This is a genomic window from Hymenobacter aranciens (assembly GCF_030580865.1).
In the GTDB taxonomy this organism is placed as follows: Bacteria; Bacteroidota; Bacteroidia; order Cytophagales; family Hymenobacteraceae; genus Hymenobacter; species Hymenobacter aranciens.
The window spans coordinates 228,482-286,152 of record NZ_JAUQSY010000008.1; the positions used below are offsets into that span (position 1 = coordinate 228,482).

Annotated in this window: 50 protein-coding genes and 2 tRNA genes (1 of these 52 cut by a window edge); 33 read left to right on the forward strand and 19 right to left on the reverse strand. The window is 58.3% G+C overall.

Features of this window, described 5'->3' with window-relative positions:
• A protein-coding gene (locus Q5H93_RS13645) for a T9SS type A sorting domain-containing protein (RefSeq protein WP_305007109.1) crosses the window boundary here: on the forward strand, positions 1 to 766 show its 3' portion. Its footprint begins 581 nt before the window's first position; only the last 766 of its 1,347 coding nucleotides appear in the window; its start codon lies off the left edge, out of view; its stop codon occupies positions 764 to 766.
• Positions 767 to 1,071: 305 nt separating this feature from the next.
• Here the strand turns inward: Q5H93_RS13645 and Q5H93_RS13650 are convergent, their stop codons facing one another.
• The 4 genes from Q5H93_RS13650 to Q5H93_RS13665 form a co-directional block, all read right to left on the reverse strand.
• A complete protein-coding gene (locus tag Q5H93_RS13650) occupies positions 1,072 to 2,472 on the reverse strand; it encodes an RtcB family protein (protein ID WP_305007110.1) in 1,401 nt (466 codons plus the stop codon).
• 136 nt (positions 2,473 to 2,608) lie between these two features.
• Positions 2,609 to 2,679 (reverse strand) — tRNA-Pro (locus Q5H93_RS13655).
• An 850-nt stretch (positions 2,680 to 3,529) separates the two neighbouring features.
• A complete protein-coding gene (locus Q5H93_RS13660) occupies positions 3,530 to 4,372 on the reverse strand; it encodes a TIGR02452 family protein (RefSeq protein ID WP_305007111.1) in 843 nt (280 codons plus the stop codon).
• 351 nt (positions 4,373 to 4,723) lie between these two features.
• Positions 4,724 to 6,247, reverse strand: coding sequence for a TROVE domain-containing protein (locus tag Q5H93_RS13665; protein WP_305007112.1), 1,524 nt, complete (start codon positions 6,245 to 6,247; stop codon positions 4,724 to 4,726).
• A 705-nt stretch (positions 6,248 to 6,952) separates the two neighbouring features.
• Between Q5H93_RS13665 and Q5H93_RS13670 the strand changes: the two genes are divergently transcribed.
• Positions 6,953 to 7,858 carry a histone deacetylase family protein gene (locus tag Q5H93_RS13670; protein ID WP_305007113.1) on the forward strand — a complete coding sequence of 302 codons (906 nt, stop codon included), beginning with the start codon at positions 6,953 to 6,955 and terminating at the stop codon, positions 7,856 to 7,858.
• A 24-nt stretch (positions 7,859 to 7,882) separates the two neighbouring features.
• Positions 7,883 to 8,872, forward strand: a complete 990-nt coding sequence (locus tag Q5H93_RS13675) for a J domain-containing protein (RefSeq protein ID WP_305007114.1) — start codon at positions 7,883 to 7,885, stop codon at positions 8,870 to 8,872.
• 90 nt (positions 8,873 to 8,962) lie between these two features.
• Here Q5H93_RS13675 and Q5H93_RS13680 read toward each other — a convergent pair whose 3' ends face one another.
• The gene (locus tag Q5H93_RS13680; RefSeq protein ID WP_305007115.1) at positions 8,963 to 9,670 is read right to left on the reverse strand and encodes a PD-(D/E)XK nuclease-like domain-containing protein; all 708 of its coding nucleotides are present in this window, start codon (positions 9,668 to 9,670) and stop codon (positions 8,963 to 8,965) included.
• A 143-nt stretch (positions 9,671 to 9,813) separates the two neighbouring features.
• Between Q5H93_RS13680 and Q5H93_RS13685 the strand changes: the two genes are divergently transcribed.
• Complete coding sequence (locus Q5H93_RS13685) at positions 9,814 to 10,530, forward strand: EcsC family protein (protein WP_305007116.1); 717 nt, start codon at positions 9,814 to 9,816, stop codon at positions 10,528 to 10,530.
• Between the two features lie 58 nt (positions 10,531 to 10,588).
• On the opposite strand, the gene Q5H93_RS13690 is transcribed toward Q5H93_RS13685, so the two are convergent.
• On the reverse strand, positions 10,589 to 11,284 hold the full coding sequence (locus Q5H93_RS13690) for a TIGR02117 family protein (RefSeq protein ID WP_305007117.1): 696 nt from the start codon (positions 11,282 to 11,284) through the stop codon (positions 10,589 to 10,591).
• A 235-nt stretch (positions 11,285 to 11,519) separates the two neighbouring features.
• On the opposite strand from Q5H93_RS13690, the gene Q5H93_RS13695 reads away from it, so the two are divergent.
• From Q5H93_RS13695 to flxY, 23 genes are all read left to right on the forward strand, one after another.
• Positions 11,520 to 12,386 (forward strand): phosphatase PAP2 family protein, encoded by an 867-nt coding sequence (locus tag Q5H93_RS13695; protein ID WP_305007118.1) that lies wholly within the window; start codon positions 11,520 to 11,522, stop codon positions 12,384 to 12,386.
• A 390-nt stretch (positions 12,387 to 12,776) separates the two neighbouring features.
• Complete coding sequence (flxA, locus tag Q5H93_RS13700; RefSeq protein WP_305007119.1) at positions 12,777 to 14,387, forward strand: flexirubin biosynthesis tyrosine ammonia-lyase FlxA; 1,611 nt, start codon at positions 12,777 to 12,779, stop codon at positions 14,385 to 14,387.
• 21 nt (positions 14,388 to 14,408) lie between these two features.
• Positions 14,409 to 15,137, forward strand: a complete 729-nt coding sequence (gene flxB / locus Q5H93_RS13705) for a flexirubin biosynthesis SDR family reductase FlxB (RefSeq protein ID WP_305007120.1) — start codon at positions 14,409 to 14,411, stop codon at positions 15,135 to 15,137.
• Positions 15,138 to 15,152: 15 nt separating this feature from the next.
• Positions 15,153 to 16,379: a beta-ketoacyl-[acyl-carrier-protein] synthase family protein gene (locus tag Q5H93_RS13710; RefSeq protein ID WP_305007121.1), complete on the forward strand. Its 1,227-nt coding sequence runs from the start codon at positions 15,153 to 15,155 to the stop codon at positions 16,377 to 16,379.
• The gene (locus Q5H93_RS13715) at positions 16,364 to 16,633 is read left to right on the forward strand and encodes an acyl carrier protein (RefSeq protein WP_305007122.1); all 270 of its coding nucleotides are present in this window, start codon (positions 16,364 to 16,366) and stop codon (positions 16,631 to 16,633) included. The genes Q5H93_RS13710 and Q5H93_RS13715 overlap by 16 nt, the downstream gene beginning before the upstream one ends.
• Positions 16,626 to 17,504: a lysophospholipid acyltransferase family protein gene (locus Q5H93_RS13720; protein WP_305007124.1), complete on the forward strand. Its 879-nt coding sequence runs from the start codon at positions 16,626 to 16,628 to the stop codon at positions 17,502 to 17,504. Before Q5H93_RS13715 ends, Q5H93_RS13720 begins: the two co-directional genes overlap by 8 nt.
• A complete protein-coding gene (locus tag Q5H93_RS13725) occupies positions 17,501 to 17,920 on the forward strand; it encodes a hotdog family protein (protein WP_305007125.1) in 420 nt (139 codons plus the stop codon). Before Q5H93_RS13720 ends, Q5H93_RS13725 begins: the two co-directional genes overlap by 4 nt.
• Before the next feature lie 20 nt (positions 17,921 to 17,940).
• Complete coding sequence (locus Q5H93_RS13730) at positions 17,941 to 18,597, forward strand: hypothetical protein (protein ID WP_305007126.1); 657 nt, start codon at positions 17,941 to 17,943, stop codon at positions 18,595 to 18,597.
• Between the two features lie 37 nt (positions 18,598 to 18,634).
• Positions 18,635 to 19,027: an acyl-CoA thioesterase gene (locus Q5H93_RS13735; RefSeq protein WP_305007128.1), complete on the forward strand. Its 393-nt coding sequence runs from the start codon at positions 18,635 to 18,637 to the stop codon at positions 19,025 to 19,027.
• Positions 19,028 to 19,038: 11 nt separating this feature from the next.
• Positions 19,039 to 20,193, forward strand: a complete 1,155-nt coding sequence (locus Q5H93_RS13740) for a beta-ketoacyl synthase N-terminal-like domain-containing protein (RefSeq protein WP_305007129.1) — start codon at positions 19,039 to 19,041, stop codon at positions 20,191 to 20,193.
• A gap of 17 nt (positions 20,194 to 20,210) precedes the next feature.
• Positions 20,211 to 20,858 carry a hypothetical protein gene (locus tag Q5H93_RS13745; protein ID WP_305007130.1) on the forward strand — a complete coding sequence of 216 codons (648 nt, stop codon included), beginning with the start codon at positions 20,211 to 20,213 and terminating at the stop codon, positions 20,856 to 20,858.
• Positions 20,839 to 21,093 carry a phosphopantetheine-binding protein gene (locus tag Q5H93_RS13750; RefSeq protein ID WP_305007131.1) on the forward strand — a complete coding sequence of 85 codons (255 nt, stop codon included), beginning with the start codon at positions 20,839 to 20,841 and terminating at the stop codon, positions 21,091 to 21,093. The genes Q5H93_RS13745 and Q5H93_RS13750 overlap by 20 nt, the downstream gene beginning before the upstream one ends.
• 10 nt (positions 21,094 to 21,103) lie before the next feature.
• A complete protein-coding gene (locus tag Q5H93_RS13755; RefSeq protein ID WP_305007132.1) occupies positions 21,104 to 22,297 on the forward strand; it encodes a beta-ketoacyl-[acyl-carrier-protein] synthase family protein in 1,194 nt (397 codons plus the stop codon).
• Position 22,298: 1 nt separating this feature from the next.
• Positions 22,299 to 23,327, forward strand: a complete 1,029-nt coding sequence (locus Q5H93_RS13760; protein WP_305007133.1) for a beta-ketoacyl synthase chain length factor — start codon at positions 22,299 to 22,301, stop codon at positions 23,325 to 23,327.
• Positions 23,321 to 24,091 carry a polysaccharide deacetylase family protein gene (locus tag Q5H93_RS13765; protein ID WP_305007134.1) on the forward strand — a complete coding sequence of 257 codons (771 nt, stop codon included), beginning with the start codon at positions 23,321 to 23,323 and terminating at the stop codon, positions 24,089 to 24,091. The genes Q5H93_RS13760 and Q5H93_RS13765 overlap by 7 nt, the downstream gene beginning before the upstream one ends.
• Positions 24,084 to 24,719 carry a flexirubin biosynthesis/transport protein LolA2 gene (lolA2, locus tag Q5H93_RS13770; protein ID WP_305007135.1) on the forward strand — a complete coding sequence of 212 codons (636 nt, stop codon included), beginning with the start codon at positions 24,084 to 24,086 and terminating at the stop codon, positions 24,717 to 24,719. The genes Q5H93_RS13765 and lolA2 overlap by 8 nt, the downstream gene beginning before the upstream one ends.
• Positions 24,720 to 24,753: 34 nt before the next feature.
• Positions 24,754 to 25,317, forward strand: coding sequence for a flexirubin biosynthesis protein LolB2 (gene lolB2 / locus Q5H93_RS13775; protein ID WP_305007136.1), 564 nt, complete (start codon positions 24,754 to 24,756; stop codon positions 25,315 to 25,317).
• A complete protein-coding gene (locus Q5H93_RS13780) occupies positions 25,317 to 25,700 on the forward strand; it encodes an ApeI family dehydratase (RefSeq protein WP_305007137.1) in 384 nt (127 codons plus the stop codon). The genes lolB2 and Q5H93_RS13780 overlap by 1 nt, the downstream gene beginning before the upstream one ends.
• Entirely contained in the window at positions 25,666 to 26,469 is an 804-nt protein-coding gene (locus Q5H93_RS13785; protein ID WP_305007138.1) for a glycosyltransferase family 2 protein, read from the forward strand. The genes Q5H93_RS13780 and Q5H93_RS13785 overlap by 35 nt, the downstream gene beginning before the upstream one ends.
• Before the next feature lie 244 nt (positions 26,470 to 26,713).
• Positions 26,714 to 30,475, forward strand: coding sequence for a trifunctional MMPL family transporter/lysophospholipid acyltransferase/class I SAM-dependent methyltransferase (locus Q5H93_RS13790; RefSeq protein WP_305007139.1), 3,762 nt, complete (start codon positions 26,714 to 26,716; stop codon positions 30,473 to 30,475).
• A complete protein-coding gene (locus tag Q5H93_RS13795; RefSeq protein ID WP_305007140.1) occupies positions 30,472 to 31,992 on the forward strand; it encodes a phytoene desaturase family protein in 1,521 nt (506 codons plus the stop codon). Before Q5H93_RS13790 ends, Q5H93_RS13795 begins: the two co-directional genes overlap by 4 nt.
• Before the next feature lie 37 nt (positions 31,993 to 32,029).
• A complete protein-coding gene (locus Q5H93_RS13800; protein WP_305007141.1) occupies positions 32,030 to 33,631 on the forward strand; it encodes a C45 family peptidase in 1,602 nt (533 codons plus the stop codon).
• Positions 33,632 to 33,691: 60 nt separating this feature from the next.
• Positions 33,692 to 34,930, forward strand: a complete 1,239-nt coding sequence (gene flxY, locus Q5H93_RS13805) for a flexirubin biosynthesis putative acyl-CoA ligase FlxY (protein ID WP_305007142.1) — start codon at positions 33,692 to 33,694, stop codon at positions 34,928 to 34,930.
• Here flxY and Q5H93_RS13810 read toward each other — a convergent pair.
• The 8 genes from Q5H93_RS13810 to Q5H93_RS13845 form a co-directional block, all read right to left on the reverse strand.
• Positions 34,914 to 36,158 carry an NAD(P)/FAD-dependent oxidoreductase gene (locus Q5H93_RS13810; protein WP_305007143.1) on the reverse strand — a complete coding sequence of 415 codons (1,245 nt, stop codon included), beginning with the start codon at positions 36,156 to 36,158 and terminating at the stop codon, positions 34,914 to 34,916. The genes flxY and Q5H93_RS13810 overlap by 17 nt on opposite strands.
• A gap of 133 nt (positions 36,159 to 36,291) precedes the next feature.
• A complete protein-coding gene (locus Q5H93_RS13815; protein ID WP_305007144.1) occupies positions 36,292 to 37,962 on the reverse strand; it encodes a phytoene desaturase family protein in 1,671 nt (556 codons plus the stop codon).
• A gap of 60 nt (positions 37,963 to 38,022) precedes the next feature.
• On the reverse strand, positions 38,023 to 39,198 hold the full coding sequence (locus tag Q5H93_RS13820) for an efflux RND transporter periplasmic adaptor subunit (RefSeq protein ID WP_305007145.1): 1,176 nt from the start codon (positions 39,196 to 39,198) through the stop codon (positions 38,023 to 38,025).
• Between the two features lie 25 nt (positions 39,199 to 39,223).
• Complete coding sequence (locus Q5H93_RS13825; RefSeq protein WP_305007146.1) at positions 39,224 to 43,645, reverse strand: CusA/CzcA family heavy metal efflux RND transporter; 4,422 nt, start codon at positions 43,643 to 43,645, stop codon at positions 39,224 to 39,226.
• A gap of 198 nt (positions 43,646 to 43,843) precedes the next feature.
• Positions 43,844 to 44,263 carry a hypothetical protein gene (locus Q5H93_RS13830; RefSeq protein ID WP_305007147.1) on the reverse strand — a complete coding sequence of 140 codons (420 nt, stop codon included), beginning with the start codon at positions 44,261 to 44,263 and terminating at the stop codon, positions 43,844 to 43,846.
• A 75-nt stretch (positions 44,264 to 44,338) separates the two neighbouring features.
• Entirely contained in the window at positions 44,339 to 45,184 is an 846-nt protein-coding gene (locus Q5H93_RS13835; protein WP_305007148.1) for a DUF3037 domain-containing protein, read from the reverse strand.
• Positions 45,181 to 45,993, reverse strand: coding sequence for a HipA family kinase (locus Q5H93_RS13840; RefSeq protein WP_305007149.1), 813 nt, complete (start codon positions 45,991 to 45,993; stop codon positions 45,181 to 45,183). Before Q5H93_RS13840 ends, Q5H93_RS13835 begins: the two co-directional genes overlap by 4 nt.
• 208 nt (positions 45,994 to 46,201) lie before the next feature.
• Positions 46,202 to 46,274: transfer RNA gene (locus Q5H93_RS13845), tRNA-Lys, on the reverse strand.
• Between the two features lie 154 nt (positions 46,275 to 46,428).
• Between Q5H93_RS13845 and Q5H93_RS13850 the strand changes: the two genes are divergently transcribed.
• From Q5H93_RS13850 to Q5H93_RS13860, 3 genes are all read left to right on the forward strand, one after another.
• Positions 46,429 to 47,127, forward strand: a complete 699-nt coding sequence (locus Q5H93_RS13850; protein WP_305007150.1) for a hypothetical protein — start codon at positions 46,429 to 46,431, stop codon at positions 47,125 to 47,127.
• A gap of 163 nt (positions 47,128 to 47,290) precedes the next feature.
• Positions 47,291 to 48,115 (forward strand): MOSC domain-containing protein, encoded by an 825-nt coding sequence (locus Q5H93_RS13855; RefSeq protein ID WP_305007151.1) that lies wholly within the window; start codon positions 47,291 to 47,293, stop codon positions 48,113 to 48,115.
• A gap of 147 nt (positions 48,116 to 48,262) precedes the next feature.
• Positions 48,263 to 48,934, forward strand: coding sequence for a DUF2461 domain-containing protein (locus Q5H93_RS13860; protein WP_305007152.1), 672 nt, complete (start codon positions 48,263 to 48,265; stop codon positions 48,932 to 48,934).
• A 209-nt stretch (positions 48,935 to 49,143) separates the two neighbouring features.
• Here the strand turns inward: Q5H93_RS13860 and Q5H93_RS13865 are convergent, their stop codons facing one another.
• A complete protein-coding gene (locus Q5H93_RS13865) occupies positions 49,144 to 49,767 on the reverse strand; it encodes a deoxynucleoside kinase (protein WP_305007153.1) in 624 nt (207 codons plus the stop codon).
• Positions 49,768 to 49,904: 137 nt separating this feature from the next.
• On the opposite strand from Q5H93_RS13865, the gene Q5H93_RS13870 reads away from it, so the two are divergent.
• On the forward strand, positions 49,905 to 50,330 hold the full coding sequence (locus Q5H93_RS13870; protein WP_305007154.1) for a hypothetical protein: 426 nt from the start codon (positions 49,905 to 49,907) through the stop codon (positions 50,328 to 50,330).
• 118 nt (positions 50,331 to 50,448) lie between these two features.
• Here the strand turns inward: Q5H93_RS13870 and Q5H93_RS13875 are convergent, their stop codons facing one another.
• Complete coding sequence (locus Q5H93_RS13875) at positions 50,449 to 50,835, reverse strand: hypothetical protein (RefSeq protein WP_305007155.1); 387 nt, start codon at positions 50,833 to 50,835, stop codon at positions 50,449 to 50,451.
• A gap of 114 nt (positions 50,836 to 50,949) precedes the next feature.
• Between Q5H93_RS13875 and Q5H93_RS13880 the strand changes: the two genes are divergently transcribed.
• Both Q5H93_RS13880 and Q5H93_RS13885 read left to right on the forward strand, forming a co-directional pair.
• Positions 50,950 to 51,471 (forward strand): GNAT family N-acetyltransferase, encoded by a 522-nt coding sequence (locus Q5H93_RS13880; RefSeq protein WP_305007156.1) that lies wholly within the window; start codon positions 50,950 to 50,952, stop codon positions 51,469 to 51,471.
• A gap of 85 nt (positions 51,472 to 51,556) precedes the next feature.
• Entirely contained in the window at positions 51,557 to 51,784 is a 228-nt protein-coding gene (locus Q5H93_RS13885; RefSeq protein ID WP_305007157.1) for a CDGSH iron-sulfur domain-containing protein, read from the forward strand.
• 261 nt (positions 51,785 to 52,045) lie between these two features.
• Here Q5H93_RS13885 and Q5H93_RS13890 read toward each other — a convergent pair whose 3' ends face one another.
• The 3 genes from Q5H93_RS13890 to Q5H93_RS13900 form a co-directional block, all read right to left on the reverse strand.
• Positions 52,046 to 53,083, reverse strand: coding sequence for a hypothetical protein (locus Q5H93_RS13890; protein WP_305007158.1), 1,038 nt, complete (start codon positions 53,081 to 53,083; stop codon positions 52,046 to 52,048).
• Positions 53,084 to 53,183: 100 nt separating this feature from the next.
• Positions 53,184 to 53,438: an acyl-CoA-binding protein gene (locus Q5H93_RS13895; protein WP_305007159.1), complete on the reverse strand. Its 255-nt coding sequence runs from the start codon at positions 53,436 to 53,438 to the stop codon at positions 53,184 to 53,186.
• 182 nt (positions 53,439 to 53,620) lie between these two features.
• A complete protein-coding gene (locus tag Q5H93_RS13900; RefSeq protein WP_305007160.1) occupies positions 53,621 to 57,517 on the reverse strand; it encodes a DUF8693 domain-containing protein in 3,897 nt (1,298 codons plus the stop codon).
• Positions 57,518 to 57,671: the final 154 nt, after the last annotated feature.

Sequence of the window (57,671 nt, forward strand, 5' to 3'; positions counted from 1 at the left end):
GGCACAACTACTATGTTTGAGCACGAGCGGTACCCCGCAGTGGGAAATTCTGCGCCAGTACACTTTCCGCCGCTACACCAGCTTTGCTACCTGTCTCGTAGCAGCGGATGGCGCAGCTTACCTCAGCGGTCTGGCTCAAGATGGCGGCCTTGGCAACGGCACACTCATCAATGGCACGGCTCTACTAAGTAAGTACGCGGGCGTGGGCCCGGCCTACCAGCCCGACCTGTGCCGCACCCCGCCCACGGCCGCCTTCACCCCTGCTTTCTCCGCTCAAGGTGATTCTGTGCTCGTGCTCGACCAGTCCACCCCCGGCCCCACCTACGGCGAACTCGTGGCCTGGCACTGGGACTTCGGCGACGGTAGCAGCTACGATGGCCCCACCCCGCCCTGGCACCGTTACGCCACCGCGCCCGGCCCTGGCCTGCAAGTGCGCCTGACCGTGACCAACAACCTGGGCTGCCAGCACACCACCACCCTGCTGCCGCTGGCTTCCCGCGCCCAACAGCTGCAGGCCCGCTTAACCCTCTACCCTAATCCGGCTACCGAGGCCGTAACCGTCGCACTCGATGGCCTGCGCCCGCAAGCCACCGTGCCACTGGAAGTAGTCAACGCCCTGGGCCAGGTCGTGCACCAGACCACAGCCACACCGCACCACGGCGCGCTTAGCCAGAAGCTGGACCTGCGGACGCTGCCTGCCGGGATATATGTGGTGCGCCTGCGCACCCAGGAAGGCACTATTACCAAACGACTGGTCCGGCAATGAGTGGCCGCTATCCCTTGCTCACAGCAGGCCAGCGCCTGGACGATACCCAGTCCGAAATCGACAACTATGTAATTCCGTAGGTTATCGGCCTAAAATTGAACCCACTCAATGGGCTTTACAACCTGTTTTTAAACTTTATATCTAACAAAAAAGCGCCGGCTTGTATGAGCCGGCGCTTTTTTGTTGCACGAAATTCTCTTGCGTTTTGCTCTACATTTTTAGGGCTCGTCAAAAACGTAGAGCAAAACCATCCCGCACTTTGCTCTACGTTTTCAAGCTTTCTCAATACTGTAGAGCAAAACTGCCTAAGCCCCATCCATTCGCACGATTTTTGGCGTGAACGTGCCCAGCACATCCACCAGTTCCTGCTGGCTGGCCATCACGGTCCGGATGTCCTTATACGCCTGCGGAGCCTCATCGAGCCCGCCGCCGATGAGCTCGACGCCGAACGAGGCGAGGTACTTGCGCACCTGCGCTTCGCCCAGCTCGGCCTTGGCGCGGGTGCGCGACATGAGCCGCCCGGCCCCGTGCGAGGCCGAGGCCAGCGACGCCGCCAGCCCCCGCCCCCGCACGATGAAGCCCGGGGCCGTCATCGAGCCGGGGATGATGCCCAGCACGCCCGCGCCGGCCGGCGTGGCGCCCTTGCGGTGGGTAATGACCTCGCGGCCATCGGCCAGCCGTTCCTTCCAGGCGAAGTTGTGGTGGTTTTCCACCTTCGCCAGGGGCCGCTCGCCCAGGGCCTTGGCCAGGCGCCGGTGAATCTGCTCGTGGCAGGCCGAGGCGAAATCGCCGGCCAGGTTCATAGCGGCCCAGTATTCCTGGCCGGCTTCGGTGTCGAGGCCCAGCCAGGCGAGGTGCTGGGCTTCGTTGGGCAGCTTGCACACGTCGCGGGCCAGGCCGGTGTAGTGCTGCGCGATGCTCGCGCCCAGGCCCCGCGAGCCCGAGTGCGAGAGCACGCCCAGGTACTGGCCCAGGGGCAGGCCCATTTCGTTCTGCGGGTCGGTGATGTCCACCAGCCCGAACTCCACGAAGTGGTTGCCCGAGCCGGAGGTGCCCACCTGCTCCACCGCCGTGGCCTGCTTGTTTTTCAGGAACGGGATGGCCGTGAACTCGTCGCGCTCCAGCACCGGGTGCGCCAGCCGCTGCCCGCGCTCGAAGCCCTTGCCCCCGCCGAAGCGGGTGTTGTCGAGCAGAATTTTCTTCAGCTCCTGGGTGCGCTGGGCGAGATACTTGGCCGGCAAATCGTACACCGACAAAGCCATGCGGCAGCCGATGTCCACGCCCACGGCGTAGGGAATGACGGCGTTGTCGGTGGCCAGCACGCCGCCGATGGGCAGGCCGTAGCCGTGGTGGGCATCGGGCATGAGGGCGCCGGCCACAGTCACGGGCAGCTTCATGGCCGTTTCCATCTGGTGGATGGCGCCCGGCTCGATGTGCTCGGCCCCGAAAATGGTGTACTCCTTGCGGGCCACCAGCTCGATGTGGCGGCTGGGTGCCGGCAGCAGCGCGGCCGCCGTATGGCTCCAGTCGAGGTGCGTGAGGTAGTCTTTGGGGTTCTTCAGCAGCTGGCCCAGCAGTTCCAGCTGGTCGGTTTTCGAGAGTTTTTTGAGGTGCTTGCGCTGCAGCTGGGCCAGCGCCAGCCCGATGGCGCGACCTTCTGGGAAACCCAGTTGGCGAAGGTCATTGCCGCGTAATAGATTAGCCATAAAAATGGTAGTTGCACGAAAGGGAAACGCTCATTTCGGCGTTTCGTCGTTGATTGAACAAAAAAATAAAACGGACCGGGCAACGGGCGCGCCACCCGTGTTGTGCTCTAACCAACTGAGCTACCGACGGCCTCGCAGCCCACGGGCCGGACTCGAACCGGCGACCCCATCGTCCCTAACGAAGTAAGGCGGCGCTACGGCACCGGCCCGTTTTATTCAGAAAAAAGCCGGAGCAACAGGCGGCTTACGTTTTGCCAAAAGGCGACGTGACAGGTCGAAGGAACGCAAGCCTACGGCATCCGGCCGCAAGAGGAAAATAGCAATAGTCTGCCCGGGGCAACAGGCGCCCGGCCTCCAAAATCCTGCTCTACCGCTGAGCTACGGCCGCCACCCAAAGGCAGCTGTCGGCGGGAATCGAACCCGCGACCTGGGCATTAAAAGTGCGAAGTATGGCCGGGCTACGACACCCGGGCAGGCTACTGCAAAAGGCAGCAAGGCAATGGACTAAAATCAGTTGCTCAACCAACCGAGCAGCACCGCCGGTTTTACTTAATTAAGTGGAGGCGGTGGAAAGAATCGAACTTCCGAAGGAATGATTTTATACGGCACCTGCTGCCAGTATTTTGTTTCCGATTGGGGCAACAGTCGCCGGGCCAGCCGGGGTGGCCCTACCATTGCGCGGACGCCCTGCCTCGCGGCAGCACTTCGGGAGTCGAACCCGCGACCAGCCCCTGTTTGGGAGCGAAGGAAGGCCCGGCTACGGCACCCAATCGGAAACGTAAGCTTGAAAAATTATCCGCAAAAATTCGGGGCAACAGGCGGCAGGCGCAATGTTTTCGTCCACCAGCCGAAGCTGGCAGCAGGATTCGAACCCGCGAGATGAGGCCAGGCCTCACCCGAAAACTTTACCACGAAGTAGCGCCCATCTACGGCACCCGAACCAGGCGCGGCTAGCCGAGTTGGGACGGGCCACCGCAGTGGCGCCGCCCCGGCCGGCGACTGCCCCAAATGGGCAGCCGTCTTCCTAACATCAGCATAGTAAGTGAGAGGTTAACGATTAGAGAAACGGTTTTAGTGCCCGCTCAAAGGCGAGCAAAGTGTCGTGCGGCGGCTTGGGGTCGAAAATGGCGAAGTCAATGCGCCGGAACCGCCCCCGAATCCGCTCATCCGCCAGCGCTTCGGCGAAAAGCTCGGCCACCTCGGCCGGCTCGTTGCCAAATACGCCGCAGCCCCAGGCCCCCAGCACCAGGTTGGCAATACCGTGGCGGGCGGCCGCCGCCAGCACCAGCCGCAAGCGGCGCTGCATGGTGGGTCGCAGCTGCGGCAGCAGCTCGGGCGAGTTGCGGCGCAGCGCCCCGGCATTCACGGCCGGGGCCGTGATAAAATCAACAGTGAAAGGCTGTTCCAGCCACTCGCCCGCCTCGCCGCGAAACACCGGCACGCCCGGCGAGTAGATGAAGTAGTCGCTGTAGAGGCCGGTGCTGTCGGGCCGGGCGTTGTGGGCGTACATCTCCCGAAACTGCGTCAGGCACGGATACAGCCCCGACGACCGCGCCAGACTTTCCTCCTGCGCCTGGCTGCCGCCCAGGAAGCCCCCGCCCGGGTTGCGAGCCGAGGCGAAGTTCAGGCAGCCCACGCGCCCGCCGGGCTTGGCCAGCGCGGCCGCCGCTTCCAGCGTAGTGGCCTGGTACACCTGCACTCCGGCCGGAGCACCGGCGGGCTTTTCCAGCTCACGCAGCAGCTCATCGGCCTGGTTGGGCCGGTAGAGTACGCTGCCGGTTTCGGCGGCGCGCTGGGCTTCGGCCAGCGGCACGCGCTGCTGTTCAGCGGTATGGTAAGCGCCCTGCGCCAGCGCGTCGAGCGTGCTTTGGGCAATGCGTTGGCGGATGTCGCGGTTCATAAAAGTCAATTAAAAAGTCGGAAAAACTATTAGTAAAGGCAACTAGCCTGCAGGTTCCGAATTACTTCCTGGTTCCTAACCAGGCGGGTCTGCGCCCTTAACGAAGCATGCCTGCAGTACGGCACCTTACTATTCAAGCAATATTTTTACGGCACTAAACTGACTGGGCAACAAGCGCCGGACCACCAGACTCCGGGTTATTAGCCCGGCGAGGAATTGCACCTCCATCGTAGGTTCAGAACGAAGTAAGTCGCGACTACGGCACCAGTCAGGCCGCGCACCATCGGCTAGCGGTGGCGGTGCGAAAGGCGGCCGGGGGTTCCGCTTTATTGCCCGGCCGGTTTCGCGTAATTACAATTCAATCTTCTCGATTTCGCTCAGCGCCGAGCCGCCGTTTTCCACGGCATTCAGCACGTCGAACACTTTGTCGGACCAGCCCGCAATCAGGGCCACGCCATTTTCGGGGCGCACCTCGAGCGGCGTGGCACCGTGGCCGGCCAGGTCGAAGAGGTAGAGGCGGGCCTGGGACGCCACGGTGCGGCGGTACTCGGCCCATTCCCGGGCGATGGTGCCGCCGTCGCCGGTGCTGTTCCACAGTTGCGCGTCGGTGAAAATCATTACCTTGTCAACCACTTCGCGGCGCTGGCGCAGGTCCCGAATTACCAGGTAGCCGTTGGTGGAGTAGCCCACCTCGCCTTCGCGGCGGTAGAATTCGTCCACGTTGCGCAGCACCGGCCCGCGGGGCAGCGCCACCTGCTTCCAACGGTCGCCGAACATGCCGGTAATCACCTGCTGGCAGCGGCTTTGCAGCAACATACCCAGCACCAAACCTACGTCGTAGAGCAGCACTTTGCTGTGCGCTGAAATCGGCTGCTGCATCGAGCCCGACACGTCGCAGGCCACCACCACGCGGGTGTCGGCGCCGAAGCCGCGCAGGTTGGCCGCACTGTGGGCAATGGCGTCTTCCAGGGCCGTCAGCACCGCCGCTACGTGGCCGCTTTGCACGGTTTTCACCTCGCGGTAAGCGGCCAGGAAGCGGAAGGGCAGCTGCTTGCTGCGCGCTACCGCCGGCTGGCTGGCCAGCGTAGCGCACACCAGCGTCATCGCCTCGGCCGAAACCTTGGCTTCGAGGATGTTGCGCAGGTTGCGGAGCAAAGCCATGTAGCCCAGCTTGCCGCTGCCAATCAGCTCCTCCCACTTCTGGCGGAAGGCCGTTTCGCGCTCCTGCGGCGTGGCGTAGGCCACCTGCCCCTGCGCCGACAATTCCGTTTCCCAGGTGTAGGGCGTGGGCAATTCGCCGCGCACCAGCTGGTCGAACAGGGCTTGCTGAGCCGCATCCTTGGCCGTGGGGTGCACCAGGAACAGCGCATCGCGCAGGCGCACCGCCCCATCCCGGTCGTACTTGGCCAGCTGGTAGCCGTCGAAGCGGTTGAAGGCTTCGGCCAGGCCCCGCTGCACCTGTTTCGACAAGCGGCCCAAGGTTTTACGGCCGCTACGGGCGTTGGCCTGGGCATAGTAGGCCAGGATTTCCGTGATTTCGTCGGCCCGCTGCACCACCCGTCCCATGAGGCGCGCTACCAGGCTGTCGCCGTTGTGAATACGCGCCAGCTCGACGGCCAGCACCAGCGGCACCGAGCGCAAATGCAATTGCTCGCGGGCATACACGGCCAGTTGCGCTACGAACTGCGGGTTGTTTTTCGCAATTAATTCGCGCAGGCGCAGCAGACGCGTGTCGGCCTTTTCGTAATATTGGTCGTTGAGGGAGGCCGTCGCCACTGCCGCGTACAGCTCCAGCTGGGGCGTAAGTACGTAAGCCTCTGCGCCAGCGTGGTTCACGGTCTGCGCATTGTTGCGGGAGAAGAAGTTGAAGCGCATGGTGGTGGGAATTGGGAGTGAGAGGTGGTAATTGCGGAGTAAATGGCGGTGTTGCGACAATTATTCCCGCAGTTTTAGTGCGTAATTATTACTGCAATTCAAATTGAATTGGGCGTAGCTTTCCCAGTCGAATAAAAACTAATTTTTATTCGTAAAAATGGGCACAAAAAAGCCCGGCTTTTGGGGAAAACCGGGCTTCTCTGGCGGAGTATGTGACGCAGGATTTAGCTGCGTTTATACTGTCCGGAAAAAGCGCGATTGCTCCAGCTCATACGACCTTCAATTGGCCGCCGGGAATCCTGCTTGGGCTGATTTGTAAGGTGATTGGACAACATGAGGGAGAAAAGCTAAGCGGCTAAGCAGCCTGACTTACAACAAAAAACCCGGGCTGTCTGGCCCGGGCTGCATCTACTTTCAGGAGTACTGAAATTAGCTGTGTACCACGAGCCCACGCTGCCGTTCTGGCTGCATGCTATCCGATTTGCGGCTATTGACTGTGAGGTGATACATTGCTCTGGGGAGTTTGATGTGACAAAGATTGAGGATTAATTTTTACCGCGCAAATTATTTTAAGAAAATTTTCAAAATAATTTTTCGAAGCGAATTAATTAATCATTCAAAACTGCTTTCCCGGCCCTTTACGGGCGGTTAATTACCAGGTTGCGCATTATTAACAAAAACCACATTTTCTCCGTTAGCCCAGCCATGCCTTGCCTCGCCACTTCCGACCGCTATACCCTGGACTTACCGGCGGGCCACCGTTTTCCCATCGCCAAGTATGCGCTCATCCGCGAGCAATTGCTGTGGCAGGGCATCGCCGAGCCGGCCGATTTCTACGACCCCGGCCTGTGCGCCGAGGAGGACATTCGGCGCGTGCATACCGCCGACTACTGGCAGCGCGTGCGCGACCTGCAGCTGTCGGCTACCGAGGTGCGCCGCCTGGGCTTGCCGCAGAGCCCGCAGTTGGTGTTGCGCTCGCTGAGCAGCAGCGCCGGCACCCTGCAATCGGCCCTGCGGGCGCTGGATGATGGCATCGGCCTGAACCTGGCTGGCGGCACGCACCACGCCTTTGCCGACCGAGGCGAGGGGTTTTGTGTGCTCAACGACCAGGCCATTGCCGCCGCCCACCTGCTGGCGCACGGCCGGGCCCGGCAGATTTTAATCGTGGATTTGGACGTGCACCAGGGCGACGGCACGGCAGCTATTTTCCGGCACGAGCCGCGGGTATTCACGTTCTCAATGCACGCCGGGGCCAATTATCCCTTGCGCAAAGAGCAGTCGGACCTGGATGTGGCGCTGGCTCTTGGCACCGGCGACGCGGAATATCTGCAGCTACTCGGCGACACCTTGCCCCGCCTGCTGGCGCAGGTGCAGCCCGATTTTATTTTCTACCAGGCCGGCGTGGATGTGCTGGCGACCGACAAGCTGGGCAAGCTGGCGCTGAGCAAAGCCGGTTGCCGACGGCGCGATGAGCTGGTGCTGGGCCTATGCCATGCGCGGCAGCTGCCGGTGGCCGTGAGCATGGGCGGCGGCTATTCCGAGCGCCTCGGCGACATCGTGGACGCGCACTGCAACACGTTTCAGGTAGCCTTTAATCTGTGGAGCCGCTGAGGGGCCGCCGTACTTTTGCCCGTGATGAGTAACGCCGAACAGTCCTTTCCCTCTCCTATCAACGTGCCGGTGCGGACCGGGCCCTCTACTGGCACGCCCGCGCAACAGGCATTCCAACAGGCCATTCAGGCGGTGGAAAATTTGCGGGAGCAGCTGCGGGAGCTGAAAGATGCCCAGGCGGAAGCCCGCCGCCGCTACTGGCAGCAGGTGGGGCCGGTGGCGGCGCAGGTGGTGGATGCCCGACGGGCTTTGTATGCGCCGCTGGAGGAGGCTTTGCTGTTGAGCTACTTCAACCGGCTGGAAGAGCGGCAGATTACGGGTTTTATCCTCGCCAATGCCCAGGCCTTGCAGGAGCGGTTTGGCGAGAATGAAACGATGATTATTCAGAAGTATGCGCCGACGCGTGGGGCAGCAGCCAGCGCGGCTTCGACGACGACCCACCAAACGGACGACGCCCCGCCGCCCCACGAGCAGGCGGCCGCCCAGTCCCGCGCCCAGCGCAAAACCAAAGCCCAGAAAAAACAGGAAGCCGCCGAGCAGGCTGCCCGCGCCGAGCAGCAGCGCCTGCTATCCAACACCAAAACCGTGTACCGCCAGCTGGCCCGCGCCAACCACCCCGACCTGGAACGCGACCCCACCCAACAGCAGCACAAAACCGCGCTCATGCAGCGCATTACCGAAGCCTACGAGGCCAACGACCTCTACACGCTACTCCAGCTGCTGGCCGAAGGCGGCCCCGCCGATGCCGACTCCGACGACGTGCTGACGCGCTACACCCAGGCCCTGACGCAGCAGCAAATTGAGCTCAAGCAGCAATTGCAAGCACTGAAATTCGGCCCGAACGGCTTTTCCGGCAGCACCGGCAAAAAGCAAGAGTTGGAGCTCCGCCAGCTCAAGCGCGACCTGCGGGCCGAGGCCGAATACATCCAGCACGTGGGGCGGCTGATGCAGGAGCCCAGCGGCATGCGGGAGGTGCTGCGGATGCTGAGCGACGAAGGGCTGGAAACGGTGTAAACTGTCATACTGACGAAGGAAGCATCTTTTCAAGTTCGCACGAAATCGTTGAGGCGTAAGAGGATGCTTCCTTCGTCAGCATGGCAGGTCTTACTCTCCCAGCCCCAGCGCATCCACCGCCGCCTGCACGGCCTCGGCGCGGTAGGATGGCGCCGTCGCGGGCGCTTTCAGCAGCCGCAGCAGGCGCTGGTATTTCTGGCGGCCTTCGTGCAGCATGAGCTCCGTTACTTCGACCGGGAAGACGCCGAAAGGCTCTATTTTCTGCACGCCTACTAGGATGAAACGGTCGGCCTTTAGCGCGTCGGTGTAGAAAGCGGCCTGCCGGTCGTAGTCATACACGGTGCATTGGGAGCGGAAATGCTCGGCGTCGCGGGCAATGGTGGTTTTGAAGTCGATGATGGTGTAGGGTTGGCCGGGCACGTCCACCACCAGGTCGGCGCGCAGCTTGCAGAGCGTGTCGGTTTCGGGCTCGGTGAAGAGGCAGCTGGGCTCGGGCGTGCCTTGCTCCAGCATTTCGGCCAGCTGGGAGTTCATTTTCACGCCATCCACGAGCCACCATATCAAGGTGTCGTTGAGGCCGGGCTGGCCGGGCACGTAGGTATCGGGCTCCAGCAAAGCGGTATGGAAGGCGGTGCCAAACTCCAGAGCGCCGTTGCTGGGGCTGGTTTGGGGGCGCGGCGGGCGGCCGTCGAGGGCATCACGCAGGCGCGAGAGGTCGGAGTTGGCCACGGCGGGCAGGGCGCGGTAGGTATCGTAATCGAGGCGCAGTAAATCGGGGCGGCGGAAGAGTTCGGGCATGAATAGCTAACAGCAAACGGGAGGCAATGGGTCCAGAACGTGTAACGCGAAACTCGGTTTCCGCGCCGGGCGCAACGAGTTTCGACGCCCCTTTATCACGGCGCTCATTTCAGAAACCGCGTCACACGTTCTACCTTCACCCCATGACTCCCGAAGAATACCAGGCTGCCGTCGAGCTGCGGGCGTGGCAGCAGCGCATGCAGCGCCGTCCGTCCTACTTTGGCCGCCTCACCCGCCGCCTGCAGCAGCGCATCAACGGCCTCATTCCCGAGCGCATTCACCAGGCTATTACGGTTGTCATCAAGCAGATGGTGCGCGGCGTGCTGTTCGGCTCCACCTATACCACCCGGCGCCCACTGCTCGATGTAAGTTTCCCCGAGCGCGAAGCCGCGGTACGCATCCGCATCCGCTACTACCAAACTACTGCGGCTACCGAGGGTGCTCTTACCGGCGCGGCCGGCTTTTTCGTCGGCTTGGCCGACTTTCCCCTGCTGCTGGCCCTCAAGCTCAAGTTACTCTTCGACATCGCTGCCCTCTACGGCCACGACGTGAAGGACTACACCGAGCGCCTCTACCTGCTGCACGTGCTGCAGCTGACCTTCTCCAGCCAGCACAACCGCAACAAAGTGTACCGCCGCCTGGCCAACTGGGAGGCCTACCGCCAAACCCTTCCACCCGAGGCCGTCGACTTCAACTGGCGCACCTTCCAGCAGGAATACCGCGACTACATCGACCTCGCCAAGCTGGCCCAGCTACTGCCCGTTATCGGCGCCGCCGTAGGCGCCGTGGCCAACTACAAGCTCATCGAGCAGCTCGGCGAAACGGCCATAAACTGCTACCGAATGCGGAAGGAGTTATGAGTTAAGAATTTTGAGTTATGGGTTAAAAAAAGAAAACTCATAACTCAAAATTCTTAACTCATAACTCCTTTTGGTATTGGTAGAAAATCCCAGTATCGAAAGCCGTCCACCAACTGGCTTTCTGGCCGCAGTATTTCAGGGCGTTATTCGCCCAGGTATTGCAGGTATAGAGAAAGCTATACACGCGCCGCGCCTCATAAAACGAGTCATCGGGTCCGTAGCTGTGGCCCGGAATCCACTGAATGTTGCCCTCGGCATCATGGTCGAAGCTGTCTTTGATGTAGGCGATGAGCCGCCGGTAATCAGCTGGACTGATGGTGATTTTGATGCACTTTTCTCCTTCCTCCATCTCGTGATAGAAGGTAGTGTGCATCGCTGATGAACTCAGGAAAAATGCTGCCTCGAAGGCCGTGCTGGGTTTGAGTTCAGCCCAGGTGGGCGTGTCGAGGTAAAAGCCCTTGTCGCCCCAGCCGAAGGCCAGGTAGCGCATGGTCGGGTCGTTCGACTGCGTATTCTCCAGCTTGATTTCCTTGCTCCAATCAATTATTTCATTGCGAACAGGCGTCACAATGTCGGTGTGGGCACCATTGGAAAGGATGTAAATATCAATCCCTTCAGCTACGTCGGGGCTGGTTTTAGGCACGGTGAGGCGCGACAGCACAAACGAGACGCCCAGGTAAGCCGCCACGGTGCCAGCCACGGCGCCCAGGGTGTAGCCGGCCACTTTGGCCGTTGTTTTCAGAGTAGAATGCATAAGCCGGGAAGAGAAGGCAGACGCAAAGGTCGGCCTTCGGGCGCAGTCTGGCTGCTAACGTCATCCACCACGGCCGGCTTTTTTGCACAATTACCGAGTCGTAGCCATCGTTCAGCCAGCAAATCAGATTAATGGCCCATTAAAATTGCACTCTTCGGAACTAAGCGCTAATATTGAATGATTACCGAGGCCCGTGCCCCGGCACTCGTTCTTCCCGCCCCTATCTCCGACCCGAATGGCTTCCCACCCCACCCGTCCCCGCCGGAAATTTACCCGCACCGCAGGCCTGCTGGCTTTGTTGCCCACCACGCTGGCGGCCCGCGCCCAGTCATTGCCGGCTGATACGCTCCGGCTTAGCCCGGCCGTCGCCATCCACCCGCCGGCCGACAGCCTTGTGGTCCCGCGCTGCCGCCTCAGCCGCGTCTGGCATTGCCCGGCGGTGCGCATGGCGCTGCCGCCGGTCGCCTTCATCACCGCGGGCGCCCTCACCACCCGCAAAGTGGGGATGCTGGATACCGATGAAGAACTGCGCGACGAGCTACAGGAACACGTGCCCGAGCCCAACACCCGCATCGATGACCAGCTCCGCTACGTGCCGGCGTATGCCAGCCTGGGACTAAGCGTGCTAGGTGTCAAGGGTAAGCATAGCACTATCGGGCAGGGCGTGCTCATGGGCATGAGCTACATCGTGACGAACACCATTGTCACTCAGCTCAAAAACGCTACTCAGGTCGAGCGTCCCGATGGTTCAAACTATCATTCCTTTCCTAGCCAGCACACTGCTATGGCCTTTGCCACAGCTACTTTGCTGCACAAGGAATACGGCCACCGCAGTATCTGGTACAGCGTGGCGGGCTACTCGGTGGCGACCGGCGTAGCCACCCTGCGCCTGGTGAAAAACAACCATTGGCTGTCCGACGTCATGGCTGGCGCCGGCGTGGGCATTGCCTCCACGCATCTGGTGTACCTCACCTATCCGCTGTTGGAGCGGGCGGTGCAAAAAATACTACCGCGCCGCCAGCCCGCTACCGCCACCCGCACCCTCATACTGCCCTACTACGCGGCCGGAACCGTGGGCGCCAGCATCGTGCTGGTGCGGTAAGTGACGTAGCAGTTCAATTCCAACGCGCTACTGCAGACCATCGGTTGGGTCTGCGGTAGCGCGTTTTTGTTTACTCGCCTTGCATAGATTTTACAGCCAAATACTTACCAATTATTGAAAACAAAGTGGAGTCACGAAGAATATTGCTATTGAAGGGGTGTTGAGCCTGCCATAGCTAGCTGCGAAGCCATTGCAGCCAAGGGGGGCAAGTCCTCAGGTCTGGCCGAAAACGCTTCCTTTTTCGCCAGAATATTGGTACTTTTGCAACCTTACAGTTATGCTAATGAAAGGGAGAAATGGATTTTACAGTCCTCTCTCTTATTCCCTGAGGCCAATCCCGCCTGCCGATAACAGCCTGATTAGCAAAAATCAATCCGCCTTATCCTTCTTATGCTCAACGGCTCCTCTTCTGCCTCCCATGCTTCCGGCTTCCGTCTGGTCCCGGCAGTAGCGGCGCCCGAGCTGGCAGTAGGCCACGAGCCCCTGACGCTGGCCGACTTCCAGGCCATTCTGCAGCACAACCGGCCTATTGTGCTGGCTCCGGAAGCCTTAGCGCGGGTTGAGCGCAGCTTTCAGTTTCTCAAGGACTTCGCCAAGGGCAAGCTTATCTACGGCATCAATACGGGCTTCGGCCCGATGGCCCAGTACAAGATTGCCGACGACGACCTCAACCAGCTGCAGTACAATCTTATCCGCAGCCACTGCAGCGGCTTGGGCAACCTGCTGCCGCCGCTCGAAACCAAGGCCTTGATGGTGAGCCGCCTCTGCAGCCTGCTGCGGGGCTACTCCGGCATCCACCCCGAACTGGTGCAGCTGCTGCGCGAGCTCATCAACCGCAGCATCCTCCCCTGCATCTACGAGCACGGCGGCGTCGGCGCCAGCGGCGACCTAGTGCAGCTGGCCCATCTGGCCCTGGCGCTCATCGGCGAAGGCGAAGTGCTCTACCACGGCACTATCACGCCCGCCGCCGAGGCCTTGCGGCAAGAGGGCCTTACGCCCCTCACCATCCACTACCGCGAGGGCCTAGCACTGCTCAACGGCACCTCGGCCATGACGGGTATTGCCGTAGTTAATCTACTAAAAGCGAAACGGCTAATCAGCTGGTCGCTGGCTCTCACTGCCACCATCAACCAGCTGGTCGAAGCCTACGACGATGCCGTGTCACACGAGTTGAACTCGGTGAAGCTGCACACCGGCCAGCAGCAAATAGCCGCCGCCCTTCGCCAACTCAACGTGGGGTCCGCGCTGGTACGCAAGCGTGAGCAGGTGCTCTACAAAGAAGAAAACTTAGGCGCTGACTTCCTGCAGGATAAGGTCCAGGAATACTATTCCTTGCGCTGCGTACCGCAGATTCTGGGGCCCGTACAGGACGCCTTGGCGCAAGCCGAACTGGTGGTGCTCAACGAGGTGCATTCTGTCAACGACAACCCCATCATCGACGCCGAGAATGCCAACGTCTATCACGGCGGCAATTTCCACGGCGACTACGTAGCCTTCGAGATGGACAAGCTCAAAACGGCCATCACCAAGCTAGCCATGCTCGCCGAGCGCCAGCTCAATTACCTGCTGAACGACAAGCTAAACCAGAAGCTACCGCCGTTCATCAACCTTGGTAAGCTGGGCTTTAATTTCGGGATGCAGGGGCTGCAGTTCACCGCCACCTCCACGGTTGCCGAGTGCCAGGCGCTGTCCACGCCAATGTACGTGCACAGCATCCCCAATAACAATGACAACCAGGATGTTGTCAGCATGGGTACCAACGCCGCCGTTATTGCCCGCAAGGTGGTTGATAATGCGGCCGAAGTGCTGGCCATTCATGCCACCGCCGTGATGCAGGCCGTTGACTACCTCCAGGTGTCGGCGCGCCTGTCGCCGGCCTGCCAGGCAGTGTATCAGCAGGTTCGGGCAGTTATGCCAGCGGTTGTCGAAGACTTTCCGCCTTTTTACAAGCTCCGCGCCGTAGTTTCGTTAATCAATACTAACGACCTGGCTGTTCTCTAGAGCAGTCCTGCCATCCACACCGTGAAATACGCCCTGATTACCGGAGGTTCGAGAGGTATTGGTCGCGCCGCAGCCATCAAGCTGGCGCAGATGCAGTACCATATCCTTCTCAACTTCAAGTCGAACCAGCAGGAAGCCTTAGTAACTCAGGCGGCGGTGGAGCAGCACGGCGTCACTTGCGAGCTCCTGCCCTTCGACGTAGCCAGCAAGGCTCAGGTGGACGAGGTACTGGGCGGCTGGCTGGAGCATAACAAGGAGAAAAAGATTGAGGTGCTGGTGAATAACGCCGGCATCCGGGAAGACAACCTCTTCATCTGGATGACCGACACCCAGTGGTCGAACGTCATCTCGACCAGCCTCGACTCATTTTTCTACGTTACCAAGCACATTATCAATGGTATGCTTGCGGCTAAATTTGGCCGCGTCATCAATATCGTGTCATTGTCGGGCCTCAAAGGCTTGCCGGGCCAGACCAATTACTCGGCGGCCAAAGCGGGCGTTATCGGCGCTACCAAGGCGCTGGCGCAGGAGGTAGCGCGTCGCGGCATCACGGTCAACGCCATTGCCCCGGGCTTTATTAAAACCGACATGACCAGTGACTTAAAGGAGAATGAGCTGGTAAATATGATTCCCATGCGCCGCTTCGGCCAGCCCGAGGAAGTGGCTGAGGCCATCGGTTTCTTCGCCTCCCCGGCCAGCTCCTACATCACCGGCGAAGTGCTTTCCATCAACGGCGGCCTGTATTCTTAACCTCGACCACAGCTTATGAACAGAGTTGTTATCACGGGATTAGGCATTTACTCCTGCATCGGCACCAGCCTCGACGAGGTGCGGCAGTCCCTGTACGAGGGCCGCTCCGGCATCATCGTCGACCAGGAGCGCAAGGACTTCGGCTACCGCTCCGGCCTCACCGGTATGGTAGCGCGGCCGGCCCTCAAGGGTGTGCTCGACCGCCGCGCCCGCATCAACCTGCCCGAGCAGGGCGAATATGCCTACATGTCGACCGCCGAGGCCATGCGCACGGCGGGCATCGACGCCGACTACTTCAAAGATAATGAGGTCGGTATAATTTACGGCAACGACAGTTCGGCCCAGCCAGTCATCGAAGCTACCGACATTATTCGGGCGAAAAAAGACACGACGCTACTCGGTTCCGGCTCCATTTTTCAGACCATGAACTCGACGGTGACCATGAACCTAGCCACCATCTTCCCGCTCAAGGGTATCAACCTGACGCTGAGCGCGGCCTGCGCCAGCGGCTCGCATTCCATCGGAATGGGCTACCTCATGATTAAGAGCGGCTTGCAGGAAATGGTGATTTGTGGCGGGGCCCAGGAAATCAACAAGTACGCCATGGGCAACTTCGATGCCTTGTCGGCCTTTTCCATCCTCGAAAGCGAGCCCGGCAAAGCCTCCCGGCCCTTCGACCGCGACCGCGACGGCCTCGTGCCCAGCGGCGGCGCGGCCACGGTCATCATCGAAAGCCTGGAGTCGGCGCAGCGGCGCGGGGCCACCATTCTGGGTGAAATCGTGGGCTACGGCTTCTCGTCCAACGGCGCCCACATCTCCAACCCAACGGTGGAAGGACCGGTGCGGGCACTCAGCAAGTCATTGGTGGACTCAGGCTTACGCGCTGCCGACATCGACTACATCAATGCTCACGCCACCTCCACGCCGGCCGGCGACGCCAGCGAAGCCCGCGCCATTCACGAGCTGTTTGGCGACCACCATACGCCCGTCAGCTCCACCAAGTCCATGACCGGCCACGAGTGCTGGATGGCCGGTGCCAGCGAAATCGTGTACTCGATGCTTATGATGCAGGAGGGTTTTGTAGCCCCCAATATTAACTTTGAGAACCCCGACGAAGACTCGGCACGGCTGAATATCGTAGGTAAAACCCTCGATAAGCGCATCGATACCTTCCTTTCTAATTCCTTCGGCTTCGGAGGAACCAACTCATCCCTTATTGTTACGAAATGGAAACCGAACTAAAAACCAAAGCCGAGATTATCAGCAACATCAATGAGTTTCTGGCCGAGGAGTTTGAGGTGGATGTTGCAGATATCACGCCCGAGGCTAACCTCAACGAAACACTGCAGCTGGATAGCCTCGACTATATCGACCTGGTAGTAATGATTGAGAGTAACTTCGGTTTCAAAGTGAAAGCGGAGGATTTTCCCGGAATCAAGACGTTTCAGGATTTTTACGGCTACATTATTTCGAAAACAGGCGCCAAGGATGAGTAAATGGCAGGGGAAATCCCAAACCAATGTTACTGGCTATAAGATTTTTGCGTTTTTCATCCGGCATTTTGGTATTCGCGCGGCATACACTCTGCTGGTTTTCGTTGCTTTCTATTACTTCGCTTTTTCCTGGAAAAGCTCCCAGCCTATTCTGAGCTTTTACCGGCAGCGGCTGGGTTTTTCGACTGGCCGCGCCTACTGGTACCTCTACCGGAATTATTTCTGCTTTGGTCAGACGCTGATTGACAAATTTGTTGTTTTATCTGGTCAGGTCAAGGCATTTACGTTTGAATTTGATGGTGAGCACCACCTGCGGCAGATAGCGCGGGAGGGCAAGGGTGCCATTCTGCTCAGCGCTCATGCGGGCAATTGGGAGGTGGCCGGGCAGTTGTTTTCGCACATCGATGTGCCGCTCAACATCGTGATGTACGACGGTGAAGAGGCCAATATCAAGCAGTACCTGGAGGGCGCTGCCAACCGCAACTTCAAGGTCATTTTCGTTAAAAATGACCTTTCGCACATTTTCAAAATCAACGAAGCACTATTGGCCAACGAAATAGTGTGCATGCACGCCGACCGATTTTTGCCTGGTAATAAGACCATTACAGCTGATTTTTTGGGAGCGTCGGCCGCTTTTCCCGAGGGACCGTTCATCATGGCCCTGAAATTTCGTGTACCCGTAGCCTACGTTCACGCGTTTAAGGAAACGGCCACGCACTACCATTTATATTCTACCCCACCTAAGCACTTCAATTCCAGAGAGCATCGCGTGCAGGACATCGTCACCGACTACGTCGCGAACCTGGAAACCCGCGTGCGCCGCTACCCCGAACAGTGGTTTAACTACTACGATTTCTGGCACACTTCCTCATGATAGCCGAAGGCCCCGCTCTTGCCCAGCTCCTCCCCCAACGCCCTCCATTTGTGATGATTGGCCAGCTCGAATCTGCCACTGAAGGGTGTACTGTGAGCCGCTATCAGGTCAGCGCGGCCTCCGTCCTGTTTGCCGATGGGGTGTTCACTGAAGCGGGCCTCATCGAAAATATTGCCCAGACGGCCGCCGCTGGCGTTGGCTTCAGCTACCAGCAGCAGCAAAAGCCTGCGCCCATCGGCTACATTGCGGCTGTAAAAGACCTTCGCATTCACAAGTTGCCCGCTGAAGGCACCGAGTTGACTACTGAAGTGGTCGTAAAAAACCAGGTGCTGGATTTTACCATTATCCAGGGCCTGGTCAGGGCGGGCGATACGACGCTGGCCGAATGCGAAATGCGGATTTTTGTCAAAGAATAGCTCTTCCTACTTTCTCTTTTATGAAAACCTCTCTCACCACCATTACTGTTGCCTTAGCTCTGTTGCTGAGCTCCTTTTCGTCGTTTGCCCAAAGCATGGCCGACGTGCTCACCAAGCCCGATGTACCACTTACCTGGCTGGGCCTCGACTTTTCGGAAGCTAAATACGTGGGCGACCCCGGCACCGTGGCCCCCGAGGAAATGAAAGACCTGTTCACTAAAATCAATACCGTAGTGTTGCAGGAGGCTGATAAGTACGACGTAGCCAAAGCCTTCAAGCGTAGCGGCAGCATGCCCTACAAAATCGAAGTGACGGAGGCAGTGAATGAAAAAATCGACGCCGGCCAAATCATCACAGCCAACCTGAGCGAGCAACAACACTTCAGCGCCGCCAAAATTCAGAGCATGGCCAATAAATACCGCTTTCCGGCGGGCACTTCCGGAGTGGCCGTGGTTTTTATTGTTGAGAATATCTCGAAGCCAACCGAGAAAGAGTCCTTCTGGGTTACCTTCGTTGATACCAGTTCGAAGAAAGTGCTGTTCACCACGGGCATGTCAGCTTCGGGGGGCGGCTTTGGTTTTCGCAATCACTGGGCCCGACCGGTTTACGACGTGCTCAAAGAAATCAAGTCATCGCAGTATGACAAGTGGAAAAAACAGTTTGCGAAAGGAAAATAACCCCGCATTTACCTGTACCTCACGCACACATACCCGCGTGCGGTTCAACGAAGTAGATTCGTTAGGCATTACCTGGCACGGCCACTACGTGCGCTATTTCGAAGACGGTCGCGAAGCCTTTGGCGAAGAGCATGGCCTGCGCTACCTAGATTTCTATCACCACGGTTTGGCCACGCCCATCGTCAGCCTGCACTGTGATTATAAAAAGCCTCTGCGCTACGGCGAAACGGCTCTTATTGAAACACGTTTTCTGGATAATCCGGCGGCTAAAATCCATTTCGACTACCGCATTTTCAATGCCGACACCCATGAGCTGGTAGCCAGTGGCACCACGGTGCAGGTATTTCTTGATATCGAAAGCCGGGAGTTATTACTCAATACGCCGGCTTTTTTCGAGAATTGGAAGCTGCAGGTGCAAGCCCACTCTTAAGTCTTTTATCAGTGGTACTGCTTGCCGCTCAGAATATTATTTCTCCGCTGGGCCTTACAGTGGAGGCTAACTTTGCCGCGCTGCTGGCCAACCAGTCGGCCGTAGTGGAGTATCCCCAGCAGCAGCTCGACGGCAGCTCGCTGTGGGCCGCGCGGCTGGCCGACGACTGGCCGACGGCCCTCCCGTTTGCTCTGGCTGGCAGTGCGCAGCTTACTCGTTTCGAGCAAGTAGCGGTGGCTTCCATTCAGGCCGCGCAGGCCCAGACGGCCATAGATTTGTCGTCGCCGCGCACCGTTTTCATTCTGGCTACCACCAAAGGCAGTATCGACCTGCTGGCCCAGGAGCCCGAACCGTCGGTCGAGTTGCTGGCCCGCGCCAGCCTGCCCACTTCGGCCCGCCTTATTGCGCAGACTTTTGGCAATATCAATGCGCCGCTGGTGGTTTCCAACGCCTGTATTTCGGGCCTGAATGCCATTGTGTTGGCACAACGCCTGCTACTGGCCGGCCAATATGAGCACGCTGTAGTGGTAGGTGCCGATTTGGTCAGCGAGTTTGTGTATTCAGGCTTCTACTCATTTCAGGCGCTATGCGTGGGCCGCTGCAGGCCATTTTCGGCCGACCGCAACGGCCTGAACCTCGGCGAAGCCGCCGCGACCGTTATTCTCACCACCGACGCGGCAGCGGTAGCGTCCACTGCCCCGATACGCGTAGCGGGGGGTGCCATTACCAACGATGCCAATCACCTGTCGGGGCCGTCGCGCACCGGGCAGGAGCTGGAGCTGGCCATCCGGCGGGCCCTGGCAGCTGCTGGCACTATTGCTGAAAATGTGAATGTTATTTCGGCCCACGGTACTGCTACGGTTTACAATGACGAGATGGAAGGCAAAGCCTTTGCGCTGGCCGGGCTGGCCAACACGCCCATTGGCAGCGTGAAGGGCGCGCTGGGCCATACTCTGGGCGCCGCTGGCGTGCTGGAGGCCGTATTACTGGCCCAGTCGCTCCAAACCAGCACCTTGCTGCCAACCGTAGGGTATTCCGAGCCGATGCCGGAAGTGCGTAATCCAGTGTTGACGACGCCTCAAACAAAGCCTTTGCGCTACGGCCTGAAAACCGCCAGCGGCTTCGGCGGCTGCAACGGCGCCTTGGTATTCGAACGGCTTCATTAAATCTTCATGTTGGCGCGATGAAAACAAGCTTTAAAATTCTTGGTAGCTGTCGAATTGATGAAAATAAAATCTTTGTCAACCAACAACTTGTGTTTGATAATTTCGCCATTAATTTCTCACAATTCGCCGACACAGCTTATCAGAATCAGGGAGTTGACTACCCGCGTTTTTATAAGATGAATAACCTGTCGAAATTAGGTTTTTTAGCAGCCGAATATCTTCTAAGTAACTTTGTTGAGTCGCCGTCAGCCCACGTTAGCGGCGAGCTGACAGGCATTATTTTAGCCAACCATTATTCAAGTCTTGACACCGATTTAAAACACCAGCAGTTTATTAAGCAAGGCGTTGCCAGCCCGGCAGTATTTGTGTACACGCTCCCTAATATTCTCATTGGCGAACTCTGCATCCGGCAAGGTATTAAGGGTGAAAACACATTTTTTATCGCGGCTGACTATGACATTCCCGGGCAGACGGCCTACGTTACCCAGCTTCTTAATGACCAACTCATTACGCATTGCTTCGTTGGCTGGGTCGAGTATACCGCTGCGGGTCACCAGGCTTTTCTAGCCTTCGTAGGGCCGAGCGCTGAGGCCGCATTGCCGGACTATACTTCCACTACTATTAATCTTCTTTTTCATCAATCGTATGGACGCGCTGAAAGCTGAGCTGAAATCATTACTTGTTGAGCATTTAAATCTTACGACCGTCAAGCCCGAAGAAATCGGCGACGACCAGCCGATTTTCGGCGACGGCCTGGGCCTGGATTCAATTGATGCCCTGGAGGTTATTGTATTGTTGCAGCAGCACTATGGTATTCGGCTTACCAAGGCCGAAAATGGCCCAAAGGTGCTGTATTCGGTGAATACCATTGCCGATTACATTACCGAGCACCGGAAATAAAGCATTGTCCATGAATGCTCTGGTTACTGGCGGCGGTATCATTTGCGCCTTGGGCACCTCGGAGGCCGAAGTGCTGGCGTCGTTTCGGGCCCATCGGTCGGGGATGAACGCGGCCGAATTTCTGCAAACTCGCCACCGGGCAGGCTATGTATTTGGGGAAGTACCGCTTAGCAATCAGGCATTAGCTGAACGACACCATCTCAGCCCCACGCTGAGTCGCACCATTTTGCTGAGCTACCACGCCGCCCGGGCAGCCTACGATACCATTCCGGCCAACCTGCGTCAGGTTTCGCGAATAGGCTTCATTTCGGCCACCAGCGTGGGCGGCATGGACAAAACGGAACAATTTTTCGAGGATTACCTGGTTGATAAAGCCGCCGGCGACCTTGGCCAGGTGATGCACCACGATTGCGGCCGGGCCACTGACTTTGTTGCCCGCGAGCTCGGTATCAAGGACTTTGTGACGACCATTAGCACGGCCTGTTCTTCCTCGGCCAATGCGCTGATGCTGGGGGCCCGCATGCTCAAAGCCGGCCTGCTGGACATTGTCATTGCTGGCGGGGTTGACCCACTCACGCGCTTCACTTTCAATGGCTTCAACACCCTGATGATTGTGGACCCCGAGCAGTGCAAGCCACTCGATGCCACCCGCGAGGGCCTGAACTTGGGCGAAGGCGCCGCCTATCTGGTCCTGATGAGTGAGCAGGCCGCCCAGGCGCTGCCAGCGTCAGTTCACTGTCGCCTCAGCGGCTACGCCAACGCTAATGACGCGTTCCACCAGACCGCTTTATCGGACCAGGGCGAAGGGCCGTACCTAGCGATGCAGCAGGCTTTGCAAAAAGCAGATTTACAACCATCTGATATTGATTATATCAATATGCACGGCACGGGTACCCGCAACAACGACTTAGCGGAAGGCACTGCCATTCGGCGGTTGTTTGGCGGGGTCTATCCAAAGCTAAGCTCCACTAAGTCGTTCACGGGCCACACCCTGGCGGCTAGTGGCGCCATTGAGGCCTATCTGTCGGTATTGACCGTGACGGGCGGGTACGTATTCCCCAATTTTTCCTTCCGCCAGCCGGTTGAAACACTCGACCTGATACCCGAAACGGAGTTTTACCAACACGCCACGATGCGGCATGTGATGTCGAACTCGTTCGGTTTTGGTGGCAACTGCTCTTCGCTGATATTTTCCCGAACGTAGTATGTCGTTTTATATCAACGGGATTGGTGCCGTTTCACCCCAAAAATCCTTTGCCGAGGCCCTTTCATCAAAACCGGCCGTACACTACGGCAACCAGCTGCACTGCCAGGAACCAGACTACACGGCCTTCATCGACGCCCGGCAGCTGCGCCGTCTGAGTCGCATCGTGAAGCTTAGCATAGCCGCCTCCAGCCAGGCGGTGCAGGATGCCGCTCCCGCCATCATCGATGGGGTAATTGTGGGTACTGGCTGGGGCTGTATTGAGGACACCGTAACCTTCCTGGAGAAGATGGTGGAAAACCAGGAGGAAGCCCTCAGCCCTACTGCTTTCATCCACTCCACCCACAATACCATTGCGGCGCAGGTAGCCTTCCAGCTAAAGTGTAAAGGCTACAATACCACTTATTCACACCGCAGTATATCTTTTGAAAGTGCGTTGCTCGATGCCGCTCTTCTGCTAGCCGAAACGCCTGCGCAAACCTTGCTGGTAGGTGGTGTGGATGAGCTAACGAATACCAGCTTCAGTATTTTGTCGCGGTTTGATTTATTCAAGCAGCCTCAGGAGCTTGGTTCCGACAGCTTGTTTTCGCTAGGCACCGCGGGTACGGTAGCAGGCGAAGGCAGCGTGTTTTTTGCCGTTTCGGGCGTGCGTACCGAGCACAGCTACTGCCAGGTTGCTGCTGTTCAAACGCTGAGTTTTGGGAGTACTGATGACGCCGTTGAGGCGGCGCGCAAGATGCTGCAACGGCACGGCCTGCCAGCAGTCGACTTGCTATTGCTGGGCAACAACGGCGACTCCAAAGAAGACAAACACTACGACAGCTTCGAAACCAACTTCACTCAGCAGGGGCAAACACTTAAATTCAAGCATTTGTGCGGGGAGTATCCTACTGCCAGCGCCTTTGGCCTCGGCTTGGGGGCCACCTTGCTGAAACAAAATTTATCACTCGGCTCAGTTCCTCAGAGTGTGCTATTTTACAATTGCTCGCCCCAGAGCCATCAGGCACTGGTGCTGCTGAGGGCATGCTGACTTTCCGTAATTCCCTTATTCTCTACACGCTCACTCTGGCAGGGCTGGCCAGCATGGTGATTTACCAGCATTTTTCCCTGCTCTGGCCTGGTTTGCTGACGATTGGCTATGCGGCACTAATTGGCTACGGTTCGGCCCGCGTTGAGTCATCGTTTTTCGTCAAAACGGTGTGCCACGGTCCTGCCTCCCGTCAGCAAATTGCGCTAACATTTGACGATGGGCCCACGGAAATGACGCTGGAGATTCTGGCTATTCTGCGGCGGCATTCGGTGGCCGCCACTTTTTTTTGCATTGGGCAGCGCGTAAATCAGTGGCCGGACATTGTGCGCCAGGCGCACGCAGAAGGACATATTATTGGTAATCATAGCTTTTCACACGGATACTGGTTTGATTTGTTTTCGACTATCCAGTTTCAGCAGGAGTTGCAGCTAACCAACCAGGCTATTCAAACGGCTATCGGCCGGCAGCCGGCTTTATTCCGGCCGCCCTATGGCGTGACCACGCCCAACTTAGCCTGGGCCATCCGGCAGCGGAAGCTCACCTGTGTAGGCTGGAACGTGCGAACAATGGATACCGTCATCACTAATGAAACCAAATTGCTGGCTCGTGCGGTAAATGCCTTGGCCCCCGGCACGATTTTTCTCTTCCATGACCACGTCGCCTCTACCGCCCGGATGTTGGAAGCCTTTATCCTGGAAGCCCGAAACCGGGGCTATGAATTCGTCAATCTCAACCAGCTACTAGACGTACAACCTTATGTTTAAGCCCTTTTTGATTGCTACGGCAATGTTTTTCACATTTGCCACCTATGCTCAGCCCCAGGGCTACAAGGCCGTGACTGATAAGGCAGCCTTCGAAAAAAGCTATGCAGCCGCCGCTGAGAAAACCACTTCGATTCGGAGCGATTTCAAACAGGAGAAGAACCTGAGTATGCTGTCTGAAAAGATAAATTCCTCGGGTGTTTTTCTTTTCAAGGCGCCCAATCGGGTACGGATGGAATACACCAGCCCGTATAAGTATCTGATGGTTATTAACAATGACAAAATCCTCATTCAGGACCGTCAAAAGAAGAAAGTGTATTCAGCCGGTGACAACAAGGCATTTAAGTCGCTTAACTCCGTGATTATGGAGTGTGTCCAAGGCCGGATTCTGAGTAATAAATCATTCAAACCAGTGCTGTACGAGAACAAAACAACTTATTGCCTCGACCTTACCCCGCAGAGCAAGGAATTGAAGCAATTATTCAGCTCCATTCGGCTAGTTATTGCGAAAAACAATTTCTCAATCGATGAAATTGAAATGCGTGAAAGCTCCGGCGATAACACGGTTATCACATTCACCAACAAGCGCATTAATGCGCCCGTGCAGGATGCCGAAGTTCAGGTTAATTAGTCTGCTGATAATGCTCTCAGCGTGCAGCGGACACTTGTACGAAGAATTGCGTAGCTCACCGGAAAGCCCTAAAACGCTGGCGGCGCTGAAACCGGAATTTACCAACGCGCTTTATCGTACGCAGGTCGATATCATGGGCAAACCACTTAGTGGTTTGCTGCTTATAAAAGCGTTACCTGATGGCAGCACCCGGGTGGTTTTCACGAATGAAATCGGAGTTAAGTTTTTTGACTTCTCATTTGGTCAGCAAAAATTTGAAGTCATTTCCTGTATTGACCAGCTTAATAAAAAGGCAGTAATTAATCAGCTGCGGCAGGATATCGGGGCTATTCTGATGTACCAGCTCGATTTCACCAGAGGCCAGGTTTACCAGCTTCAGGACGAATTGTACTATCAATTTCCTGGTGAGAAAAGCACGCGGCTTTACTACGTCACCGATGCTAAGCAGCGGGTCATCAAGCGAATTGAAAACACTACTGACAAGAAAAAGAAACTGGTGGTAGAATTATTCAATCCAATCCGAAATGTAGCTGACTCAATTTTTCTGGACCACAAGCTGTATAAGTTTTCTATCAGCCTCAAGAAAATAAAACAGTAATGTTCCAGCCCGAATTTTACTCATTTACCAGCTTTGCCAGTGATGGCAATAGCTCGGTGGAAGCCAGGTTTCTACTGAATCCGTCGCACCCGGTTTTCGAGGGCCACTTTCCCGGGCAGCCGGTAGTGCCTGGGGTCTGTATGTTGCAAATAATTAAGGAAGGTCTGGAGAAAGCGTTAGGCAAAAAAATACTTCTGGCGCAGGCGGCAAATATTAAGTTTTTGTCAATGTTAGTTCCAGCAGCCGACAAGGAAATCATTTTAAAGGTTGAGTTTAGCGTATCCCGTGAAATATTGATTTCAAATGCCAGCCTTAGCGCCTACGATGAATTTTTTATTAAGCTGAGCAATGCCCGCTACCTCTTCGCTTCAAGTGCCGAGTAGTGCAAATGCTGCAGAACTGGCGGCTCGCAAAATCTGCGTAATTATTCCGACTTATAACAACGCGGCTACGCTTGCCACTGTGCTTGAGCAGGTGCAAGCGTATTGCGGCCATGTGTATGTCGTAAACGATGGTTCGACGGATGGCACGAGTGAGATTCTAACCCGCTATCCAACGATTACGGTCATTAGCTACCCGCACAACGTTGGCAAAGGCTGGGCGCTGCGCCAGGGCTTTGCGGCGGCGGTCAATGACGGCTTCGATTATGCCATTACGCTTGACTCGGATGGGCAGCATTTTGCGCAGGACATTCCGGCCTTGGTAGCCACGCTGGTGCAAACTGGTCCTTGCCTTATCATCGGGGCGCGCAATATGCAGCAGGAAGGTGTACCTCGTAAAAGTTCGTTTGGCAATAAGTTCTCGAATTTCTGGTTCTGGTTTGAAACCGGTTATGAGGTACCCGATACGCAGAGCGGCTACCGTCTCTACCCGATTCGCGAGCTGCAACACTTACGCTTTATTACGCGCAAGTTTGAGTTTGAGATTGAGGTGATTGTGCGGGCGGCCTGGCAGGGCATCCGAGTAGCTTCGACTCCCGTTAGCGTATACTATGCAATTGGCAAAGAACGAATTACACATTTCCGGCCTTTTGCGGATTTCACCCGTATTAGCCTGCTGAATACAGTGTTAGTGACTTTGCGGATAGTCTATCAGCTTCCCCGGGCGGGCCTCCGGAAGCTGCTGGATAAGCGGGGTAAAGTGAAGGCTTGATGAACGGCGGTTCCGGCTTGGAGGCGGCGGGACATTACCGGCGTAAATTTGTAGTTGCGCGCTGGTCATTTTATTTCCATTAACTGATTGCAAGGCAGTATTGCACTTATAATCTGTCGATTAATAAAATAAGCGCACGCACCCTTCTATGGCCGATTTTTTCTTATCAATCTACCGTTTTTTCGCTGTTCGGAAGCGGTTATTTTACCTCGTTTTTCTGGCCAGCTTTCTTGGCCTGGGTGTCTTGGCTTCGCGTATCCGTTTCGATGAGAACGTGATGCAGATGCTGCCGCATCAGCAGCGGCTGGATGAGCTAAGTCAGTTTCTGCAAAGCTCCAAGTTTACGGACCGTGTGGTGCTCTGTGTGTCGGATATCGACAGCAGTACTGCTGCTTTGCCTGAGCAGCAGGCCGCTTATGCCGATACGCTGGTGGCAGCCATCCTGCACGACGAGAGTCGCTTCATTTCCTCGGTTGTCTATCACACCAATGACAGCCTGATGTTTAATGTATTCGGCACGATTTCCGAAAACTTACCGATTTTTCTGGAAGAGCAGGACTACGCGGCCATCGACTCGGCCATTGCGCCACGTAATGTGGCGCGCAAAGTAGCCGCTAATTATGAAACGCTGGTGGGCCCGACCGGCATTGCGCTGAAGCCATTCATTGCGGCCGACCCGCTGGGATTTGGCTACGTAGTGTTGAATAAGCTCAAGGATTTTAAGCCCGACGACAAAGTTGATTTATTTGAGGGTCATTTCTTTACTGCTGACCGGCGGCATTTATTCATCTTTCTGGAGCCCCGGTATCCGTCAGCTAACACCCCTCAGAATCAGGCATTTTTCGAGAAGCTTGACCGCACGCTGGCCGCTCATTCCAGCCCGCGCTATAAGGCTGCTTATTTTGGTGCACCAGCGGTAGCGGCGGCCAATGCCAACCAGATTCGCCACGACACCTATCTGACGCTGTCGATTTCGGTAGCGTCGCTGATTGTAGTCATTATGCTGTTTTTCCGACGATTACCGGCCCCCGTGCTGATGTTGCTACCGGTGGCTTTCGGCGGATTGTTTGCGCTGGCATTTGTGGCTACTACTCAGGAATCGGTTTCCGTTATCGCAGTTGGCGCCGGCTCTATTATTCTGGGTATTGCGGTTAATTATTCGCTTCATTACCTGACGCATTTCCGCTACCACCCCGACCCGGAAGCGACCATTCAGGATTTGGCCTTTCCGCTTACCATTGGTAGTCTGACTACCATTGCGGGCTTTTTGTGCCTGCAATTTGTGGATGTGCCCGTGCTACACGACCTGGGTTTATTTGCGGGCCTGAGCTTGATTGGGGCGGCTATCTGCACCCTGATTTTTCTACCGCATTTCGTGACCGGGAGCAATTCGGCTGGTGCTATCACGAATGCAGCCTCTTCCCCGTATAGTAATCTGAGGCGCTGGATTTCAAGCTTTTTCCAGCATCGCACAGTACGCTATACTATCTTGGTTCTTACGCCAGTACTGCTTTATTACTCCTTTCAGGTTCGGTTCGAAAGCGACATGAGTCGTATTAATTTCATGACGCCGCAATTGCGCGATGCGGAAGCCCTGCTTAACCGCATTTCGACCTTATCGCGCAAAACTGTATTCCTGACCACAAAGGGCGCTAGTCTGGACGAAGCCCTGCAACGCAATGAGCAATTACTCCCGAAACTCAATGCCCTGCGCACTAAAGGGAAGATTCTGCGCTATTCCGGCCCGTTGGCCCTGCTGCCCTCGCGTAGCACCCAGCAAGCCCGCATCGCCCGCTGGAATACTTACTGGACACCCGCCAAAAAGCAGCAATTACTGGCTTCATTGACTGCTGCCGGCCGGCCATTTAATTTCTCCAGCAGCGCTTTTCAACCCGTTGCTGAAATGCTCAATCGCCCCTATATCCCATTGAGCGCTGAAAATCAGCAATTATTACGCAAAGCCCTGCTCAATAATTTCATCGAGGAGAAGAACGGACAGGTATATATTCTCAATCTACTTACGACTACGCCCGAAAGCACGCGGGCCGTATTTAAGGCCTTTGGTGATAACAAATACTCCTACATTTTTGACCGCCAGTACATCACGCATTCACTAGTTAGCATTGTCAATCAGGAATTTACCTTCATTGCCTTCTGGACTTCGACCCTGGTATTTGTGGCTTTGCTGCTTTCTTATGGTCGTATCGAGCTGGCGCTTATTTCTTTCCTGCCAATGGTGGTAGCCTGGGTGTGGATACTGGGCTTAATGGCTATTTTCGACATCAAATTCAACATTATCAACATCATTCTTTCGACGCTGGTATTTGCGCTTGGCGACGATTACTGTATTTTCACAATGGATGGCCTGCAACGCGACTACGCCGAGGGCCGCGAGGAGGAAAACTCGGTGAGCATTTCTATTATGCTCTCGGCCCTGACAACGCTTATTGGCTTGGGCACCTTGTTTTTAGCTAAGCATCCTGCTTTGCAATCGATGGCTTTTGTATCCATCATCGGCATTTTCTGCGTGTGGTTTGTGTCACAAACTTTGCAGCCCTATTTGTTTTCGCTGCTAATAACCAGTCCCGCGCAACGCAAACAGGCTCCCTACACTTTCTGGGGTTTGGTAAAATCGGTGTTCGCATTCAGTTATTTTGTCTTTGGCGCACTGCTGCTGAATATCCTGGGGCTGCTGCTGAAAATTGTGCCCGCCAAACGGAACGCCAAAAAGTACTTCTACCATTGGGTAATCAGCAAGTTTACGGGCTCGCTGATTTACATCATGGCCAATGTCAAAAAGACATTTATCAACGACATGGGCGAAGACTTTTCGAAGCCGGCCGTTATCATTGCCAACCACCAGTCATTTCTTGACATTCTGCTGCTTACCATGCAATACCCCAAGCTAGTGCTGCTCACCAGCGACTGGGTTTGGAACTCGCCCGTATTTGGCGCCGTGGTGCGCATGGCCGACTATTTCCCAGCCTCCCAGGGCGCCGAAACCGGCTTGGCGGCGCTGCAGCAGCAAGTAGCCGCAGGCTACTCGGTGGTTATCTTCCCCGAAGGCACCCGCTCGGCCGATGGCCGCATTCGGCGCTTTCACAAAGGCGCCTTCTTCTTGGCCGATAAACTGGGCCTTGACGTGTTGCCGATTCTCATTCATGGCAGTGGCGACACGATGCGCAAGGGGCATTTTTACCTCAACGACGGGCACATGACGCTGAAAATCCTGCCGCGCATCAAGGCCGGTGACCCGGCTTTTGGCAGCGACTATTCGACGCGAGCCAAGCTGGTAAGCCACTATTTCCGCCGCGAATACGCCCACTTGGCGCAGGCAGTGGAGCAGCCTGATTATTACAAAAACGAGCTCATTGCCAACTACCTATACAAAGGCCCGGTGCTGGAATGGTACGCTAAAATCAAGATGCGGCTGGAGGGCTATTACCAGCTGTTCGACGGGCTGCTGCCGCGCCAAGGGCGAATTCTCGACATTGGTTGCGGCTACGGTTTCATGACCAATATGCTGGCCCTGACCTCCCCAGAGCGCGAAGTAAGTGGTTTCGACTTCGATGAGGAAAAGATTACGGTGGCCCAACACGGTTTCGTCAATGGCCCCAACGTGAGCTTTGCCTGTGCCAACGCCCTGACGACCCCGCTGGCGCAGTACGACGGCATTGTGCTGAGCGACGTGCTGCACTACCTCCCCGACCACGAGCAGCAGGCCCTGCTGCAGAAATGCTACCAGAGTCTGCGGCCCGAAGGTGTTATCATCATCCGCGACGGCTTTAGAGAATTAGCTGACCGTCATAAAGGTACTCTGCTGACGGAATGGTTTTCGACGCGCTTTTGTAAGTTCAACAAAACGGCGGAAGGTGGGCTGGTTTTCCCGTCCACGGAGCTCGTCCGTAATTTTGCGGCGGCCAATCAGCTCGATTTGTCGCTCATCGATAACACGCGCTACACCTCCAACCTCGTATTCGTTTGCCGCCGCCCCGCTCAAGTATGAACCAGCCCAAAAACATAGTGATTGTAGGTAGCGGCCTGGGCGGGCTCATTTGCGGCGCTATACTGAGCATGGAGGGCCACCATATCACAGTATTGGAGCGTAACAAGCAGTTTGGTGGCAACTTACAGTCTTTCGCCCGCGACAAACACCTTTTCGATTCGGGGGTGCATTACATTGGCGGGCTTGAGCCAGGTCAGAATACTTACAAGATTTTCAAGTATTTGGGCATCATCGATAGGCTTAAGCTCGAAAAGCTCGACTTAAATGCGTTCGATAAAATTCTGTTTCAAGACGATGCAACCGAGTATAACTACGCCCAAGGGTACGATAATTTTATCGAGACGCTGGCGGTCAATTTTCCGGATGAGCGCGCAGCAATTGAAAAGTATTGCACTGTTATTCAGCAAATTTGCGCAGCGTTTCCATTATACAATCTGGAGCCGCAGGAAAGCCTCACGCCCAGCGATGCATTATCAATTGATACCCATGCTTTTATTTCCTCGCTCACCGATAATGTAAAGCTGCAAAACGTGTTGGGCGGCAGCAATCCGCTTTATGCCGGTATTAGAAACCAAACCCCGCTTTATGTGCATGCGCTGGTCCTCAACAGCTACATTCAGAGTGCTTATCGCATTGTAGAAGGCGGCGGGCAGATTGCCAAGTTCCTGGCCAGCATCATCCGCCGGAATGGGGGCGTGCTGAAAAACAAGACTTTCGTGAAACGTTTCGTGACCGAAGGCCGTCAGGTGCAGTACGTAGAGTGTGAATCGGGCGAGCAATACGCTGGGGACTTATTTATTTCCAACATTCACCCGGCCCAAACGTTGGCCATGACGGCCACCGAGGCCATCCGACCCGCCATTCGCAACCGCGTGGCGGAACTGGAGAATTCCTTGTCAGCTTTCGTGCTGAATATCACACTAAAGCCGGGCACTTTTCCCTACGTTAAGAGCAACTATTACTGTTATCTCAACGACGACGTGTGGAGCAGCATGGACTATACCGAGGAAACCTGGCCCCTCTCCTATTCGGTATTTTTCTCAGGCACTTCGAAAACAACGGACTACGCCGAGGGCATTTCCATTCTGGCCTACATGCGCTACGAAGAGGTAGCCCAATGGCGCGACAGCCACAACACGGTACAGGAACCAATGAATCGGGGCGAAGATTATGAATCCTTTAAGCGTCGTAAAGCCGAGCTATTACTGGAGAAGGTTTACCTGAAATTTCCGCAGCTTAAGGGCGCCATCAAGAATTATTATACAGCCACGCCGCTCACTTTCCGCGATTATATGGGCACGGCTGACGGCTCTATTTACGGCATCGTGAAGGACTACCGCAGTCCGCTTCGCAGCTACATTTCGCATCGCACGAAGGTTGAAAACCTGCTGCTGACGGGGCAGAATGTGAATATGCATGGGGTGCTTGGGGTAGCTATCAGCGCAGTGGTCACCTGTTCAGAGGTGCTGGGGCTGGATTATTTATTAGGCAAGATACATCATGCGCAAAACTCTTAAAATTACAGGTTTATCAATTGTTTTTCTATTACTTGGGGTGGTTGGGCTCATTGCCTATCAGTATAATCGCGTGGCTGGCAGCCACCCGGCGCCCACGCCTACGGCCCTGCTGCGGGCGCAGCCGCAACAGTTAGGGGCTAATTGCTACACGCTAGCTAACAACTGGCTCCGTAAAAGCAACAGCGGCTGGTGGGAAATGCATCTCGAAGGCGAGCCTTTCGAGCGCGGCGTGGCCAATGGCAAGCTGAGCAAGCAGTTGCTCACGTTTCAGGAGCAGGCCTTTTTCGAGCAGATTTGCCGGCTGGTACCGTCGTCGTTCTACCGCCAGTTTCTCAAGTATTTGATTGGCATTTACAACCGTGACCTAGAGCAAAACCTGACGGAGGAACAGCGGCTGGAAATCTACGGCACTTCGCTGTCGGCCGACCATAAATTTGATGAAATCGGGCCGGCTTACCCGCGCATGATGAACTATCACGCGGCCCACGACATTGGTCATGCGCTGCAAAACCTGGCGCTGGTCGGCTGTACGTCGTTTGCGGCCTGGGGCGAGCACTCGGTTGATGGGCAACTCATTATCGGTCGCAATTTTGATTTTTACGTTGGCGACAAGTTTGGCGAGAATAAGATTATTGCTTTCAATTCACCGGCCAGTGGACATAAGTTTATGACTATCACCTGGGCCGGGATGACGGGCGTGGTATCAGGCATGAACATGGCGGGCCTGACTATCACCCTGAACGCGGCCAAATCGGAGCTACCGGGTGGCTCGGCCACGCCAATTTCGCTGCTGGCCCGCGAGATTCTGCAGTATGCCAGCACCATTGAGGAGGCCGTAGCCATTGCCCAAAAGCGGCAGACTTTCGTAGCCGAGTCGCTGCTCATCGGCTCGGCGCAGGATAATAAGGCGGTGGTGATTGAAAAAACTCCCACCGAGGTACAAGTGTATGATTCGCAGCACAACTACCTCACTTGCACCAATCATTACCAGAGTACCGCGCTCGGCGTCACGCAGCTAAACCGCGAGCACATGCGCGAAAGTGCTTCGGTGTATCGGCAGCAGCGCCTGGAGGAGCTTATCAGCCAGGCTGGCAAGCTTAATCCGCAGAATACGGCGGCCATTTTGCGCGACCAGCGGGGGTTGCGAGGCGAGTTTATCGGTTATGGCAACGAAAAGGCCGTCAATCAGTTGATTTGTCATCACTCGATTATTTTTCAGCCGCAAAAGCGCGTGGTTTGGATTGCATCGGCGCCCTGGCAGCTGGGTCAGTACCGGGCGTATGACTTAAACAAGATTTTCGCCATGCGCGGGCTGAGTGCCGACCAGGAAATTGCCGAGCCCGTGGCCATTCCGGCCGATACTTTCCTGCAAACTGCGGCTTACCGGGATTTCGTAAAATTCCGGCAGCTCAGCACGCAGGCGCAGGATGGTCAGCCCGTTCCGGCCACCGACTTCGTGCGCCTCGACCCAGAGTATTACCACGCTTACGTGCTGGCCGGGAATGCTTATTTCCAGCAGAATGAGTTTGCCCAGGCGCGGCAGATGTACCGAACAGGACTGACGAAAGTCATTGCTTCCCAGCCGGAAGAGCGTTACCTGCGCAAGCAGATTGAGAAATGTACTGCGAAGCTGGATTAGCCGTTTACAATGAGCCCACTTGAGCGTGCATCGGCAGCTGAAATAACTGATTTTCAGAACATGGCACTACGCCAGCAGCTGGCCTATCTGGCACACAACTCCCCGTATTACCAGCGTCAGTTTCGGGAGCAGCATATTAATGTGGCTGACATTCGCACGGTGGCTGATTTGGCTCGCCTGCCATTCACTACCAAAGACGACCTGCAGCGCCACAACTGGGATTTTCTCTGCGTGCCGCGCAACCAGGTAGCCGAGTATTCCAGCACCTCGGGCACGCTGGGCGAACCGGTGATTATCGGGCTGACCAAGAATGACCTGGCACGCTTATACCGCAATGAGTATCTATCGTTTGGCTGCGCCGACGGCGGCGCCGACGACGTGTATCAGCTCATGCTGACGCTCGACCGGCAGTTTATGGCGGGCATTGCGTACTATGGCGGCTTGCTGGAGCTGGGCGCCGGCATTATTCGGGTGGGGCCGGGCAATCTGGCGGCGCAATTGGCCAATATTCAGCAGCTTCAGCCTACGGCGCTGGTAGCGGTGCCGTCGTTTATCAGCAATCTGCTGGCTTTTGCGCAGGAGCAGAACATAAACCTGAATGACAGCAGCATACGGAAGATAGTTTGTATTGGCGAAAGCATCCGACAGGAGGATTTTCAACTCAACGCCCTGGCGCAGAAAATCACCGGCCAGTGGCCAAACGTGCAACTGTATTCCACTTATGCCTCGACCGAAAAGCAGACGGCCTTTACCGAATGCGGCCAGGGCCAGGGCGGGCATCACCAGCCCGAACTCATTGTTTTTGAAATAGTGAACGAGGGTGGCCAACTGCTGAAGGCTGGCGAAACCGGCGAGCTGGTCATCACCAATCTGGGTGTCGAAGGCATGCCGCTGTTACGCTACAAAACCGGCGACCTCTGCGCGTATTACGATGCGCCCTGCGCCTGTGGCCGCACTACCCGGCGCCTCGGGCCGATTGTTGGGCGCAAGCAGCAACTCATTAAATACAAAGGCACTACCCTATATCCGCAAACGATATTCAACGTTCTGAACTCGTTTGCAGAAATTGCTGCCTACGTAGTGGAAGCCAGCCGAAGTGCGCTGGGTACTGATGAGCTGACGGTTACCGTAGCCTTTCGGAGTGAGGACTGGGTAGAAGCACCAGCGCGCCTGCGCCAGGCCCTGCAGGCGGGGCTGCGGGTGCTACCCACGCTGCTCGTGGCGCCCCTGCCCGCCGTGCTGGCCCGGCAGCAGGCCGATGGCAAGCGCAAGCCTTCGGTTTTTATTGACCGGCGTTAGCGGCTTCCATCCGCACCAGCTTGGCCAGCGAGCCCAGCACGCGGGCGTGGTGCTTCACGTAGGGGTTTTCCAGGTCCCAGACGTAGCCGGCTAGCACGGAGCAGATTTGCCGCTTGATTTCGGGGTCGGGGTTGGCGGCGTAGATAATATCCTGCAGCGTACCATTGTACCAGCCCATGACATAGGAGCGGAACGTGTTGACACCCTGCATGGTAGGCGCCACGTAATCCTGCTGCCAGTCGACGGGCCCGCCGGCCAGTTGCTGGCACACCAACTGCGCCGCCCGGTGCCCCGATACGGTGGCCAGGGTTACGCCGGAGGAGAAAATCGGGTCCAGAAACTCCGTCACGTTGCCGGTGAGCACGAAGCCGTCGCCAAAAAACCGGTCAGTAGTGACGGACCAGCCTTCGAGCAGGCGCGGCTCCATGACGAAGGCACTGTCGGCAAAACGGCGGTTGGTGAAGGCGTTGGTTTTGATTATCTGGCGAAGCTGCTCGCTCACCGAGCCTTCAAACTGGTCAAAGAATTCCGGATTTCCAACGAAACCTACTGATGTGTAGCCGTTGGAAAATGGTATCACCCAAGCCCATACTTCGCCTTCATGGGAAATGATGGTGATGCGGTCGGGCTCGTCGAACGTGTAGCGTTTCGGGTCTTCGAAATGCGCGAAAAGCGTTTTGCGGCCGGGCAGGTTCGAGGGACGGTCGAGCTTGAACAGGCGCGGGATGACACGGCCGTAGCCGCTGGCGTCGATGATAAAGCGGGCTTTGACGTTGCGCTCCTGGCCGGTGGGTCCTACGACTTTGGTAATCGAATCGGTGCCAAAAAACTCGATGTCAGTAACTTCTGTTTCAAAATCCACGGGCACGCCCATTTTCCGGACTTCGGTGGCTAACAGGTTGTCGAAGTCGGCACGGGGCACCTGCCAGGTCCAGTCCCAGCCCGTGCTGAATTTGTTAGAGAAATCAAAATCAGCAATTTGCTCGTCTTTAACGAACTTGGCGCCGAATTTTTTCTGGAATCCCTGGGCTTCGAGGGCAGGCACGAAACCGGCGGCATCGAGGGCCTCCATGCAGCGCGGCAGCAGGCTCTCGCCAATGACGAAGCGCGGAAACATCATCTTCTCGACAATCCGCACCGAATAACCAGCCTGATTCACAATCGATGCCGCTACCGTACCCGATGGCCCGGCGCCAATCACCAACACATCAATTTCCTCAGAATCCATGCCTGTTCGTAGCGTGTGCTAATTTTTTCGATTAAAACCGGATTAATCCGAGAGCAATTTAGCATGGAAAACCGAATAACGCTGCGTGAGAAGCGTACGCCCGGTTGGGGAAGCGGGAATGGCCGTGTGGCACTTACTTAGCCCCTGGTGTAGTGGCCTGAAAACGCCGCTGCCGGTCCTGCATTTTAGCTCTGACCCATTCGGGCCAGGTAGTGGCATCTTCCGCTTCGTAGATGCGAAGCTGCTGATTATCGTCGGGTTGCAACAAATCGCGCATGCCACAACCCAGGATAGTGGCGGCCGTCTGCACGCCCGAATAAGTGGCGCCGGCCACGCCATGCGACAAAATGCTAGCCCCGCAGAGGTACAGGTTTTCGATTTCCGAGCGGTTGCGGAAGGCGAATGGACCCGTTTGCCAAAAGGTTTTCTCAGTGCCGTACACGTTGCCGCGGGTGGCATTGACGTAGTATTCATTGGTGAGCGGCGTGCCCAGCTCGACCTGCACAATGTGCTCGCGCACGCCGGGCAGGGCTTTTTCCACGCTGTTGAGCAGCTTCTGAGTCAGGCGCTCCTTGAACTCGGCGTAGGCGGGCGTGTGGTAGTCGCCGCTGGTTGCGAAGGGCTTGAAAGCCTCGTAATTAATAAAGGTGACGACTTCAAGGTTGTGGTGTCTGCCGTTGAAGCTCGGGGGGTCTTTGATGGTAGTACAGCTGAGGAAAATGGCTGGAAACTCGTCGCCATTTAGCAGGTCTTCAGTCTGCATTTCGCTGAATAACTGGTCCAAATCAGGCTGATTCAGCATCCAGATGTTGCCCGAATCGAGGCCGGCCTGGCGCGCGTCCATGTCCACGGTCAGGAAGAGCATTAGCGAGGTCACGGAGTAGCGGGTTTGGGCCAGTTTGCGGCGCAGCTTTTCGCCGATGTGCTCGTGGCCGACGAGCTGGAAGGTTTTGGCGGGGTCGGCGTTGGAGAGAATTTGGGTGGCCGTTAGCTGTTCGCCGGTGGCCAGCTCCACGCCGGTGGCGCGGTATTTCTTGCCGGTTTTTTCCAGTAATATTTTATTGACCTTCTGGCTGGTCCGAATCTGGCCGCCGTGCTTTTTGATGGCCGTGGTGAAGGCCTTGACGATGGCACCGCCTCCCCCGCTGGGATAAAATCCACCCCGCAGGTAATGGCCCATCACGGCGCAGTGGAAGGGGAAGCTGGCCTGCGCGGGCGGCATGCCGTGGTCGCCACACTGCACGTTGAGGATGCCTTTGAGCAGCGGGTCTTTGATATGCCAGTCGATGACTCGCCTGAGGCTGAACAGGCCGTATTTGCCTAGCTGCGCGGTGCGAAACGGAATGGTGATATTGTCCCAAAACCCTTTCATTCTGGGAATTAACTGCAACTGCTCGTTAACGGTTTGCACCAGTTGCAGGTACTTCTGGATGCCCGCCCGCTCCTGCGGAAAGCGGCGGCTCAGGGTTTCGCTGAGCTCGTCTATGTTAGCCGACAGGTTGATGCGTTCGTCGCCAATCCAGCAGTGTTCGTAGGCCTGCGGGTTCATGCGAAAGAACACCAAGTCGTTGGCCACGCCCAGCGCCGAGTACAACTCGTGGGTAGCTGCGCCTTTGTCCAGCAAACCAATGTAATGGACACCGGGGCTGAAGCGTTGGCCGCCCAGCGTGAAGCTGTGGCACCAGCCACCGGGCACATCGTGCTGTTCGAGCACCAGTACTTTTTGGCCGGCGCGGGCCAGGCAAAGCGCAGCACCCAGGCCGCCCATACCAGAGCCGATGATAATAGTGTCGAAATCAGGCAAAACGTGAGGTATTTAGGTTAACCGTTACGAAACTAATCAGAGGGAGGTTAAGAGCCCGCTCTATTCGTCCGCATCAGCTCCTTTGCTCATCTCGGCGTTCAGGAAATATGCCCCCTGCCGCACCAGCCGCAACGTGTCGGCCACGGGGTCGAGGAGCGTAACGGCCACATCACCATCCTGGCTGGCGCCGGTGCGCACGCGCAGGCGGCGGAAGGTGCTGCCAGCTTTATTCTGGTGCTGGCGCACAAAGGCGTAGCTCAACTCGCCCGCTTCCACGATAGCGCCTTCCGGCAGCGTGCGCTGACGGCGGCGACCGGTCTGGATATGAGCGGCCACAAACTGACCGGGCAGCAGCGCCTCGGCCCCGGTTTCGAGGTGAGCGTGGACGGTAATGGTATGGCCGGGGTCATCAAACACCTTGCTAACCAAGAATACACGGGCGCGCTGCTCGGGCGCGCTGGCTCCTAGTGCAGGCACGCGAAAACGAATTAATTGGCCGGGTTTCACCTTGGCAATGTCTTTTTCGAAGACTTTGAGCTGCAGATGTAGGTCGTCGCGGCTCACTACTTCCACCAGCACATCCTGCGGATTCACGTACTGACCAGGGTTGATTTTCACCGACTTCACGTAGCCGCCCACGGGTGTGGTAAGCGCCACCGTGGGCACGATGCGGCCGGTGGCGGCCAACTGCTCCAGCTGCAGGCCCAGCTGACGGAGCTGGGCGGCCAAGCCCTGCTGCGCGGCGCGCTCACTGGCGTAGTCGGCTTCGGCCTGCTGGAATTTGCGTTTGGCTCCCACGTCTTCGGCGTCGAGGGTGCGTTGGCGGGCGAGGTCCTGCTCCAGGAAAGTGACGCGGGCGCGGCTTTGCAGGTAATCCTGCTGGAGCTTGAGGTAGTCGGGGTGGCGCAGTATCGCCACGGTGGCCCCCTGGGCCACGCGCTGGCCGGGCAATACCTTCACTTGTACTACATAGCCTCCCATCACCGCCGAGATGGAAGCCAGGTTTTGCGGCGGCACGTCGATGACGCCGTTGGCCTGCACGTCGGTGCTGAGGTCTTTGAAGTCGAAAGTGCCGGTTTCGATGCCTGCGGCCTGGTACTGGGCGACGTTGATGGTAACGAGGTCCGGGTCGGCGGTTTCGGTGGGCGCTTCGGTGGCGGGCGGGGTTTTGTCGCCGCAGCCAGCCAGGGTGGCCAGCAGCAATACCAGCGCGAAATATTTATTGGAGAAAATCATAGCGAAGATGCTGGTGCGTCGCGATTTAAGGATTGACGCCAGCCAAGGCCAGCAGACTGGTAACGTACTCATTGTACTGGCGCACTTGGTTGAGGTACGCCTCCTGAATCTGCCAGGCGGGCTGGGTGTTTACCACGTAGGTGACGTAATCGATGTCGCCGGCGCGGAAGCTTTTTTCGGCGGTTTTGATAATTAGCTGGGCCTGGGGCAGGGCACTTTGCTCGTAATAATCGAGTGAGGCGCGGGCCTGGGTGAGTTGCTGGCGCAGGCCGGTGAGCTGCCCGCGCAGCTGCAATTCGGCGTAGCTAAGCTGCGTAGCGGCCTGCTCCTGCCCTACTTGGGCGGCGGCGATGCGGGCGCGCTGCGTGCCCCCCAGCAGCGGCAGCGACAGGCCTGCTTGCGCCACCTGATAGCCGCGTACGCCGCCGATGCTTTGGTTGAAATAGCCCACCCGCACATCGGGCAGGCGACGCAGGCGTTCCACGCGGGTTTGCTGCTCGCTGAGTTGCACCTGCTGGCGCAAGGCGCTTATCGTGGGGTTACTGTCGGTGGTTACTCTCGCGGTATCGGCCGGGGCAATGCGTAGCACCGGGTTGCTCAACGTGTCGATAACCACCAATCGGTCAGCCCCCAGCAGCAGCCCCAGCTGGCGGCGCTGCACCAGCAGCTCGGTGCGCAGCACGGCGAGGCGGTTTTGCAGCTCGCGGCTGCGGGCCTCGGCCGATACTTGTTCGAGCCGGTCGGTTTCACCCACTTGGTAGCGCAGGCGGGCGGCCTGGGCGGCGCGGCGGTAGAGGCTGTCCTGCCGCCGGAACAGGGCGGCGCGGCGGTATTCCACCAGCAGGCCGTAGTAGGCGGCGCGGATGCTGCGGGCCAACTCGCGGCGCTGGATGTTAGCGCGTTGCTCGGCGCTGCTCACCTGAGTTTCGAGCACCCGGCGCTGGGCGGCGTAGAGCGTGGGAAAAGCCAGCTGCTGAATGACGTTGAAGCTGTAGTCGATGCTGGCATCGGAAATCTGGCCGCGCTGGCCATCCACGATGGTGCGGGGCACATCGTAGCCGGTGCGGGTGAGGGCCTGCTGACGCTGCACGTCGAGCGCGGCTTCCTGCACCAACAGGCTTTGGCCCAGGCCGTTTTGCAGTGCCTGGCTTAGCGAAAGTGGACCGGCTGGCGGCGGGGCTTGGGTGGGTGCGGCGGTTGAGCCGAAGGTATTTTGAGCCTGGGTAATACCTGGCAACAAGCTCAATACAAACAGCAATAGCCCCACCGTTACGGGCAGCACGGTGTTTCCCCCAATCGGTTTTGGTGCATCAGCAGTATCCGCCGAAGGCTCGTCGTCCGGCTTATCATCATTCTTCACCACCAGCGTGTACACCACCGGCAGCACCACCAGCGTGAGCAGCGTGGCCGAAATCAGTCCGCCAATAACCACCGTGGCTAGCGGCTTCTGCACTTCGGCCCCGGCCGAGGTAGACAGCGCCATCGGCAGGAATCCTAATGAGGCCACGGCCGCCGTGAGCAGCACCGGCCGCAGCCGCTCGGCAGTGGCGCGGAGTACCCGCTCGCGTACATCGGTTACACCTTCATGGGCTAGTTCATTAAGACTGGCCATGAGCACAATCCCATTGAGCACCGCCACCCCGAACAGCGCAATAAAGCCCACCCCGGCCGAAATGCTGAATGGCATGTCGCGCAGCCACAGCACCAGCACGCCGCCGATGGCCGCCAGCGGGATACCCGAAAACACCAGCAAAGCTTCCTTCACCGAACGGAATGAGAAGTACAGCAGCAGGAAAATCAGCAACAAGGCAATGGGCACCACCACTTCGAGGCGGGCCACGGCGCGCTGCAGGTTTTCGAAGGCACCGCCGTACTTGATGGTGTAACCGCTGGGCAGGTGCAGGCGGGTATCAAGCCGGACCTGAATATCTTGTACCAGACTCTGCACGTCGCGGTTACGCACGTTCACGCCGATATTGATGCGGCGGCGGGCGTCGTCGCGCGAAATCTGCATCGGGGCGTTGCGGAAGGCTACGGTGGCCACGTCTTCGAGGGGAATCTTGTGGCCGTCGGGTAAGTCCACGAGCAGGCGGCGCAGGTCGTCGAGCCCGCGGCGGTGCAGGCTGTCGAGGCGCAGCACGAGGTCGTAGCGGCGCTCGTTTTCATAGATTTGGCCGGCTACTTCGCCCGCAAAGCTGGCTCGTAGCAATGTATTTAGCTCGCTCACTTTCAGGCCGTACTGGGCCAGCTTCTGGCGGTCGTAGCTCACGCGCAGCTGGGGAAGGCCAGCAATCTGCTCCACCTTCAGGTCGCCTACGCCGGACAGGGGGCGGATGAGGGCTGCAGCCTGTTGGGCTTTTTCAAAGAGCACGCCTTGGTCTTCACCGTAGATTTTGATACTGATGTCGGCTTTAGCCCCCGAAATCAACTCGTTGAACCGCATTTGGATGGGCTGCTGAAACTCCAGGTTCACGCCGGGCACGCCGGCCAGGGCGTGTTGCATCTTGTTGGCCAGCTCTTCGCGGCTGCCGGCGCTGGTCCACTCGCTACGGTCTTTCAGGATAATCATCTGGTCGCCATCTTCCAGCGACATAGGGTCGGTAGGTATCTCCGAAGTCCCGATTTTAGCTACCACCTGCGTGATTTCAGGAAAATTCCGCAGTAGGATTTTCTGTACCTGATTATTCGTAGCAATGCTCTGAGCCAGCGACGAGCCCGGGGCCAGCGTTACGTTCACAGCAAAGTCGCCCTCGTCGAGTTGCGGGATGAACTCGCCGCCCAACCGCGTAAACAGCCAGCCGCCCAGCACCAGCAGCGCCAGCGCGCCGCCCACCACCAGCCCCCGCGCCCGCAACGCACCTTTAATCAAAGGCGCATAGCCGCGCTGCACCCAGCCCATCAGCCAAGCGGCCAGCCGGCCTTCCGACTTCACCCCCTTGCGCAAGGCCCAGGCCGACACGGCAGGCACGTAGGTCAGACACAGCAACATGGCCCCGATGATGGCGAAGCTCACCGTCAGGGCCATGGGCCGGAACATCTTGCCCTCGATGCCGGTGAGGGCCAGGATGGGGAAATACACGATGAGGATGATGAGCTGCCCGAACAGCGCCGAGCGCATGAGCCGGGTGGCGGCGGCCTCGGCCACCTCGTCCACGGTCCCCGCCTGCGCCTTGGTGGCCTGGTGCACGAGCTGGAAAATCATGGCTTCTACGATGATAACCGCACCGTCCACAATCAACCCGAAGTCCAGGGCCCCCAGGCTCATCAGGTTGGCCGACACGCCGAACGTCCGCATCAGGGCCAGCGCAAACAGCATGCACAGCGGAATCATGCTGGCTACCACCAGCCCGGCCCGCAGGTTGCCGAGCAGCAGCAAGAGCACCAGCACCACAATAACTCCCCCTTCGATAAGGTTCTTCTCCACCGTTTTAATGGCTTTGTCGATGAGCTTGGTGCGGTCCAGGAACGGGTCGATGACCAGGCCTTTGGGCAATGTTTTCTGAATTTCAGCCACCCGCTCCTTCACGCCCTTAATAGTAGCTTCCGACGACTCGCCCTTGAGCATCAGCACGATGCCACCCACGGTTTCGCCCCGGCCGTTGCGGGTGAGGGCCCCGTAGCGCACGGCGTGGCCGAAGCGCACCTCGGCCACGTCGCGCACCAGCAGCGGGGTGCCCGGCGCGGCCTGCTTTATCACGCTGCTCCCGATGTCGGCCAGCGAGGTGGCCCGCCCCTCGCCCCGGATGAAGTAGGCGTTGGGCCCGCGCTCCAGGTAGGAGCCGCCGGTGTTGGCGTTGTTCTGCTCGATAGCCGCGTACAGCTCGCCCAGGCTTACGTTGCTGGCGGCCAGGCGGTCGGGGTCCACGGCCACTTCGTATTGCCGCACATAGCCGCCGAAGCTGCTTACTTCCACCACGCCGGGCACGCCCGCCAGCTGGCGCTTCACCACCCAGTCCTGGATGTCGCGTAGCGCGGCCAGCGAGTAGCGCCCCTCGTAGCCCGGCTGCACCCGGATGGTGTACTGGTAGATTTCGCCCAGGCCAGTCGTAATCGGGGCCATCTGCGGCGTGCCCAGCTCCGGCCCCAGGCTGGCCTGCACGGCGCTGAGCTTCTCGCCCACCAGCTGCCGGGTGAGGTATGTATCCACCTCATCCTCAAACACCACCGTAATCACCGACAGCCCGAAGCGCGAAATCGAGCGGATTTCGGTCACCTTCGGAATGGTGCGCAAGCTCAGCTCCAGCGGAATGGTGATGAGCTGCTCCACCTCCTGCGTGGCCAGCGCCGGGCTCTGGGTAATCACCTGCACCTGGTTGTTCGTGACGTCGGGGATGGCATCGAGCGGCAGGTTCACCGCCGAGTACGTTCCCCAGCCCACCAGCCCCGCCACCAGCAGGACCACGAGCAATTTGTTGCGGACACTGGCCGCAATTATCCTCGATAACATAAAGTTAGCTTTTGGCACGGAGTCGTGCCGGGCGGTCCGCAGCCCCCGCCGGGCAGCCGCCTGGCCCCACGCCCACGCCGCAGCAGCCGCGTTTGCCAGGCAAAACGCTCACCGCCACGCACTCCGTGTAATTCCCACAATAGAAGAAGGCCCCGCCACCTCACGGGGCAGGCACACTACGCCCAAGGGCGGCAATCCCTAGGCTCGGGGCGGTTGCAACAAGGCCAGCAGCGGCCGGAAGGCGTACCGCGCCTCGCGCTCCCAGCCGTAGCTCCGGCCATGGAAGACCGGGCGCGCGGCTGCCACCGGCAGCACCGGCTGGGCCGTCGGCAGCACAAACGCCACCGCCGCGCAGCCATGATGGCAGCGCAGGGGCAAATCGTGGTGGTCCTGCTTGTGGCGGCTATTTATCCCAGTACCAGCGTAGTGCCGGGTGCCCGCCCCGTAGTGCTCGGCCAGAAACTGCAGCAGCGTGAGCCCACCCGCCGCGGGCGTTTTATGAAAGCGGTAGTGCTGCACCAGCTGCGGCAGCTTCGCCAGCTCCGCCAAGTCGTGCTGCGGCACCAGGCCACCCACGAACATCAGCATCGCCAGGAAGAGGGACAGCAGCCGTTTCATCGGGGGCAAAGGTAGGGGGAAGAACACAGCACAAAAAGAAAGCTCCGACTAAACTTGTCGGAGCCTCTCTTATAACTAGCTAGTCGGATGCCTGTTAACGTACTCTCGCAAATTACGCGCAAGCAACTCTGCATCGGCCTCGCCTAACACATCAACTTTCAGATTTTCACCTTCAGCTGATTTAAGCTTTTGTTCTACAAAATGCCACAAATCAATATCGTGTGCAGGGGCTGCAGTAAGAAAATGAACATGAACTGGTTCAACACTAGAACGCAGTTCATTTAGGAGACCGAACCATTTGTATGCCTTAGCCTTCACCGTATCTGGACGCTCCAAATCAAAAGTTACTGCCTGGTAGCAGTGCAATGCTCCATTTTGATAAGTCTGTTCAAAAGGGATGGCATCATGCGCTGTTGGAACAACTCTCGGATACAATTTCGATGTAAGTCGATACTTATCAAAGTATTTTTTGTAAGTCTGCCGCCAGACGTCGTCATCAGAAGGCCTACTTGGCGTAACGGAATCCGCGTATCTCAGCACTAACCTCTCAAATAGATTATGAAAGGTGACATCTGGGAACATTGTTATCCCTTTTTTGACGTCACTCCATTGCCAAGCAGCATCGTTTTTAGGAATAAGCTTTCGAGTTACTTGTTCAAGGTTGTTTATTGGCTCTAAATCAAGCTCCTCACTTAACGCTTTCCCTTGTTGATTTAGTGTATTCTCTATGTGCCGAAGCACTGAATGCAATTTTCTTCCATCTACATCGGAGAAAAAATCTGATACCCGTTGTATACGAGGTAACATCGCCGCGCTCAAAAACCGAGTTTGCGGCTCAAAAAAGACGATACCTACATTCACAAATTCCCCAGTCAGGTAATCGTGCACGTAGTGTAGCAACTGATACTGATAGGTTTTCATGTTGAAGTGATACGGTTAAGATGCGCAGCAAATTCTTCTACGTGCGCAACCATTTCGTTGATATGGTTTTCGATTACTGCTCTTGCTCCTGTTTGCCATTCAGGAGGTATATGGCTGTAAGCGGAATGCCAGAAATCGGCATCAATATTTTGAAAATTAACGCATAGGGTGTTAAAATCAATCCTTTTTCCACGTAGCTGGTTAAAAAAATAATGGTTGCGAATCCAATACAAATCAGCTTCAGGAATCAACCATGACTCCTTGACAGGAAAAAGCGACTGCGTAAAGGAAAAAGCTAATTCGTGGTCCAATATGATTACATCATTACCATCGGTCAACATATTCTGCTTTTCGAGACGCCGGTCGGTATTCTGAATAAGAACATCAAAAGCAAATATTAATTTAGCATATTCCTGTTCTTTTGGGTTAAGAGACTGGTTGTTTGCAAACTCACGCATACCAGGTCTAAAAACCGAACCGTAGTTATGCCCTATTGAACGACTAACTAAATCATAACTAGGATGTCCCTTTATTGTCTGTAAGAATTCATTACCTACCGTTACTAACACAGGTTCAACAGCATTAAGTCCAACTTGCCAAGCAGCAAAGCAGCCTAACATTTCGCGTTCAAATGCTGCAGCCGTCATACGCTCTCCTCCCTTGCCTTTCAGGACATACTCTCCTTCGCTTGCCGTTTGCTCACAGAACCCTCTAATGAGAAGAGGCATATTAGCACCACTGGTGAAAATTCTGCCTGGCTCCAGTGCTAAAACGTGAGGCAAATAATAACTAGGGTCGGTTACACGCATAAGGCTACAAGATTTAGAGGCACAATGTACAGTCCTTATTTGAAACTCTCTACATTCCTCCTACTAGTAGAGGTAGCTTCCTAAGTTATCGTGTCTGGGGTAGTAGCATTTTTTACATCTTGTAAGTAATGTTTAAGGTCAGACCGTTGGCAAAACTGTTAGCAGAAAAACACAAAAGCCCCTCCACGTATCGTGAAGAGGCTTTGAGTGATTCCGCTGGGATTCGAACCCAGGACCCGTACATTAAAAGTGTACTGCTCTACCAGCTGAGCTACAGAATCAGTAGCTTTGGGCTTTGAAACGGTGCCATACCGTTTTTGTGGGTACAAAAGTACGAGGACTTTTTCGGAATACATAACCTTGGCTCAAAAAAAACTCTCTCCCCGTGCTGCGTTGGCCCTTTTGGGCGTTTTAATCCTGTTGCCTTTCTGGGGGTTGGGAGCTGATTTCGGGGGAATAAATTTTTTCAATTCGGGGGCCAGCAAGCCCGGCGCAGAGCTGCTGCGGGCCGATTCGCTGTTCGCGGCGGGTCAGTTTGCGGCGGCGGCGCCCCTCTATCGGCAGCAGGTGTGGCAGCGGCGGCAGGCCTCGCCGCAGCTTTTGTTGCGCATGGCCTTTGCCCAGCAGCAGCTCGGCCACTACCCGGCCGCCATGCTCTACCTGAGCTTGGCGCAGGCCCGGCAGCCGCGCCTGCGCACCTGGCGGCAGCTCACGGCCCTGGCCACCCAATACCGGCTGGTAGGCTACCCCAACACCTGGCAGCAGGACTGGCGGGTGCAAATTCAGCGCTATTACTACACCGGCCTGCAGGTGCTGCTGGGCGGGGCCGTGGTGGGCATGGTGTGGCTGCTGCTGCGGCGGCACCGGGCGCGGCCGCGCGGCTGGCTAGCCTATTTCGCCTACCTGCTGCTGACGGGGGCCTACCTCTACTGGCTGCGGCCCACGCCCGCCGCCCTCGTGGCCCGGGCGGGCGCGGCCATCATGGGCGGCCCCAGCGCCGGGGCCCCCTGGCTGAGCACAGCGGCCGTGGGCGACCGGCTGACGGTGCTGGGCACCCAGGATATCTGGTACCGCGTGCAGTGGCAGCAGCACGATGCGTTTGTGAGGCAGGCGGATTTGTTGGTGGTGGAGTAAGGGGCGGCAGAGGAAAAAAGAACGTCATGCAGAGCGCAGCGAAGCATCTCGCGTGTGGTAGTAATTTCTAACGATTGGGATTACTGCTGCACGCGAGATGCTTCGCTGCGCTCTGCATGACGTTCTGGTTTTTGCTCTTCCTGCCTCCCCTACCTTTGCCCCCATGTCTGCTTCGCTTACGCTTTCCGGTCTCGTTCTCTATCCCGTCAAATCACTAGGTGGCTACGCGGTGCCCACGGCCGAAGTCACGCCCCGCGGCCTGCGGCACGACCGGCGCTGGCTGATTGTGGACGAGCGCAACCGCTTTATGACCCAGCGCCAGCACGCCGAGATGGCGCTGCTGACCGTGGCCCCGGCCTACAACGGCTTCCTGCTCAGCCACCGGCAGCGGCCGGAGCTGCTGCCGCTGTTCGTGCCCTTCGAAGCGACGGCGGATAAGACGCTGTTCGTGACCATCTGGGACGATATGGTGTGGGCCTGGTGCGGTGCCCCCGAGGCCGACGAGTGGCTGAGCGAGGCGCTGGGCCGTAGCTGCCGCCTGGTGTATATGTCCGACATGGTGCGGCGCGAAGTGGAGCCCGAGCGTAACCCCGCCGGCACGCTGGTGAGCTTTGCCGACGGCTACCCCTTCCTGCTCATCGGCGAAAGCGCGCTGACCGACCTCAACGCCCGCCTGCCCGAAGCCGTGCCGATGGACCGCTTCCGCTCCAACCTCATCTTCAGCGGCGGCGCGGCCTACGACGACGACGCCTGGGCCGACTTCACCATCGGCGAACTGCCCTTCCGGGCCGTGCGCGGCTGCGGCCGCTGCGTGCTGACGACCATCGACCAAACCACCGGCGAGAAAACACCCGGCGGCGAGCCCCTGCGCACCCTAGCCACCTACCGGCAGGCGGGCAGCAAAACGCTGTTTGGCCAGAATGTGACTGGCCCGGCCGAGGGGTATTTGCGGGTGGGCGACAGGATTACCGTGCTTAGCCGGAAGTAGGGGCTAGTTAATGGTTAAGAGCGAAAGAGGTTAGGGCACTGGGCATTCGGTATTAGGTGTTTGGTTTCAGGTATTGGGATACTCGTTTCACCCAACTCCCAACTCACAATAAGTGAATCCGCCAGCCCGTTTTTACGTTCTGGCTGCATGGATTTACAATACCTACTTGACTTTCTGAGGCGGCTGGCAGCCAACAACAACACCGCCTGGATGGCCGAGCACCGCGCCGACTACCAGCGCGCCCGCGCCGCCTGCACCGAGTTGGTGCGCCAGGTGCTGGCCGCCGTCTCCCCCACCGACCCCGACCTGGAAAACCTCACGCCCGCCGACGTGATGTTCCGCCTCCACAAGAACGACCGTAGCCAGCGCGACCCCGAGCCCTACAAGCGCCGCATGGGCGCGGGTTTCAAGCGCGGCGGGCGGCACGCCGAGCGGGCAGGCTATTTCCTGGCCGTGCAGCCCGATGGCATGTCTTGGCTGGGGGCGGGCACCTTTTGGCCCTGGCCGGCCATGCTGGCGGCCATTCGGCAGGAAATCCACTACAGCCCCGACGAGTTTCACCGGCTGCGGCAGGCCCCGGAGCTGTTGCAGCATTTCCCTTTGGGGCTGGAGCCGACCGGGCCCCAACTTGTGCGCCCGCCGAAAGGCTACGCGGCCGACGACCCTGATTTGGCTTGGCTGAAGCTGAAAACGTTTGGCGTGGGGCAATATTTCAGCGATTCGGAGGTGCTGGCGCCGGATTTTGTGGCGCGGGTAGCGGCAGGGATGGCGGCGGCGCGGCCGCTGGTGGGGTTTCTGAATGAGGCTATTGGGGGATAGAACGACAAGCTCCCCTCCTGCTAAGGAGGGGATGTGAGCGCCGAAGAGGCGCGAACGGGGGTGGTTAGGCCGTTCGCGCCGTCAGGGGTTTACTGGGTTTGTTCCAGATTCATCCTAACGGCGCGACCGGTTCAACCACCCCCGTTCGCCGCTCTTCGCGGCTCACATCCCCTCCTCTTCTGAGGAGGGGAGCTTTGTTCTTTCAACCCTTAAAACAGCCCGAACAGCGTGCCGTTAATCTTGTCGATAATCGTCCCGAGGTCTTCGGGATTCTTGACGTAGTCGAGCTCGCTCACGTCCACAATGAGGTGGCGGCCGTGGTTGTAGCCGCTAATCCACTTCTCGTAATGCTCGTTGAGGTTTTTGAGGTACTCGATGCTGATGCTGTTTTCGTAGTCGCGGCCGCGCTTCTCGATTTGGTTGATGAGCTTTGAGAGGTCGGCGCGCAGGTAGAGCAGCAGGTCGGGCGGCTCGACGAGGCTAATCATCGACTCGAAGAGGGCGTAGTAGTTGTTGTAGTCGCGGGTTTCGAGCAGGCCCGACTCGTGCAGGTTGGCGGCGAAGATGTGGGCGTCTTCGTAGATGGTGCGGTCCTGGATGATGCCTTTGCCGGCTTTCTGCAGCTGCTTGATTTGCTGGGTCTGGCGGAAGCGACCGTTCAGGAAGTACACCTGCAGGTGGAAGGCCCAGCGCGGCATGTCGGCGTAGAAATCCTTGAGGTAGGGATTGTCGTCTACGTCTTCCAGAAAAACCTCCCAGCGGAAGTGATGAGCCAACTTATGGGCCAGGGTGGTTTTGCCGGCTCCGATGTTGCCGACGATGGCAATGTGCATAACGCTGCGCGCAGGTAAAGAATAAGAAAATAGCGTGACCCCAAAGATAAGCCCGCCGCCGGGATGCCCCCGCTATTTATTCTCATAAAAAAGCCCTATACTTGAGTAGTATTCCCGGCTTATTCACTTGCTGCGCCATGTCCTCCGCCGAACCCACCCTCCTGCTGGCGCTCACCGACGACCACGGGGCGCCGCTAGCCGAATACTTCCACTACCCCGCCGACGAGCTGCTCTACGTGCGCTGGCACGGCCAACTCAATGCCGATGTGGTAATTAAAGGCTCCCAACAAGGTCGCAACTGGCGCGAGGCAATGCGCTACACCCGGGTGCTCAACGACAAAAGCGACACCGGCGGCGACTGGCGCGAGGCCCTGCCCTGGCTGCAATACGAATGGCTGCCGCTGGCCCTGGGCGCCGGCATCCGGGCCATGGCCTACGTCTTCTCGCCCGACCGGGACAACCGCTTTGCCAGCCAGGAATTTATCAACACGATACGCCCGCACATGGCCATCGAGCTGTTTGACGACGTGGACACGGCGCTGGCGTGGCTGCGGACGCAGTAAGATGACGGAGTATAAAGAACGTGTCATGCTGAACGCAGTGAAGCATCCTTTCACGCCTCAACGATTTCGTCCGGACGTGAGAGGATGCTTCACTGCGTTCAGCATGACAGGCGGTTAATTACCGTGTCCGCGTACTTTTCAGCGTTTTAAATTCCGTTTGAGCGGCCCGGATGCGCACCCGCTCCTCCAGCGGCAGCCCGCTGTGCACTACCTGGTAGCGCGCCACCAAACGGCCCAGCACCTGCTCGGCCTCGGTCCACTGGCGGTAGTTCCAGCCGCGGCGCTCTTCGCGCACCACGCTGATAAAGTGGTCGAATAGGTCCGGTAGCTCCTCGGCGCGGGCTTTGCTCAGGTCGATGGTTTCGTTGAGAAAATGCTTCTGCAGGTCTTCGTCAGTTGCAGGTGTGGTTTGGGTGACGGTGGTTTTGGTGGTGGTCGTGGTCTGGGCGTGGGTGGTGACCGAAGCAATTCCCAGCAGCACGAGCAGGCAAAACGATGATTTCATAAGGCAGATAAACTGGATGGTTGGGACGGCCGCTAACGCAATTGGCGGGCCAAGCGTACAGCTACGCGGCCGACTTATTCAAATTTTCGGCGCAATTTCGCGTTTTGCTGCTATATGACCTCTGCCCCCGCCGCCTTGCCGCGCATCGTTGCCGCCACGCTCCAGGATATTCCGACCATCATGCGTCTGGCCGAGGCCACCTGGGAGCCTACCTACCGCTTCATCATCTCGCGCGAGCAGATTGAGTACATGTACCGGGTGATTTACACCCCCGCCTCGCTGAAGCGGCAGATGCAGGAGCAGCACCATACCTTCCTGCTGGCGTACCTTGATGATGAGCCCGCCGGCTACGCCTCCTTTGGCCCCCTGCCGCAGGAAGATGGCACCATTGCCTTCAAGATGCACAAAATCTACGTGCTGCCCACGCGGCAGGGTCAGGGCCTGGGCCTCTACCTCATCGAGGCGGTGGAGAATGCGGCCCGCACCGCCGGCGGCAATTTCCTGGAATTGAACGTCAACCGCTACAACCCGGCCATCAGCTTCTACGAGCGGCGCGGCTTTGTGCGGCAGCGCGAGGAGGACATTCCCATCGGCCCGTATTTCATGAACGACTACGTGCTGCGCAAGGAGTTGTAAGCAGCATTTTCCCAAATTTTCACCGATGAACGGGCTGCTTGCAGGCGGCCCGTTTGTTTTTTATCCAACCTTTTTCCCCACTGTTATGTCAGTAAAACTTACGGTTCTCTCCAACGGCTCGCTCCGCGTGGAAGGCGAAAACATTGAGCTCGTCGATGCCCAGGGCCAGCCCTACGGCCTGGGCGGCCGCCAGCGCATCAGCATCTGCCGCTGCGGGCTGTCGAAGCAAAAACCTTTCTGCGACGGCTCGCACAAAGGCCATTTTGAGCACGACGCCACAGCGTTTGACCTACCAGCGCCCAAAACCGCTTAACCCAGCCAGCCGCAACGCGGCAACACGTTGGTAGAAATACCCTCGCCCATGAAAACCAGAGCCGCAACGCGGCGGCACCTTACGCAGGGTGCCGCCGCGTTGCGGCTCTGGCTTGTTCTATCAAACCCAGGCTACCAACGTGTCGCCGCGTTGCGGCTGGCTCGCAATCCTGAGCTAATGGTTAGCGGTTAGCGGTTAGCGGTTAGCGGTTAGCGGTTAGCGGTTAGCGGTTGAACGTCATTAACCCCTAACCATTAACCATTAACCACTAGCCTTCGGCCTTCCCAGCAGCATCAGCTTGATGTGCAGGCGCACCACGTCACCCATGCTGTGGCAGTTGTTGAAGAAAGTGCCGCCGTAGTGGTGGTTTAGCTCGGCGCAGAGCTGGGTGACTTTGACGGGCGGGGCCAGCTCGTCGGCGCGCATGGCGTCCATGAGGGCCTTGAGGCGGTAGCGCTCGGTGCGTACGCGGCGGGCAATGAGGGTGCGCTCCTCGGCCTGGTACTGGCGGATGGCCTCGGGCTTGAGGTGGCGGGCGCACATGTCAATGACGGCCTTGTTGTCCTTGAAAAACTGGGGCAGATACATCGTGCGGCGGCCCTCGTAGCTCTGCTGGTCGAAGTCGATGGCGCGCACGCGGTACTGCTCGTCCTCGAAGTCGGGGGTAATGGCAATGACGTAGTTATAGGCCCGCATGTCGCCGAGCAGGCGCACGAAGCAGCGCTCGTTGAACTTTACGAACTCCTTGGCCAGGCGCACTTGGTTGAGGTGGGGCTGCGGCAGGTGCTGCTTGATAAAATCGTCGCCCGGAATGCCGATGATGTGCTCTTCGATGAGCGTATCGCCATCCACCAGAAAGTTAATGCGGTTGGGCGAGAGGACGTGCTCCAGCTCCAGGCCGTAGAGGCGCGAGGCGTCGGCTTTCTTAACGTAGAAATAGTCGTAGTTGTCGTTCAGCAAATTGACCACGCGCACCCGGAAGGGATGCGAATTGCCAAAGTGGCAGTAGTCGATACGGTCGGCCACGAGCTGGTCGGAGAAGGACGAGTCGCCGGCCAGCCGCAGCTGCGCGTACACCGCCACCAGGCCCTCGCTGAGCTCGCGCAGGGCGCTGGGCTCGTAAAACACCGTCTGCCAGAGCGTGTCCTGGCCCTTGCGGTCGTGGCGCGGGTAGCTGCCGCTGTAGCGCAGCAGGTCGGCGTAGGTCACGGGCAGCGGGGCGGCGCGGTCGTAGTCGGCCAGGTAGCGGCGCAGCGCGGGGCTGATGGGGTAGCTGGGCTTTTTGCGGGAGATTTCCATTGGGAAGGGTATAAGGGTATGGGGGTAAGAGGGCAGGAGGGGAATTGGCGGACCTAAAGCCCTCTTACCCTCCTACCCACCTACCCTCCTACCCTATTCTTTACCCCGCCAGCTCGCTCACCAGCTCTACGTATTGCTGGCGGGCATCGTCCTGGCTGGTGCCTTTCAGGCTGGTCCAGGCGTCGTATTTGGCAATGGCTTTGAAGTCGAAGCCGCCGGGGCGGTCGCCGCTCACGTCGCCTTCGGTGGCTTGCTTGTAGAGGGCGTAGAGCTGGAGCAGCACCATGTTGGAGGGTTTGGTGGGCAGCTGTTGGGCGCGCTGGGCGGCGGCTTCGAAGTCTTCGGGCGTGGTCATGGGGAAAGCGGTTTGGTGAGTTGAAATTTGTTCGTCTTGCCTAACAAACCTACGAACGAGCGGGCAAATCAAAGCGACGTAAGGGCAAGGCTTAGCTACGCCCCTACGTCATTCCGAACCTTGAAACGCAAAAAGGCCGAACGGAAACCCGTTCGGCCTTTTCAATGATGGGTGCGACGAAACTATTCGAGCACCACGCGCTTGGCAACCGGCGAGGCCGAGCCGGCCTGCACGCGCAGCGTGTACACGCCGGCGGCGAGGCCGCTGGCATCCAAGGCCACGCTGGTGGCTTCGCCGGCAGCGGCGGCGCGCACGGTGCGCACCGGCTGGCCGAGGCTGTTGTAGAGGGCCACGGTTACAGTGCCGGTTTTGGCGGCGGGCACCTGCACGGTGAAGCGCTGCCGGGCCGGGTTCGGGAACACGCTGATTTGAGCGGCGCTGAGCTCGGCGGCGGTGGCCAGCGGGGCGCCGGCCGGGGCGAACACCAGCGTGAAGCGGCCCGCCAGCGTGGTGGCCGTGGTGGCGAAGGTATAGCGCGGCTGCTGGCGCAGGTCGTGCTGCTGGCCGGTCACGGCGTCGCGCAGGTACACGGTGCCGGTGAAGTTGCGCAGGGCGGCAGCTTCGAAGGTGTAGCTGCCGGCGGCGGGCACGCCTACGTGCAGCGGCACCACGGTGGCGGTGGTCAGCGCGGGCAGGCCGTTGATGGCGAGAGCATCGGTACCGGACAGGGCGGCCAGGTTGAGGCCGTGGGTGTTGGGCAGCTTCACAGCGTCGAACTCAGTATCGACGCCGGGGGTGGCGCCGGCTTGGGCGTACACGTAGAGGTCGTCGGTCAGACTACCGCCCTGCAGGGTCAGCTGGAGCTGCGGGCGCAGGTCGGCCGCGCCGCGGCGGAAGGTGGTTTGGGTGGCCGGGTTCGTTACGCGCTGCGAGTTGCGGAACGTGAGTGAGCCGCTGCTCTGGCCGTTGCTCACGCGCACGAAGAAGCCCTGGCTGCTGGCGAGAAGGGCGTTGGCCCCTACGCCGTTGACGTAGCTGCGGTAGTTGCCCGCGTACTGGCCCGTGCTTTCAAACACGTACATGCCGGCGTCGAGGTTGGGGCGGTCGGCGGGGGCTACCTGCGAATAGTCGAGCGGGGCCGGGTAGGGGTTGCCCACCAGATGCCAGCCGCCGTTGGTGCCGCCGCTGCGGCCGAGGGTGCGCACGAGGTCACCGTTGTTGAGCGTACCCACGAAATCGACGGTGCTCGTGGCCGGGATGTTGACCGTATAGCCGTGGCCGACCTGCATGGCGGCCGTAGTCGGAGCAAACCAGCCTTTATCAAAGGCCGACAAATCGTTGGTGACCGTGTTTACCCGGCTTTCGTCGTAGCCGAAGATATTCGGGAACGGCGTGACCAGGCCCGGCGTGGGCGAGCTGTTGTAGGTGGCGGCCTGGCTTAGCTCGGGAGCAAAGCCGGGGGCGGCGAGGTCGGCCAGGGTGGTGTTGCTGACGGGCGCGCTGTAGTGGCGGTAGCCCGCGCCGGCATTCTGGCTGGGGTTGATGTAGCGCTGCACCGTGACGTTGCCGACGACGGTACCCACGCCGCCACCCACCAGCGACACCAGTGCCGTGCCAGTATCGGTGCTAGACAGCGTCAGAATTTGGCCATTGGTAACGAGGTTGCGGTTAGTCAGGTCCAGCGCTTCGAGAATTTCCAACGGCCGGCTGAGGGTGAGGGTAGTACCGGCCGGGCCGTCCACCTCCATCTGCTTCATCACGGTGGGCTGCCCCGAGCCCGTGACGGATGCCGGGGCAGTCGAAATGTAGTGGTAGGTGGTGCCGCCGCTGCCGTAGTTACGGATGGCGGTGCGCACGTTGCCGGTGTTGCCCGAGGCGGTGATGCCGTCGGGCGAGCTGATGACGACGGTGCCAGCGATGTACGCAGTGCCGCTGCCGGTTACGTAGCCATCGTACACGGTGGGGTTTTGCGCCGTGGGGTTGGGAAATTGCAGTTCGCCAGTGGCTAGTAGGGTGCCGCTCACGTCGAGCGGCGACTGTACGGTGGCGCTGCCCGTAGGATTGATGGTGATGTTGCGGTACTCGCCAGCCAGGGCGCGGGTGTCGGCAATGGTGACGTCGCCGCGCTGGGCGGTGAAGAACTGGTTGCCGGGGTAGTTGAGGAAGTCGATGGTGAGGGGCAGCGAGCCGCCGCCGCTGCCGTTGGCGCCCAGGTTGCCGGTGCCCAGGGGCAGGCCGCCCAGGGTCTGGTTCGAGAAATAGGTGTAGTCGCCGTTGGCCACCACGGCCATCACGTGGAGGGGCGTGGTGCCGGTGATGCCCGCGCCCAGGGCGCTGAGCGGGATGCGCAGCTCGAGGCCGGTGGTGACGGCCCCGGCGCCGCTGGCATCGCTGTTGCTCACGCCGGCCGTGTTCGAGTTATTAAAGGAGGCTTCGCCGGTGAGGCCCCCGTCGAAGTTGAGGGGCTGGGTGAAGTCGGTGGTGGTGGTGCTGAGGTAGCGGCTGGGCGTGGTGCCGTTGTCGAGGCGCACGTAGTCGGCAAATAAGCTCGTGCCGTTGTGGTTGACGGTGATGAACGACTCGGGCGCAAAGCCGCGGTCGAACTGCAGGCCGGCCAAGTTGCCGGAGGCGCCGGCGGTCGAGTTGTTGCCGGCAATGGTGCTCTGGCCGGCGTTGGGGTCAGCGTCGAAGAACAGCAGCAGCTTGTTGCCGCCGCTTTCGAGGTTGCCGGCAATGGTTAGGTAGAGGTCGGTGCTGGTGACGCGAACATAGGCTGCGTCGAGCTCGCTCTGGTTGTCGCCGAACTGCGTGGGCGCGGTTTGCACGGCCTTCTGGGTGTAGAGGCTGGCGTCGGCGGTGCCGTCGAGCACTACCTGGCCGGCGGCGATGCCGGTGCCGCTCAGGCTCACGCTGAGGGTGGGGTCGCCGGGGTCGTTGGAGGCGATGGACAGGGTGCCGGTCTGGGCGCCGGCGGCGGTGGGCGCGAAGGTCACCGTCACGTTCACGGTGGCGCCTACTGCTACCGTGAAGGCGCCGCTTGGCGCCGCCGTGAAGCGGGCGTTGTTGGAGCTGATGCCGGTCACGTTGAGCACGGCCGTGCCGGTGTTGGTGACGGCCACCGTGCGGGTGGCGGTGTTGCCCACGCCCACGTTATTGAACGCGGCCGTGCCCGGGCTGACGCCGATGTTGGGGACGGCGGCCACGGAGTTCGTCACCGTCACGTACTGGTTGCCGGCCTGGTTGTTGAAGTTGACGCTACCCACGTTGGCCAGGTTGCCAGTGCCCACGGGCAGGCCGGCCAGCACCTGGTTCGAGAGGTAGTTGCGGCCGTCGTTGTTGATGAAGGCGATGATTTTGATGTCGCCGCCGTTCACCGACGTGCCCAGGGCGCTGAGCGGAATGCGGTACTCGATGCCGGTGCTCACGGCGCCGGGGTTGCCGGTGGCGGCGGTGCCGGAGTTGCCGTCCACGCCGGCCGTGTTCGAGTTGTTGAGGGCTACCGTGCCGGAGCCCGAGCTGCCGCCGGCAGCAAAGTCGAGGGGCTGCACCAGCCCGGCGGCCGTGCCGCCGGTGTTGATGTAGTCGGCGTTGTTGCTGCCGCCGCCGGTGGGCAGAATGCCGTAGTTGGCAAACACCGAGGCCGTGGTGGCGGTGGCCATGCCGGCCGTCACCGACAGGGCGTAGTCGGCCGTGAAGCCCGCGTCGAAGGTCAGGCCGTTCATGGCCCCCAGGAAGTTGGTGTTGCCGGTGAGCTGGTTCTGGCCGCCGCCCTTGCTGTCAAAAAACAGGTCGAGCTTGTTGTAGTTCGTTTCGAGGTTGCCCCCGATGAAGATGACCAAATCGGAGCCCGAGATGTAGGCGTGGATGTTGTCGAGCTCGGAGCCACCGGCGCTGGCCACGTTGCCGTTGGTGTTGTTGCCGAAGCTGGTGTTCACGGTTTGCACGGCCAGCGCGGCCGGGTACGAGGCATCGCGGGTGCCGTCGATGGTTTGGGCCTGGGCCACGCTGGCGCAGCCCATTGCTGCTACCAGGGCCGCAGCCGAGAGCCGCTCCCTGACAGAGAGTAAAGGTTTCATCATGAAAAATTTAGTGTGGGAATTTTACGTGGAGTCTGACTCCTATCATCAACAGCAGCCGAAACCGGGGGAAAGCTAGGATTTATTTGGCAGTTATCCTAATAGGTATCGGCGAATGGCGCTGGCGGCTCGCCCAAAGCGAAAACGCAGTTGTAAT

Bases quoted from the DNA above. Each gene is read 5' to 3' on its own strand.
- Q5H93_RS13650 (WP_305007110.1), bottom strand. From the start codon at position 2,472: ATGGCTAATCTATTACGCGGCAATGACCTTCGCCAACTGGGTTTCCCA.
- Q5H93_RS13660 (WP_305007111.1), bottom strand. From the start codon at position 4,372: ATGAACCGCGACATCCGCCAACGCATTGCCCAAAGCACGCTCGACGCG.
- Q5H93_RS13665 (WP_305007112.1), bottom strand. From the start codon at position 6,247: ATGCGCTTCAACTTCTTCTCCCGCAACAATGCGCAGACCGTGAACCAC.
- Q5H93_RS13670 (WP_305007113.1), top strand. From the start codon at position 6,953: ATGCCTTGCCTCGCCACTTCCGACCGCTATACCCTGGACTTACCGGCG.
- Q5H93_RS13675 (WP_305007114.1), top strand. From the start codon at position 7,883: ATGAGTAACGCCGAACAGTCCTTTCCCTCTCCTATCAACGTGCCGGTG.
- Q5H93_RS13680 (WP_305007115.1), bottom strand. From the start codon at position 9,670: ATGCCCGAACTCTTCCGCCGCCCCGATTTACTGCGCCTCGATTACGAT.
- Q5H93_RS13685 (WP_305007116.1), top strand. From the start codon at position 9,814: ATGACTCCCGAAGAATACCAGGCTGCCGTCGAGCTGCGGGCGTGGCAG.
- Q5H93_RS13690 (WP_305007117.1), bottom strand. From the start codon at position 11,284: ATGCATTCTACTCTGAAAACAACGGCCAAAGTGGCCGGCTACACCCTG.
- Q5H93_RS13695 (WP_305007118.1), top strand. From the start codon at position 11,520: ATGGCTTCCCACCCCACCCGTCCCCGCCGGAAATTTACCCGCACCGCA.
- flxA (WP_305007119.1), top strand. From the start codon at position 12,777: ATGCTCAACGGCTCCTCTTCTGCCTCCCATGCTTCCGGCTTCCGTCTG.
- Q5H93_RS13710 (WP_305007121.1), top strand. From the start codon at position 15,153: ATGAACAGAGTTGTTATCACGGGATTAGGCATTTACTCCTGCATCGGC.
- Q5H93_RS13715 (WP_305007122.1), top strand. From the start codon at position 16,364: ATGGAAACCGAACTAAAAACCAAAGCCGAGATTATCAGCAACATCAAT.
- Q5H93_RS13720 (WP_305007124.1), top strand. From the start codon at position 16,626: ATGAGTAAATGGCAGGGGAAATCCCAAACCAATGTTACTGGCTATAAG.
- Q5H93_RS13725 (WP_305007125.1), top strand. From the start codon at position 17,501: ATGATAGCCGAAGGCCCCGCTCTTGCCCAGCTCCTCCCCCAACGCCCT.
- Q5H93_RS13730 (WP_305007126.1), top strand. From the start codon at position 17,941: ATGAAAACCTCTCTCACCACCATTACTGTTGCCTTAGCTCTGTTGCTG.
- Q5H93_RS13745 (WP_305007130.1), top strand. From the start codon at position 20,211: ATGAAAACAAGCTTTAAAATTCTTGGTAGCTGTCGAATTGATGAAAAT.
- Q5H93_RS13750 (WP_305007131.1), top strand. From the start codon at position 20,839: ATGGACGCGCTGAAAGCTGAGCTGAAATCATTACTTGTTGAGCATTTA.
- Q5H93_RS13755 (WP_305007132.1), top strand. From the start codon at position 21,104: ATGAATGCTCTGGTTACTGGCGGCGGTATCATTTGCGCCTTGGGCACC.
- Q5H93_RS13760 (WP_305007133.1), top strand. From the start codon at position 22,299: ATGTCGTTTTATATCAACGGGATTGGTGCCGTTTCACCCCAAAAATCC.
- Q5H93_RS13765 (WP_305007134.1), top strand. From the start codon at position 23,321: ATGCTGACTTTCCGTAATTCCCTTATTCTCTACACGCTCACTCTGGCA.
- lolA2 (WP_305007135.1), top strand. From the start codon at position 24,084: ATGTTTAAGCCCTTTTTGATTGCTACGGCAATGTTTTTCACATTTGCC.
- Q5H93_RS13780 (WP_305007137.1), top strand. From the start codon at position 25,317: ATGTTCCAGCCCGAATTTTACTCATTTACCAGCTTTGCCAGTGATGGC.
- Q5H93_RS13785 (WP_305007138.1), top strand. From the start codon at position 25,666: ATGCCCGCTACCTCTTCGCTTCAAGTGCCGAGTAGTGCAAATGCTGCA.
- Q5H93_RS13795 (WP_305007140.1), top strand. From the start codon at position 30,472: ATGAACCAGCCCAAAAACATAGTGATTGTAGGTAGCGGCCTGGGCGGG.
- flxY (WP_305007142.1), top strand. From the start codon at position 33,692: ATGGCACTACGCCAGCAGCTGGCCTATCTGGCACACAACTCCCCGTAT.
- Q5H93_RS13810 (WP_305007143.1), bottom strand. From the start codon at position 36,158: ATGGATTCTGAGGAAATTGATGTGTTGGTGATTGGCGCCGGGCCATCG.
- Q5H93_RS13820 (WP_305007145.1), bottom strand. From the start codon at position 39,198: ATGATTTTCTCCAATAAATATTTCGCGCTGGTATTGCTGCTGGCCACC.
- Q5H93_RS13825 (WP_305007146.1), bottom strand. From the start codon at position 43,645: ATGTTATCGAGGATAATTGCGGCCAGTGTCCGCAACAAATTGCTCGTG.
- Q5H93_RS13830 (WP_305007147.1), bottom strand. From the start codon at position 44,263: ATGAAACGGCTGCTGTCCCTCTTCCTGGCGATGCTGATGTTCGTGGGT.
- Q5H93_RS13835 (WP_305007148.1), bottom strand. From the start codon at position 45,184: ATGAAAACCTATCAGTATCAGTTGCTACACTACGTGCACGATTACCTG.
- Q5H93_RS13840 (WP_305007149.1), bottom strand. From the start codon at position 45,993: ATGCGTGTAACCGACCCTAGTTATTATTTGCCTCACGTTTTAGCACTG.
- Q5H93_RS13855 (WP_305007151.1), top strand. From the start codon at position 47,291: ATGTCTGCTTCGCTTACGCTTTCCGGTCTCGTTCTCTATCCCGTCAAA.
- Q5H93_RS13860 (WP_305007152.1), top strand. From the start codon at position 48,263: ATGGATTTACAATACCTACTTGACTTTCTGAGGCGGCTGGCAGCCAAC.
- Q5H93_RS13865 (WP_305007153.1), bottom strand. From the start codon at position 49,767: ATGCACATTGCCATCGTCGGCAACATCGGAGCCGGCAAAACCACCCTG.
- Q5H93_RS13870 (WP_305007154.1), top strand. From the start codon at position 49,905: ATGTCCTCCGCCGAACCCACCCTCCTGCTGGCGCTCACCGACGACCAC.
- Q5H93_RS13875 (WP_305007155.1), bottom strand. From the start codon at position 50,835: ATGAAATCATCGTTTTGCCTGCTCGTGCTGCTGGGAATTGCTTCGGTC.
- Q5H93_RS13880 (WP_305007156.1), top strand. From the start codon at position 50,950: ATGACCTCTGCCCCCGCCGCCTTGCCGCGCATCGTTGCCGCCACGCTC.
- Q5H93_RS13885 (WP_305007157.1), top strand. From the start codon at position 51,557: ATGTCAGTAAAACTTACGGTTCTCTCCAACGGCTCGCTCCGCGTGGAA.
- Q5H93_RS13890 (WP_305007158.1), bottom strand. From the start codon at position 53,083: ATGGAAATCTCCCGCAAAAAGCCCAGCTACCCCATCAGCCCCGCGCTG.
- Q5H93_RS13895 (WP_305007159.1), bottom strand. From the start codon at position 53,438: ATGACCACGCCCGAAGACTTCGAAGCCGCCGCCCAGCGCGCCCAACAG.
- Q5H93_RS13900 (WP_305007160.1), bottom strand. From the start codon at position 57,517: ATGATGAAACCTTTACTCTCTGTCAGGGAGCGGCTCTCGGCTGCGGCC.